Source organism: Humidesulfovibrio sp., assembly GCF_031082295.1.
Lineage (GTDB): Bacteria > Desulfobacterota > Desulfovibrionia > Desulfovibrionales > Desulfovibrionaceae > Humidesulfovibrio.
Map to the genome: position 1 here is coordinate 1 of NZ_JAVHLD010000027.1, position 41,842 is coordinate 41,842.

A 41,842-nucleotide genomic window follows, 5' to 3' on the forward strand; every position below is an offset into this window, starting at 1 on the left:
GTTCCAAGGGGCCTCAGGCCCCTTGGCGGGGGTGCCGGGGGCGGAGCCCCTGGCGCAATCCTACAACTTGCTCTTCAGCACGATGTCGGTGATCGGCCCGCGCGATTTTTCGCCCTTGAGCACCATGTGGGCGTAGTTGCGGTAGCCCTTCAGCTTCTTCACCACCCAGTTCAGCCCGTTGTTGGCCTCGTTCAGGTAAGGGTTGTCCACCTGGCGCGTGTCGCCCAGGCAGAAGCACTTTACGCCCTCGCCCATGCGCGTGAGCAGGGCGCGGGTCTCGTTGCGCGAGAGGTTCTGCATCTCGTCCACGATGACGATGCAGTTTTCCATGTTCATGCCGCGAATGAAGGCGATGGGCTGGATGATGAAGCGCTTGGGGTTCAGCTTCAGCGTGTCGGCTTGCGGGTCCTGGAAGATGCGGTTGGCCGGGCGCATCTCATGCAGCTTGAGCAGAAGGTCTGTGATGTAGCGCACATACGGCCCCATTTTTTCCTCCACGTCGCCGGGGAGGAAGCCCATCTTGGCCCCGATCTCCACCATGGGCTTGACCAGGTAGATGCGCTTGTAGGGGTTGTCCTTGCGCTCCAGGGTCAAGTAGAGCGCGGCGGCCAGCGCCAGGAAGGTCTTGCCGTAGCCCGCCTCGGACTGGATGGACACGAGGTCCAGGCGCGGGTCGAGCATGAGTTCCAGCGCCAGGTTCTGGTACACGGTGCGCGGCTTGGCGCCCCAGATCTCGTGGGCGTAGCCGATGGGCTTGGGACCGTCCGGCCCGTGGAACACCGGGGTGCCGTTTTCCCAGCTGAAGCTGTTGGGCACGGGCTCCTCGCCTTCCTCCACGAAGCCCGTGTAGATCTGCGATTCGCTCTGGAACGGCACGGAGTCGCGGTAGCCCTCGCTGGGGATGCCGAAGACCCTCGCCTTGAGCTGGAGGATGCGGTCGTTGGTGACGAGGATGGGTTCGCCGAGCCCGCTCTGGTGGCCGATTTCGCGCAGAATGCGGTCATCGGCGGTCATGTCCGGCGGGAAGTTGTGGCCGTTGGGTGGAAATATCTGGACCTTGGGGTCCTCGATGATGGAGGTGACGGCCTGGGCCACCACGTGCCCGATGCGGGCGTCGCGTTTGAGGGCATCCAGTTCGGTGAGCACCGTGTAGGGGATGTGGATGCGGTTCTCGTTGCCGTTCCGCAGCGCCGTGATGCACTTTGGGTTTTCGATGAGCACATTGGTGTCGAGCACGAAATTTTTTGAAGCCATGGGTTCCCTTGGGTTTGGGGGTTCGGTCCTTCAGACCGGCAGGGCCACCGCGCGTCGTGCTGAATGTGTTGGTTTTTTTGGACTCACCCCCCGAGGAAACAGGCGCGTTGCGCCCGCCGGATTGCGACTGGTTGTAGAAATTCTCTAAACACTCGGCCAGGAAATATCCAGCACAAAAGCGGGGCGGAACCGTGACGCTTCGGTGACGGCCTGGAATGTCTGAAAAAGAATCTGCGCGAGGGGGCCAAAAGAGGGGGGCGGCGAAAGGCCAGCCCCCCTGGTGAGTTGAACCGGCTAGTTCTTGGCGGGCAGGTATTTGATCATGAAGTTGTACTGCACCATGCCCTGGCCCTGGCTGCGGGCGGGCAGGAGCTTCTTCAGCTCCGCGGCCAGGGAGGCCGGGTCCTTTGCGCCGCCGTTCACGCCCGCCGCCGCCAGCTCCTTGGCCTTGGCGTCGAAGAGCTGGATGTAGTCGCGCATGTCGGCCACGTCCTTCTTGGTGGACAGCGGGCCGTGGCCGGGGATGATGGCGGTCGTGTCCATGTCCTGGATGAAGTCCAGGGTCTTGACCCAGCCGGGGATGTCGCCCTCGCCCATGAAGGGGTGGAAGTCGGTGAAGAGCACATCGCCCGCGAAGACCACCTTCTGCTGCGGCAGGTACACCAGGGTGCTGCCGGCCGTGTGCGAGGGCGTCAGGTGGATGAGTTCAACGGTCTCGTTGGCCTTGGTGCCCAGGCGGATGGTCATGCGCTCGGTGAAGGTCAGCGTAGGCAGTTTGATGCGGGTGCCGGCCAGGTCCGCCGGGGTCAGGCCCACCATCTGGGGCTTCTTCAGCAGCCCCTCGCCTCGCTTGGCCAGGTACTCGCGGTCCAGCTCGTGGCCGACGAGCGTTGCGCCCAGGTCCGTGAACACGCAGGCCCCCAGGGCGTGGTCGAAGTGCCCGTGGGTGGTGACCACGTACTTGATGGGCTTCTTGGTGACGGCGCGGATGTCCTTCAGCAGCCGTTTGCCTTCCTTTGCCGAGGCCAAAGTGTCGATGACCAGCACGCCGTCCGAGCCGATGACGATGCCCGCGTTGGCGGCATAGCTGTGGCTGGGCGCGTCGTTCTTGACGCCGACGTAGGAGTAGACGTTCTCCGCGATTTTGGTCAGGCCCTGGGCCTGGGCCGCGCTGGCGGCCATGAGGGCGAAAGCCAGGGCGAAGGCGAGGATCGAGGCGGGGATGCTTCTGCGCATGAGCGTTCCTTTGCTGTACGTTGAGGGTCTGCGCCAGGGGTGGTGCAGGTTCTTAGCGCGAGAGCCCGGTGAACGCCAATCAGAATATTGAATGGCGCCCACTCGGGCTGTTGATGCTGGCGGACCTTTGTCTGCGGCTAACCGCAGCCGCAGCCGCAGCCGGCGGGCTTGGCCGCCTGTCTGGCCGCATCTCGGGCCGTACAGCCGCAGGCCGTGGCCTCGCACGTGGCGAGCGGATTCGCCAAGGCCTCGTGGAACAGGCCCGCGGTATGGGCCGCCAGATTGATGCACTTGTCCATGCCCTCCTGGGGACCGAGGCGCTCCAGCACCTGGCCGCAGTCGGTGCTGCCCTGCTGGGCCTCGAAGCGCGCCCGCACGGAAGCGGCTGCCGCCGCCACGGCGTCCCACTTGTCCCGGGGCGTGTCGCGGCCCTGGAGTATGCCCAGGGCGATGAGCCCGCCGGACAACGCCCCGCAAAGGCTCTTCTTGCTGCGGCCCACGCCGCCGCCGAAAGCCGAGGCCGCGCGCGGCGAATAGTCCGCTGCGGCCACGCCCTGGCCCTCCAGCACGGCGGCCAGCACGGCCTCGGCGCAGTGCAGCCCGCCCTCAAAGAGTTCCTTGGCCCGCTGTTCAACCTGTTCTCTGTTCATGGTGTCGCTCCTGTCGGTGTTGTTGTGTTGTTGCGGATGAAGCCGGAACGCGCCTTAGCCCCGGCCCTGGGCCGTCGCCTGCTTCACGCGGGCCACGTCCTCCGGGCGCAGGGCCAGTTGCGGGTCCTTCACCTTGTCGATGCCCAGGTCCGTGACCACCAGGTAGTCGTACCCGGCGAGCCCGGACTGCTCCGCGATGGCCTTGGCGCAGCCCACGGCGCAGCCGTCGAGCACCAGCACGCCGCCGTTCTCCACGGCCCCGCGCGCGGCCTGGACAAGCCCGGGAATGCCGCCGCCCAGTCCGGCCAGGCAGAACATCTTGCCCTGGCCCTCGCGGGTCAGCTCCACGGCGGCCTGGTTGGTGAGCTGCCCCACGTTGGAGCCGCCGGAACAGGCCAGGATCATGCGCGGCTGCGCCGCGCCGCAACAGGTGTTGGACATGTGGTCCTCCTTCGATTTGGGCTGCGCCGGAAATCGTTGGCGTAGCCGTTGGTGATGCCGTTTGAGATGTCGTTGCCGCTGTCGTTGCCGCTGTCGTCGTTGAAGTCGTTGCGGAAGCCGTGGCTGGTATCCCCGCGATGGACCACCCGCCGGGCCTCGCACCCCTTGCCCGCCGTTGCGGTTGCCGTTGCCGATGCCGTTGCCGAGGCCGGCGGCTCTGTGGCCGACGCTGTCGTCGGGGGCGGCGTTGTCGTGTCCTCGCATTGACACGCTGTTTGTATCTGGATAGCTGAATACGAACATGCACTGATCGAGTCCAACGATTAGTTTCGATGCGGCCAATCGGGTTCGGCGATCGGAGCTGGCGATCTGACGCCAAGGACACGGGGAGGGCGGAGATGGAGTTGCGGGACTTGCGGACCTTTGTGGCGGTGGCCAGGCACTTGAGCTTTCACCGGGCGGCGGCGGAGGTGTTCGCGGCGCAGTCAACGGTGTCGGCGCGCATCGCGGCGCTGGAGGCCGACCTCGGCGTGCGGCTGTTCGAGCGCCTGGGCCGCCGCGTGGCCCTGACCGGAGCGGGCGAGCGCCTGCGCGACTACGCCGTGAAGATGCTGGACCTGGAGGACGAGACCCGCGCCTGGATGTCGGGCGAGAGCGAGGTGCGCGGCTCGCTCACGGTGCGCGTGCCGGAGTCGCTCTGCGCCTGGCGCATGGGCGGCATCATCCGCGCCTTCCGACAGCGCTACCCGCTGGTGAAGCTGCGCTTCACGGCCTGCACCCTGGAGGGGCTGGAAAAGGACTTGCGCCAGGGCGTGACCGACCTGGCCTTCCTCATGGCCGACAGCGTGCGCGCGGGCGATTTGGCGGTGGAGGCGCTGGGGGTGGAGAAGCTGGTGCTGGTGGCCGCGCCGGGGCATCGGCTGGCGAGCCTCAAGGCCGTGGGGCCGCAGGACCTGCGCGGCGAGACGCTGGTGCTCTCCGCGGCGGATTGTTCCTACCGCATTATGTTCGAGCACCTGCTGGCCGAGGCCGGGGTGGCGCTGGCCGCCGGGGTGGAGTTCTCAAGCGCGGCTGCCCTGCGCGGCTGCGTCATGAACGGCCTGGGCGTGAGCATCCTGCCGGAACTGGCCGTGCGCGCCGACGTGGCCGCCGGGCGGCTGGCGGTGCTGCCCTGGTCGGAGAGTGATCTGGAGACCGCCGTGCTCATGCTGCGGCACAAGGACAAGTGGCTGTCGCCGCCGCTCACGGCCTTCATGGAGCTGGTGCGTTCGCACCTCATGGCCGGGTCTGAATCAGGGCTTGGGCCGGTGCGCAGGCCGGTGGAGCTGCTGCCGCTGGCCCCGGAGGGCGGGCCGGAGGGCGCGGGAAAGGGCGGCACCGGCAGTTGCTGCTGAGGCGCTCGCCGCTGCCGGGCTCGGACCGTGCAGGCTAGCCCTGGCTGGGGTCCAGGTAGGGGTTGAAGTAGCCGAAGCCCAGCCAGGGGTTGGTCTTCTTCAGGCGCTTCAGGAAGTTCGCCAGGCCCATGCACGGGCCGAAGTCCACGTCCTTCATGAGCCCCAGGTACAGCTCCGGGTCCAGGTTCAGGTTGCGCAGCTGGATGAAGTCGAGCTTCGTCTCCGCCACCAGGTCCGAGAGCGCGTCCCATTCGGCCTCGCAGTCCGTGAGGCCCGGAAAATACAGAAGGTTCAGCGACACGAACAGGCCCAGGCCCTTGGCCGTGCGGATGCTCGTGAGCACGTCGGAGAAGGCGTAGCCGCTGGGCCGGTGGTAGATGTTGTAGGGCGTCTCTCGCGCGCTGTTCAGCGTCACGCGGATGCTGTTCACCCCGGCCTCGGCCAGGCCCGGCAGGGCGGCGTGCAGGCTGGCGTTGGTGTTCACGTTCACCGTGCCCCGGCCCCCGGCCTTGCGGAAGCTTGTCACGGCCTTGCCGATGCGCGCGGCCTCGGTCAGCGGCTCGCCCTCGCAGCCCTGGCCGAAGGACAGGATGGGGCGCTTCTCCTTGCGCTGGTGGTGCAGCATGACCTCGCAGATCTCCTTCTCCGTGGGCGAGAAGGCGATGCGGTTCTGGGTGGAGGGGAAGCCGGATTCCTCGGGCTGGAGCGAGATGCAGCCCACGCAGCGGGCGTTGCACACGCGGGAGGTGGGCAGCGGGGCCTCGAAGCGGCCCAGGGCCAGGTTCTTTGCCGCCGGGCAGCCGTAGGTCAGGGCGCAGCCGGTGAGGTGGCGGACGAGGCGGTTGCCGGGCAGGTCGGTCAAGAGCTTGCGCGCGCCGTTTTCGATGCGCTCGCGCGGGATGCCCTCAAAGACCTGCCTGCGGTCCTGGTCGACCTTCTTGGCGCAGACCCAGAAGCGGCCCTCGGCAAAGCCCACGGCGCCGTAGGCGAAAAGGGGCAGGGTCGGCGCGTCGGGCCTTTTGGCGTAGGCGGCGAAGGCCGAGAGGGTGTGCGCGGGGCTGGCGAACACGGCCACGGCCAGCTCGTCCAGTTCCTCCACCTCGCCCGATTCCGGGTCGAAGCCGAGCGCGCCGCGGCCCGGCAGCAGGAAGAACTCGCTGCCCTCGGGCAGGGGCATCAGCTCGTCCGGGCGGGGCAGGGTGAGCTCATGGCCCCGGCGGCAGAGCATGAGCAGGTCCGGGTGGTCGTAGATGTTCCCGGCCTCGTCGGCGAAGACGAGGGTGGGCTGGATGTGTTTGGTGGTGACCATGGGCCGGACCATACCCGGCTGCGGCCTAATGGGCAAGCAAGGCCAGGGCCGCGCGGGGTGTCAGTCCCAGACGCCGGGCAGGGCCAGGCCGCAAGCCGCGCAGGCCCCGCTTGAGAGTCCGCCGAGCGCGGCCTGGAAGCCCTCCCGCCCCAGCACCACGGCCTTGCAGTCCGGGCAGAGCGTGTCGCCGAAGCCGGGGCCGGAGGCGTTGCCGATGTAGACGAAGCGCAGGCCCGCGGCCCGACCGGCCTCGCGCGCGGCCAGCAGCGTCGCGTGCGGGGTCACGGGGCGGTCCGTGAGCTTGTAGTCCGGGTGGAAGCGCGAGAGGTGCCAGGGCGTGTCCGGCCCCAGCTCTGCGGCGATGAACGCGGCCATGTCCTTCAGCTCCTCCGGGGCGTCGTTCAGGCCGGGGATGAGCAGGGTGGTGACCTCCAGCCACCAGCCCAGCCTGCGCATGTGCTTCAGGTTCGCCAGCACCGGGGCCAGCCTGGCCCCGCAGCGCACCTGGTAGAAGGCCTCGGTGAAGGCCTTCAGGTCCACGTTGGCGGCCTGGATCAGCCCGGGCTCGGCGGGGCTGTCCGGCCCGAAGGCCTCCAGGCAGTCCGGGCTCATGAAGCCGTTGGTCACCAGGATGTTCTTCAGGCCCCTGGCGCGGGCCAGCCGGGCCGTGTCCTCCACCAGCTCGAAGAACACGGTGGGCTCGGAATAGGTGTAGGCGACGCTCTTGCTGCCGCTCTCCAGGGCCGCGGCCACAAGGTCCGCAGGGCTGGCCAGGTGCCCGGTGATGCGGGAGCCCAGGCGCGGCGGCTGGGAGAGCGAGGCGTTCTGGCAGAAGGTGCAGGACAGGTTGCAGCCCATGGTGCCGAGGGAAAAGGTGCGCGTGCCGGGCAGGAAATGGTACAGCGGCTTCTTCTCCACCGGGTCCACGTTCACGGCGGCGGGCAGGCCGTAGACCAGGGTGAACAGCGCGCCCTTTCCATCCTCGGGGCGATTCTCGCGCACGCCGCACTTGCCGCGCGCGCCGGGCTTGATGACGCAGAAATGGCTGCACAGGAGGCACTGGACCTGGTTGTCCTTGAGCGGCCTCCAGAGCCGGGCCGGGTGGATGCTGTTTTTGTCCATGCGCCCCTCCCCGCAGGTGTTCCTGCGTCAGCCGAAGTTCAGGATAACGGAGAACGCCCCGAAGCTGACCCACACCGGCGCGCCCGCCTTGAGGCCCAGGCGCTTGGCGCTCTCGGCGGTGACCACGGCGGCCAGCCGGGTGCCGTCGGACAGCTCGGCCACCACCTCCGCGGCCACGGGCTCGTCCGCGTGGGCCAGGATGCGGCGCACCACGGCCGGGTAGCGGTTGGCGGCGGTGGACAAGGGTTCCTCGGCCCCGGCGCTCAGCTGCACCCAGGGCGCCTTGATGTCCGCCGTGGCCAGCACCCCGGGCCGGATGCCCAGGCGCTCCACGCTGTCCGTGGTGACCACGCTCACCACCTTGAACCCGCCCAGGCTGGTCAGCTCCACGCTGCTGACCACCGGCCCGGCGGTGACGCCGGTGATCTGCCCGGCGAAGCGGTTGCGCGCGCTGGACTTGCGGCGCTCCTCGCGCTTCAGGTAGTCCTCCACGATGCGCCCGGCCTCGTCCTCGGAATAGTCGCAGAAGGCGGCGGTGAGGCTGGCCGAGGACTGGCCCAGCAGGCGCTGGACCACGGGCAGGGGCACGTCCTGGCGCACCAGGCTGCGCGCAAGCGACCGCCGCAGCACGCTGGGGCTTGCCAGCTCGCGCGGGATTCCCGCCTCAAGCGCGCGCTCGTAGAACTTGCGGCGCACGTGGCCCTGGTCCATGTCGAAGAGCCCGGCCGGGCCGGAGGCCAGGCTGCCCATGAGCTCCTCGTCGGCCAGGGCGGCGCGCAGCTCTCTCGCCACGTCCGAGGGCAGGGGCACCTCGCGGTCGCCTCCTGCGGAGTGCGGGGCGGAGTGCGGGCCGGAGCGGAAACGTGCCAGGGGCCGCGCGGGCTCCAGGTCCAGGTCGCGGCCCGCGTCGAGGCCCAGGACCTCGCCCAGGCGCGCGCCGGTGGAGCGCAGGAGCAGGAAGATGAGCAGCAGCCGCTGGCGCGAGAGGCGGTCGGCATGGCGGCGCGAGGCGGCCACCCAGGCCCGGAAGGCCTGCTCCAGAGCGGACAGCTGCGCCGGGTCCAGCCCGCGCTGGCCCTGGTCGGGCGTCGTGTCCGCGCCTGTGTCCCGTGCGCCGTTTGGCGTCCTAACCATTCCCGCCTCCGTTTCGCCGCGTGGGGTGCGCCCTGTGGGCCGCGGCAAGATCCTCTGTACGTCCAATCGCCTTTGCTGCCAAGGGGGGACGCAATATTGCGCCGTGCACAAAAAAAAGAGTGACAATTTTGTTGCAGCGAGGTAGCCTGTTGTCACTGGAATAGCAATATTCGTGACAGCAACCCAAGGCGGAGGCCCGCACCGCCCACAGGAGGCCGCCATGCTCTTTTCCGTCGCAGGCATCGAGGTCCAGCCCTGGATTCCGCCGCTGGTGGCGCTGGTCATCTCCTTCTTCACGTCCATGGGCGGCGTGTCCGGAGCCTTTCTGCTGCTGCCCTTCCAGATGAGCGTGCTGGGCTACGTGAACCCTTCCGTCAGCTCCACCAACCAGTTCTACAACATCGTGGCCATTCCGAGCGGCGTCTGGCGCTACATCAAGGAAGGCCGCATGGTCTGGCCGCTCACCTGGGTGGTCATCGTGGGCACGCTTCCGGGCGTGTTCATCGGCGCCATCATCCGCGTGCAGTACCTGCCGAACGCCAAGAACTTCAAGCTCTTCGCCGCGTGCGTGCTGCTCTACATCGGCGTGCGCATGGCGCGCGACCTCATCAAGCAGATGAAGGGCCAGGGCGGCGGGGCCAAGGCCGCCGAGGAACGCTTCCAGGCACAGGTGGCGCGCTTCCGCGAGAAGGCCAAGACGAGCGAGGCGCATGGCGAGAAGCTGGCCGCAGTGCGCGTGGTGCGCTTCAGCGCCACCCGCATCGCCTACGAGTTCTATGGCGAAACCTACGACGTGCCGACCTTCGGCATCCTGTCGCTCTCGTTCATCGTGGGCATCGTGGGCGGGGTGTACGGCATCGGCGGCGGGGCCATCATCGCGCCGTTCTTCGTGTCCTTCTTCGGCCTGCCGGTCTACACCGTGGCCGGGGCCGCGCTCATGGGCACCTTCATCACCAGCGTCGCGGGGGTGGCCTTCTACCAGGCCATCGCGCCCTTCTATCCCACCATGTCCGTGGCCCCGGACTGGCTGCTGGGGTTCCTCTTCGGCATCGGCGGCACGGCTGGCATGTACCTGGGCGCGCGCTGCCAGAAGTTCGTGCCCGCGCGCTACATCAAGTGGATGCTCTCCGCCCTCATCGTATTTTTGGCGCTCAAGTACGTGCGCGACTTCCTCGCCTGAGCCAAGGCCCGTTTCCACGGCCCGCCCGCCCTCGCAGTGCGGTTCGGCCGCAGCTCCCGGCAGCCCCCGATCCTCCAGCGGGGGCTGTCTCCTTTGTCTTCCGGGGCTTGAGCCACGGCGGCATATGGGCTATCTTTCGACGATCTGCCGTGCTTCTGGAGGTCCCGTGCGTCGACTGCTCCCCGTTCCGCTCTGCTGCCTGCTGGTCCTGGCCCTGGCCGCTTCCGCCCTGGCCGCCAAGGAGTCGGACCTCGCGCCCATCGTCGCGCAGGACTACGCCGTGCTGCCGGGCGATCCGGCCTGGCCGCTCTCGCGCCATAAATCCGGCCCGCTGGCCTACGAGATCAGCCTGGATCCGCAGGCCGCGCCGCCTGGAGCCGCCGCCGGCCAGGTTTCGCCCGGAGCCTTCCGCATCGACTTCGACCTGGCGGCCAAGGCCGAGGACTGCGCCTGCATCGGCACCACGGTGCGCCTGAGCCACTACCGCTCGCGCGGCATCGAGTTCGCTGTGCGCGCCAGCCGCCCCGTGGCCGGTGTGATCTACATCACCACCTCCAGCACCGACGACCGCAACAGCCGCGACCGTTTCTTCGGGACGTTCCACGTGGGCGAGGGCTGGAAGGTGCTGCGGCTGCGGTTCAGCTCGCTGGCGGCCGACCCCTCCTGGCCGGCCGAGGCGGCGCGCTCCGGGTTCACCGCGGGGGACGTGGTGCTCCGGCCGGACAGCGTGGAAGCCATCCGCATCGGCATGGACGCGCGGCGCACCGAGCCGGGCCGAGGCGTGTTGTGGGTGGGCGGGGTGCGCTTCTTCCGCTAGTTTTTTTGCGAATTCTGCGAGTATTTCATCACTGCGTATTCTTCCTGGTTGCGCAGAGGCGCTTCAGGGCTTATCATAAGAGTCGAACCCCCCTGTTTCCGTTTTCTGGCACAATCCTTAGGCAGGCTACCGCTCAGACATTTTCTGCTGTCGACCCCCTGGAGGTTCACCATGCTCCGCGAGAGACTTCGTGACGTCAACACCGCCGTCAAGCTTTACGGGCTGTTCGCCGCTGTTGTCGCAGTGTTTGTCTGCCTCATCTTCTTCTACTTCATGCCCTACTACGAAGAAGACCTCATGCGTGGCCGGAGGCAGGGGCTGGCCGACACCACCGACCTGGCGTTCACCTTGATGACCGAGTACCAGGCACGGGTGGACAAGGGCGAGTTCACGCTCGAGGAGGCGCAAAAGCGCGCGGCCACCCGCCTGAAGAACATGCGCTACGGCAACAACGACTATTTCTGGATCAACGACATGGGCAAGCCCTTCCCGGTCATGGTCATGCACCCCACTGTGCCCGCCCTGGACGGCAAGGTGCTTGATGCCGAGAAGTTCAACAAGTCGACGCACTTCTGGCTGGGTGACGACCCCGCCAGCGTGGCCCAGGCCTACCCCGGCGGCACCAAGAACCTGTTCCAGGCCTTTGTGGATGTCTGCGACAAGGCCGGAGAGGGCTACGTGCGCTACGTCTGGCCCAAGCCCAAGAAGGAGGGCGGGGTCACAACCGAGCTCTATCCCAAGATCTCCTTCGTCAAGGTCTTCAAGCCCTGGGGCTGGCTGGTCGGAACCGGGCTCTACGTCGACGACATCCACGCCAAGGCCAACGAGCTGCGCATTATGCTGGTCTGGCTTGTGGGCGGGCTGGTGCTGATTCTCTCCTTCGTCGTGTTTTACCTGGTGCGCCTCATTTCCAAGCCCATTGCGCAGCTCTCCGGCATGGCCAACAGGGTGGCCGCCGGCAACCTGGAGACCAGGGAAAGCGAGCGCTTCCACGGTGAGATGGGGGTGCTGCAGCGTTCCATTGAGACCATGGTCGGCACCATGCGCGACAAGATCAACGAAGCGCAGCACAGCTGCAAGCTGGCCGAGGAGGAGACCCAGGTGGCGCAAAAGGCCATCGCCGAGGCCGAGGAAGCCAAGGCCCAGGCCGCACGCGCCACCAGGGAGGGGATGCTCCAGGCCGCCGGAAGGCTGCGCGGCGTGTCCCAGACCATCGGCGAGGTCAGCCGTGACATCTCCGCGCGCATCGATTCCTCCCGCAAGGGCTCGGACCTGCAGAAGGACCGCCTGGGCGAGACCGCCACGGCCATGGAGGAGATGAACGCCACGGTGCTGGCGGTGGCGAGCAACGCGGGCCAGGCGGCCGAGGCCGCTGACCAGGCCAAGCGCAAGGCCCAGGAAGGCGCGGGCGTGGTCAACAAGGTGGTGCTGGCCATCCAGGCCGTGTACGAGCAGGCCCAGGGGCTCAAGACCAACATGGGCCAGCTGGGCAAGCAGGCCGACGGCATCGGCCAGGTCATGAGCGTCATCAACGACATCGCCGACCAGACCAACCTGCTGGCGCTGAACGCCGCCATCGAGGCCGCGAGAGCGGGCGACGCCGGGCGCGGCTTCGCCGTCGTGGCCGACGAGGTGCGCAAGCTGGCCGAGAAGACCATGACCGCCACCAAGGAGGTGGCCCAGGCCATCAGCGACATCCAGAAGGGCACGCGGGAAAATATCACCAACGTGGATCAGGCCGTCCTGCGCATCGAGGAGGCCACGGGCCTGGCCAAGAACTCCGGCGAGGCGCTCTCCGGCATCGTCTCCTTCGTGGAGAGCTCGTCCGACCAGGTGCGCGCCATCGCGGCGGCAAGCGGCCAGCAGTCCTCGGCCAGCGACGAGATCAACCGCTCGCTCGACGACATCAACCGCATCGCCTCGGAAACCGCGGAGGCCATGAGCGAGGCGGTGGAAGCGGTGAACGGGCTGGTGGAGCAGTCGCACGTCCTGCTCGGCCTGGTGCAGGAACTGGAGAGCGCGTAGCGCGGGCGCGGCAAACCCTCATCGACGAAACAAAAAGCCCCCTGGCGCGTGCCGGGGGGCTTTTTCGTGTGCTCCTGGGGACGTTGTTAGGGGACGCGCACGAGGCGGAAGCCGACGCTGCCGTACCTTTCGAAGGGCTTGAAGCGGAGCCTGAAGGTTGTGCGGACCTGTGTCGGTCCATAAAGCCAGCTGCCGCCACGGATTACCCGGCCCGAACCGCCACCAGTGACAACAGGATTCACCTGGGAATCGTAAGGATAATCCGCCTTCATGTCCTCGACCCACTCCCAGACGTTTCCGGTCATGTCATGCAATCCAAGACCGTTCGGGGCTTTGGTGCCCACGGCATGCGTGGACCTGCCGCCATTCTGTTGGTGCCAGGCAACCCTGTCGATGTCATTGCCGCCGGCGTATATCTCTGGCCTGCCGCCGCTCCGGGCTGCATACTCCCACTCTGCCTCCGTGGCCAAGCGGAACTTGGCGGAACCTTGGGCGTTCAACTTGGAGATGAATGCCTTGGCGTCGTCCCAGGAGACCTCCTCCACCGGGAATCTCTCACCTTTCTTGAAATAGGAAGGGTTGCTGCCCATGATCTTCTGCCACTGCCCCTGCGTCACCTCGAACCTGCCCAGCCAAAAGCCATCGAGACGAACAGTATGCACCGGCTTCTCGTCATCGTCGCACTCACCCGCCCAAGGCCCGCAGCCCATTTCGAACTCACCGCCCGGCACCCAGGCAAACTCCATGCCGGTCACCGGCTCGGTCCAGGTGTCGCCGGCCGTGGGTCCACCCGCCTGGGCCGACGGGGCCTGCTTGGGCGGTGCGGCCATGGCCTGCTGCATCGGCCTGGGCCCCGTCCCCTTGAGCCGGATGAGCCGCGCCTTGCCCGTGTTGCCGGACTCGGTCAGGTAGTCCATGGGGATGACGTTCAGGTCGCCCGAGAGGTTGCAGGTGTAGTCGGTGTAGGTGGTGCCCGCCATGCCGAGCAGGCCCTTCTTGTAGGTGAAGCGGAAGGCCAGCGTGTTTCCTTCCACGCGCACGCCGCTGATGCCCACGGGTGAAACCCCGCCCGTCGAGCCGCTCGGCGTTCCGACGAGTTCGTCTCCCTGGAGCGCGAAATCGAAGATCAGGCCGTTCTTGCCCGTGTCGGCCCCGGCCTCGGCGTACTTCCCGGCCAGCCGCTGCTTCAGGTCCGCCAGGGGCGCCAGGGCCGGCTTTTCAACGGGCGCCGGGGCCAGGGCAAGCTGCGTCGGAGCCGGCGCCGCCGGGGCCGAGGCCCCCGCACCCGCGAAATAGAAATCCCCGCGCAGGGAGGTGGACTCCCAGGGCACCTGCTTGTCCTTGGTGGCGCGCATGACCTCGTCGCGCACGCGCTTGAACATCTGCTCCACGGGCTGGCCCGGAGTGCGCATGGCCTGGAGCAGCTTCTCGGTATACAGGCCGTTCTTGCCCACTCCGTCCGCCGCAACGGAGTCCGGGGCCGTGGCGTAGGCGATGATGGAGCCCTTGGGAGCGTCCATCTTGGCCAGGCCCTGTTCCGCGCTGCGCCAACTGCGGGCGAAGGGGTTGTTGCGGCAGGCGTCCAGGATGACGATGTTCAGGTTGTTGCCCGCGTTCTCCATGCGTCCCAGCACCAGCCCGGCGTCCATGCACTTGTACCTGGTGTCCTGCTCGGCCTCGAGCCGCGCGTCCACGGGCACTAGATAGTTGCGACCATTCACCTGCAGGCCGTGCCCGGCGAAGTAGAACAGCCCGGCTCCGCCCGTTTTGAGCTTGCCCCAGAATTCGTTTACCGCGCCCTCCATCTGGGCGAGGCTGGCGTTCTCCCTCGCTATGACCTCAAAGCCCAGGCTGCGCAGAGCGCGGGCCATGTCGCGGGCGTCGTTGACGGGGTTTTTGAGTGGGGCGGTGGGGTAGGCGGCATTGCCGATGACCAGTGCGATGCGGCGTTCGGCATTCGGGGCTGCCTGGGCTGGGGCGGCTAAGCACAGAAGCAGGGCAAGGGCGAGCAGAGCGAGGACGGATCGGCGCATGGCAAGGCTCCTATTTCACGCCAGATACCAGATGCGGCTACAATTGCAATGGCAGGCATATTCGGCCCAGAAGCCCGCGCTGCTACTCGGGCACGCGCCCGTTGTCGTCCGTGGATTGGGACGGCTCGGTCTTCTGTTCCTTGGCGTGGACTTCTAGCACGTGGATGAGCTTGCGCATGCGCTTGTAGCGCGCCACGCCGAGCGCGATGGTGACGAGCGAGGCGGGCACCAGCACCCAGCCGATCACCGTCAGCGTCGGGTGGTCGAAGAAGTGGATGAAGGTGGCCGCCACGGCCAGTTCGGTCAGGGCCGTGCGCTGGTAGGCCAGAAACGTGCGCTCGTTGGCCAGGATGGACCGCGCCGCGGCGAGGTGCTCGGTCAGGCTCAGGCGGATGCTGGGGTGTGTGGCGGAAGGGGGGCTGTCCATCGAGATCTCCCCGTTGGAGCGGTTCGTCTGGGGGCTGTTCCGGTGCCGTGCTGGGGGCGGCGCGGCTAGCGCTCGGGCATGCGGCTGATGGCTTCCCCGGCGTGGGCGTGCTCAAGAGGCCGGGAGAAGTAGAAGCCCTGCACGCATTCGCAGCCGAGCTTGTGCAGCATGGACGCCTGTCCGACCTCCTCGACGCCCTCGGCCACCACGTTCAGGCCCAGGCTGTGGGCCAGGGCCACGATGGCCCGCACGATCTCGTGGTTTTCCGGGTCGAGCCCCAGGCGGCCCACGAAGCTGCGGTCCACCTTGAGGGTGTCCACCGGGAAGCGCTGCAGGTAGGAGAGCGACGAGTAGCCGGTGCCGAAGTCGTCGATGCTGATCTGCACGCCCAGGGCTTTCAGCCGGTGGAGCATGACCAGGGCGCTTTCGGCGTTGACCATGATGTTGGATTCGGTGATCTCAAGCTTGAGCTTGTCCGGCGGAAGCCCCGTGGACTCCAGGATGCCCGCCACCTGCTCCACAAGGGAGAACTGCATGAACTGTTTGTTGGACAGGTTCACGGCCATGAACAGCCTGCGAGCGGAAGGATCGTTGGCGCGCCAGCCTGCCAGGTCCTTGCAGGCGCGTTCCAGCACAAGCCGCCCCAGGTCGAGGATGATGCCGGTCTCCTCGGCCAGGGTGATGAACGAGCCCGGCCCCACAAGCCCGCGCTCGGGGTGCTGCCAGCGCACCAGCGCCTCGAAGCCCACCATGTCCGTGCTGGCGAGGTCCCAGATGGGCTGGTAGTGCACCACAAACTCGTCGCGCTCCAGCGCCTGGCGCATTTCCTGCTCCAGGCTCATGCGCTCCTGGGCGTGCAGCAGCATGCGCGGCGTGAAGACCTTGAACCGGCCACGGCCGCTGGCCTTGACGAAGTGCAGGGCGATGGTCGCGCTCTGGAGGAGTTCCTCCGCCCGGTCAAAGGTGTTGGGCGAAAGCACGATGCCGAAGCTGGCCGAGGTCTGCACCTCGCGCCCCTCGATCTCCATCGGCTCCATTATGGCCTGGCGCAAGCGCTTGATGATGCGTATGGCCTCGCCCGGGGTGGCCAGCTCCTCCAGGAGCAGGATGAACTCGTTGCCGCCGAAGCGGGCCACGGTGTCCAGGCCGCGCAGGGTGTTCACGATGCGCCGGGCGACGCCCTCCAGCACCTTGTCGCCAAAGGCGTGGCCAAGGCTGTCGTTGATGACCTTGAAGCGGTCCAGGTCCATGGCGACCACGGCGTAGTACACGTCGTCGCGCCGCTTGAAGCGCTCCAGCGCCTGCTGGATGCGGTCCACCGCCAGGGTGCGGTTGGCCAGGCCGGTCAGGTGGTCGTACATGGCCTGGTGCCGGAGCTTCTGCTCGAACTCCACGCGTTCGGCCTCGCGCACGTCCATGGCCAGGGCCATGTTGTCGAAGGCCTCGGCCAGCATGCCGAGCTCGCCTTCCTGGTGGCCCAGGCCGCTTCTGGCGTGCAGGTCGCCCTGGCCCAGGCGCTTGGCGGTGCCGATGAGCAGGTTCAGGCGGCGCATGATGATGAAATGTCCGAGAACCCAGGCCAGCGCAGCGGTCAGGAGGCCCACAAGGCCCGTCAGCGCGATGTTTCGCGCCAGGATGGCGCGAGCCTCGCCCAGGGCCTGGTCCTCGGGGATGCCCACTCGGGCCAGCAAAAACGCGGGGTCGTCCTTGTCGCGGCGCACGCGCTTCATGGCGTAGAGCCTGCGGATGCCGTCGGCCCCGGTGCCCACGGTGAGGCCTTCCTCGCCCAGGCTGATCAGGTTCTCCCAGAGGCCTAAGGATTCCTGCTGGCCGGTCCACCTGCTGGGGTCCGGGTAGCGGAACAGGCGCACCCCGCGCGAGTCGGACAGGGCCATGGCAGAGCCCGGCGGCAGGCCCGCGGCGTTGAAGGCCTGGGCCAGGGTGGAGAGGTCGAAGGTGGCGCCGAGCACTCCCACAAGCTTGCCTGTTTCCCCGAACACCGGATGCGCGAAATGCAGCACCGGGCGTTTGGTGGTGTAGCTGACGGCGTACTCGCCGACGGAAAATTCCTTGGTGCGCAACACGTCGCGGAAGTACTTCCGCTTGGAGACGTCGACGACGCCGCTGTAGGGGATGGAAAGGGCGAAGACGTGGGCGTTCAGGTCGATGAGGGAGAGGTTGGCGTAGCCTGGGTGAAGTTTGTGCAGCTTTGTCAAAAGCTCTGTCGAGCCTTTCTTGTCCATGCGCTTGATGGTCGGCACGTTGGAAAGGATGGTGAGCAGCACCCGGGCGTTCTCTTCCACTTGGCTCAGGTCGTCGGCCATGCCCTGGACCAGGCGGCGGGTGGCGTCCTGGGTCTTCTCTATGGCGGAACGCTGCAACTCCCGACCGCTCCACCAGACCAGGGTCAGGGCGGGGATGGTGGCGGCAAGCACGAGCAGAAGCAGGTGTGTGCGGATGGACCAGGAAAAGAATGACTTCATGCGTTCCTTGCGTGCCCCGTCAAGTGGTTGCGTGAGCCCCTGCCGCCGAGAAATTTTCTTCTCCTATCTCTTCTTGAGCCTCGGGTCCAGCACCTGAGAGGCCGATTGGGGGCTTGTGTAATACGTAATTGTAGATTTGGTGGGTGGTATTTGTACCGCCATCGCTATTTCAGATCATTTTGATATGTATTCGATGCTTCGGATCGGCTGCGGCCGACCCCCTGCGGCGTTGCGCCCGTTAAGAAAAATCGGCCAGGGGCAAGGCTTGCAGCGGGTGGGGACACGCCTGCGGGGGGGGCGTCCGAGCGCCCGGTGTGGGTGGCAAAGGCAGGTCCCGAGGCGTGAAAGGGGGCTTGCCCAAACCGAACTTCCTGGATAAAGAATTGCGCATCCTCTACCCCGGATGAACGCCGACATGAACGTGGGCCGACCAAAACACATCCAATTCCGCCTCCAGGCTTTTGCAGGCCGTTGGCTGGATTGGATTTTTTTGCGTCCGCCGGGAGGGGGGCAGCTGTCAGGATAAGGTCAGCGCTGAGGCCTCCGCTTTTTTGCCCGTACCCGCAGCCAATGCCGGGTGGACGGTTCGGGCAGGTGGAGCGCCGGGGCATCACGTTCATGCTCGCGTCCAAGGAGCATGAACCTCATGCCTTGGCTGTCCGTTCCCTTTCGGGGGCGGGCGCCTTGCAGGTCTTGCCGGACGGCGCATTGTCTAGTGAGGGGATGAGACAACCGCTCGATGCGGCCCTGGCTTTGCCGCGGGCCGCAAACCTGCAACGTTCATGGAGGGGACATGCAAGACAAAATGAAACTGTACGGACTGCTGCTGGGCCCAGCACTGTTTCTCATCATCTGCTTCCTGCCGCTGCCCGAAGGACTGACGCAGCCGGCCCTGTACTGCGGCGCGGTCACGGTGCTCATGGCCACCTGGTGGATCACCGAGGCCATTCCCATTCCGGCCACCTCGCTGATTCCCATCGTCCTGTTCCCCCTGCTGCAGATCCTGCCCACCGCGAAGGTCACTCCGGCGTACTCCAACCACCTGATCTACCTGTTCATGGGCGGCTTCTTCGTGGCCGTGACCATGGAGCGCTGGAACCTGCACTACCGCATCGCCATGCACACCATCCGCCTGGTGGGCACCAGCCCCTCGCGCATCATCCTGGGCTTCATGATCGCCACGGCGTTCTTGTCCATGTGGGTGTCCAACACGGCCACCACGGTCATGATGATGCCCATCGGCATGGCCATCATCAACGCCTGCGCCGACATCACCGGGCAGCATGAGCACAGCAAGAACCCCTTCGCCATCGGGCTCATGCTCTCCCTGGCCTACGCCGCGTCCATCGGCGGCATCGCCACGCTCATCGGCACCCCGCCGAACACCATCATGGTGGCCCAGATGGACAAGATGTACGGCCAGACCATCAACTTCGCCCAGTGGATGCTCATCGGCGTGCCCCTGGCCGCCACCTTCCTGTTCCTGAGCTGGCTGCTCATCACCAAGGTGCTCTTCCGCGTCCACGGCGACATCCTCCTGGGCAAGGGCGAAGAGCTCGTGCGCAATGAGATCGCCAAGCTCGGACCCATGAAGCGCGAGGAAAAGATCATAGCTCTCGTGTTCTTCTGCGCCGCCGTGGCCTGGGTCGTCATGGGCCTGGTGAAGATCCCCATGCTCAAGGGCGTCTCCGACGCCACAGTGGCCGTCACCGCGGCGGTGCTGCTGTTCCTCATCCCCTCTGACCTGAAGAACGGCGTGTTCCTGCTTGACTGGAAGACCGCCGTGAAGATTCCCTGGGACGTCATCCTGCTCTTCGGCGGCGGCCTGGCCCTGGCCGACGCCTTCCAGGACACCGGCCTGACCAAGTTCATCGCCGGCGGCCTGACCGACCTGAACGGCCTGCCCATCATCATCATCCTGGGCGCCATCGTGACCCTGAACATCTTCCTGACGGAAGTGACCTCCAACACCGCCGTGGCCACCCTCATGATCCCCATCATGGGCGCCATCGCCGTGGGCATGGGCATCCACCCCTTCGGACCCATCATGGCCGCGTGCATCGCCTGCTCCTACGCCTTCATGCTGCCTGTGGCCACGCCGCCCAACGCCGTGGTCTTCGGTTCCGGCGCGGTGACCATCCGACAAATGGCCAAGACCGGCCTGTGGCTGAACATCATGGGCATCTTCCAGATCACGCTCATCGTGTACTACCTGGCCCCCATCGTGCTCGGCATCGACCTGACCGTGCTGCCCGACTGGGCCATCCCCAAGAAGTAGAGCCTTTGCGGAGTCCCCCGCGCCACGCCCCCGGCCGGAAACGGTCAGGGGGCTGGCCTGGGGACAGGGGGCCCAGCCCCCGGCCAAGGCAAGTTGACGTGAATGTGCCCCTGCCGGTTCTTGCCTGCGGGGGCGCAGTCTGTTAAGCGCCAGGATACGAAATGGCTGCTCCGGGGGCGGACCGCGCTCCGGGGAAAACTGAAACCTCAGTGTCTTGATGAAAGAAAAGGGGACCCCGTATGAAACGTCTTCTGTTTGTCGCCGCCCTGGTCATGGGCCTGGCTCTTATGGGCTGCCAGAAAGAGCCCGAGAAGGCTCCCGAGAAGGCCGCCGAAAAGCCCGCCGCCGAGGAGAAGGTCCTGGTCAACGGCATCGACGGCGGCGGCTTCCCGCCGTACGCCTTTGTGGACAAGTCCGGCAAGACCGTGGGCTTCGACGTCGAGGCCATCGAGTGGATCGGCCAGAAGATGGGCTTCAAGGTGAAGCACCAGCCCGTCGAGTGGTCCGCCATCATCCCCGCCCTTGAGGCCAAGAAGATCGACATGATCTGCTCCGGCATGAGCGCCACCGCCGAGCGCGCCCAGCGCGTCAACTTCTCCGACCCGTACTACACGGTCACCCAGGTGCTGGTGGTGAAGGGCGACAACAAGGCCACCCTGGAGCAGATGCTCAGCACCGGCAAGAAGATCGGCGTGCAGCGCGGTACCGTTACCGCCAAGTACCTGGAGGAGCTGTCCAAGAAGCCGGGCATGAAGTTCAAGCTCGTGCAGTACGACTCCACCGACCTGTCCATGCAGGACCTGCCCATCGGCCGCATCGACGGCTCGGGCATGGACAGCACCATCGCCAAGGAAGTCCTGAAGAAGGACGAGAAGATGAAGATCGCCGGCACGTTTGACGCCGCGCCCGAGAACTACGGCTACGCCGTGCGCAAGGACGACGCCGAGCTGCTGAAGAAGATCAACGAAGGCCTCAAGCTGCTCATGGCCGACCCCTACTGGGCCGAGCTGAAGAAGAAGTACGACGTCGACTAGTTCTTAACCAGCTGGAAATCAAACCGAAAGGCTCCGGGTCAAGCGCCGGGGCCTTTCGGTCGTTTCCGGGCCTGGGCAAAGCTTCGCCAAAAGGATCCCATGGATTTCACCCTCGCCTACAACGCCGCACATGAGGCGCTGCCCTACATGCTGGGCGGCGTGGTCTGGACCGTCGGGCTCATCGTGGGGGCCATGCTGCTGGGGCTTGCCTTCGGCGTGCCCCTGGCCGTGCTGCACGTGTATGGCCCCTGGCCCGTGCGCCGGGCCGTGAGCACCTACGTCTGGCTCTTCCGGGGCATCCCCATATTGGTGCAGATGTACATCTTCTATTTCGGCCTGCTGGCCTGGCTCTCGGGCCTGCCGCTGTTCGCCGGCCTCGGGCTCGACAGCCCCTTCGTGGCCGCCGTGCTGGTGCTGGGGCTCACCTCCAGCGCCTACCAGTCGCAGATCTTCCGGGGCGCCATCCAGTCGCTGCACGCGGGCCAGCTCAAGGCCGCCCGGGCGCTCGGCATGACCGACGCCCAGGCCATCCGTTCCATCATCCTGCCCCAGGCCCTGCGCCTGTCCATCCCCGGCTGGAGCAACGAGTACTCGATCTTGCTCAAGGACTCCGCGCTGGCGTTCACCATCGGCGTCGTGGAGATCATGGCCCGCATGCGCGCCATCGCCTCCACCACGCACGAGCCGGTGAGCATGACCTTCCTGGCGGGCATCATCTTTTTCGTCCTGACCTGGGTGGGGGTGAAGGCCCTCAACATCCTGGAGAGCAGGGTGCGCATCGCGGGCTACACCCGCCAAGGAGCCGCGTAAAATCATGGCCGTCGAATTAGAGACCACCCCCGTTCTGGAAGCGCGCGCCCTGGGCAAGACCCTGGGCGGCAACCGTGTGCTCGACGCCGTGAGCCTGGCCCTGCCCAAGGGCTGCGTGAAGGTGCTCATCGGCCCCTCCGGCGCGGGCAAGAGCACGCTCCTGCAGTGCCTCAATTTCCTCATCCCGCCCGACTCCGGCACCATTTCGCTGGAGGGCCGGGAGGTGAACGCCAAGAGCAAGCGCGAGCTCTGCGCGCTCCGCCAGCAGGTCGGCATGATCTTCCAGGATTTCAATCTGTTCGACCACCTGAGCGCGCTGGAGAACGTGCGCGTGGCGCTGATGAAGGTCAAGGGCATGAGCAAGCTCGACGCGGGCGAGCTGGCCCTGGCCGAGCTGGCCCGGGTGGGCCTGGCGGACAAGGCCGCGCTGTACCCGGCCAACCTCTCCGGCGGGCAGAAGCAGCGCGTGGCCATAGCCCGCGCCCTGGCCATGGACCCCAAGGTCATGCTGCTCGACGAGCCCACCAGCGCGCTCGACCCCGAGCTCATCGGCGAGGTGCTGGCCGTCATCCGCGACCTGGCCCAGAACGGCATGACCATGATCATGGCCACCCACCAGATCAGCTTTTCCGCCAGCCTGGCCGACGAGTTCCTGTTCATGGAGAAGGGCCGCGTCATCGAGGCCGGTTCCCCGGCGGAGCTCCTGCGCCGCGACTCCGGCTCGCGCACCAAGGCCTTCTGCGCCAAGATCAGCGAGCTGACGGGCGAGGCCGACGACATGGGCGGGGAGTGCAAGGTTTGAGCACGCCCTATCTTGAGTTCCTGCGCACGGAGCTGGCGCCGGGCCTCATGGAAGGCCTGTGGACCAGCCTCGTGGTCATCGTGCCCTCGGCCTGCCTGGGCGCGTTCATCGGCGTTGTGGCCGGGGTGCTGCGCGTGTACGGCCCCAGGCCCCTGCAGCGCCTCACCGAGGCCTACGTCTCGCTCTTTCGCGGCACGCCGCTGGTGGTGCAGGTGTTCTTCTGGTATTTCGCGCTGCCGTACATCTCCATCGGCGGGCACAGCATCGTGCTCGACGCCGTCCCGGCCTCCATCCTGGCCTTTGGCCTGTGCAGCGGGGCCTACCAGTCCGAGTACATCCGCGGGGGCCTCAACTCCATCAAGCGCGGGCAGATTCGCGCCGCCCTGGCTCTGGGCATGACCACCCGCCAGGCGGTGCAGAGCGTGGTGCTGCCTCAGGCCTTCCGCCGTGCGCTGCCGGGTTGCGGCAACGAGATCATCTACCTCATCAAGTATTCGTCGCTGGCCTCCATCATCACCGTGAACGAGCTGACGGGCATGGCCACCACCATCGCCAAGAACTCCTGGCGCAACATCGAGGTGTTCTGCACGCTGGGCGCGTACTACCTGGTGCTGGTGACCCTGGCCACCTGGCTGCTGCACCTGCTGGAGGACGCGCTCGGCGTGCCCGGCTTCGAGCGCCACAAGTCCTGACCCGCCAGTTCGTTGAGAGAAATGGACCCAATGGAGACGGCCATGCCCCAGCCCAGAGCCCTTGCCCCTGATCTTCTGGCCCTGCTCGCGTGCGAGTTCGGGGCTGACCTGCTGGTGGACGAGGCGGCGCTCTGCGCGCGCAGCCGCGACGAGTCCGGCCTGGTGCGCCAGCCCGCGGCGGTGCTGCTGGCCAAAAGCGAGGCCCAGGTGGCGCGGCTGGTCAGCCTGGCCAACGCCAATCCGACGGGGCATTCCTTTGCGGTGATTCCGCGCGGCGCGGGCACGGGCCTGGCCGGGGGCTGCCTTGCCCCCGAAATGGGCGTCGTGCTCGACCTCACGGCCATGAACCGCATCCTCGACATCGACACCCGGAGCCTGACGGCGACGGTGGAGCCGGGCGTGCTCACCGGCGACCTGCGCGCCGCCGCCAAGGCCAAGGGCCTGTTCTACCCGCCGGACCCGGCCAGCCTGGCCACCAGCACCATTGGCGGCAACGCGGCCACCAACGCGGGCGGCCCGGCCTGCGTGAAGTACGGCACCACGCGCGACTACGTGCTCGGCCTCACGGCCGTGCTGCCCACGGGCGAGGTCGTCCGCGCCGGGGCCAACACCCGTAAGGGCGTGGTGGGCTACGACCTGGCGCGGCTGCTTGTGGGCTGCGAGGGCACGCTGGGCGTCATCACCGGGCTGACCTTGAAGCTCCTGCCGCACCCGGGGGCCGCGGCCTGCGTGGCGGCGGTGTTCGCGGACCTGAATGCCGCCATGCGCGCCATCATCGCCATCATGACGCGCGGTCACCTGCCCTCGGCCATGGAATTTCTCGACGCGCGCTGCCTGAAGCTTGTGGGCGACCTGCTGCCCTTCCGGGTGGAGGGGGACGCAAGCGCCCTGGTGCTCGTGGAGGCCGACGGCGACCCGGAGCAGGTGCGGCGCGAGGTGGAGGCCATCGAGGCCATCTGCCGCGAGCTGGGCGCGGCGAACATCCTGCCGCCCGCCATCACAGGCACGAAAGAGGGCGATGAGGGCCGCGAGGCCGTGTGGAAGGTGCGCCGCAGCGTCAGCACGCGCATCCACGAGGCATGCGCCGTGTACATCCCCGAGGACATCGCCGTGCCCATCGGCCGCATCGCCGACATGGTGGCCGCCCTGCCCGAGGTGGAGGCCCGGCACGGCATCACGATTTTCGCCTTCGGCCACGCGGGCGACGGCAACATCCACCTGAACCTCACCGCCCAGGACGAGGCCCAGCGCCCGCAGGTGGAGGCCGCCGCCGTGGACTGCGTGCGCCTTGCCCTCGCCCTCGGCGGCACCATCAGCGGCGAGCACGGCATCGGCCTGGTCAAGCGCGGCCTCCTGCCGCTGGAGATCGGCCCGGCGAGCCTGAAGCTCCAGCGCGGGCTGAAGGCCCTGTTCGACCCGAACAACGTGCTCAACCCCGGCAAGATATTTCCGGCGGAGCAGGAGTAGAAATGGACCTGGAAGCCCGGCTTTCAAGCCGCGTGAAACGGATCAAGATCTCCGCCACCAAGGAGATGCCCATGATCGCCGCCCAGGTGGGCGGCTGCGTGTCGCTGGGGCAGGGCATCCCCTCGTTCATGACCCCGCCGCACGTGGTGGACGCCGTGGCCAAGGCCCTGCGCGAGGACCCTGCCGCCGGCAAGTATTCGCTCCAGCCCGGCATGCCCGCCCTGCGCGCGGCCGCCGCCGAGCTCCTGCGCGCCGAGAAGAACCTCCCCGCCGACCCGGAGCGCGAGGTGGCCATCACCGTGGGCGGCATGGAGGGCCTGCTCTGCGCCATGCTGACGCTGGTCGGCCCCGGCGACGAGGTCATCGTGCCCGAGCCCTTCTATCCCTCCCACGTGGAGCAGATCATGTTGGCCGAGGGCACGCCGGTGTTCGCGCCGCTCAGGCGCATCGACTGGGGGCTCGACGTGGACGCGGTGGCGGCGGCCATCACCCCGCGCACCAAGGCCATCATCGTCTCCAGCCCGCACAACCCCACGGGCGCGGTGTTCGCCAAGGCCGACCTGCTCAAGCTGGCGGAGCTGGCGCTCAGGCACGAGATCTTCGTCATCTGCGACGACACCTACGACGCGCTGACCTATGACGGTCCTGATCCCGAGGGGGCCTTCAGCCTCATGAGCGTGCCGGAGCTGCGCCACCTGCTCATCGGCGTGTTCAGCTTCTCCAAGCGCTTCGCCCTCACGGGCTGGCGCGTGGGGTTCCTCTGGGCGCGGGAGGAGCTGCTGAACCAGATGCTCAAGATCCACGACGCCGCGGCCATCTGCGCGCCCACCCCGGCGCAGATCGCGGCGCTGGCGTCGCTTGCCGGACCCCAGGACGTGTTCCGGGCCATGCGCGACGAGCTGCACAAGCGCCGCGACCTCATCTGCGCGCGGCTGGACGCCATGGGCGGGCGCTTCTCGCACATCCGCCCGCGCGGCGCGTTCTACGTGCTGGCCAAGGCCGAATTCCCCATAGTCGATTCCCGCGACCTGGCCCTGCGGGTCATCCGCGAGGCCCGCGTCATCACCATCCCCGGCGGGGCCTTCGGGCCGGGGGCGGAGGGGCACCTGCGCCTCTCCTTCGGCGGCGCCGAGGCAGAGATCGACACCGCCTGCGACCGCCTGGCCGCCTGGGCCGAAAAACTGTAACCGTTTCCAAGGAGTGCCCATGCGCCGCGTTTCCGCCATTCTCCTTTCGGCCCTGCTTGTCTTCGGCCTGGTCCTGGCCACGACCGTGGCCCCGGCCCTGGCCGCGGGCTCCGGCTTCAACGCCGAAGCCTTCAAGAAGAATTTCCTGGCCGGACTGGCCGGGCGGCCCAACTTTCCCGACCTGACGCCGGACAGCGTGCAGGTGGACAAGGCCGAAAAGGCCGCCACCTTCGGCGGCATGGACATCTACGCGGTGAAGGGCCGCCTGGTGCCCGCCGACGGCCAGCCCCAGCCGTTTCTGCTGTTCATCAGCGCCGACGGCCAGTTCCATGTCTCCGACGTCATCCGCCTGGGCGAGGGCAAGAGCATCCTGAAGGACGCCCGCGACCGCCTGCGCGCGGAGGACCTGAAGGACCTGGGGCACGTCGTCTTCAAGGGCCAGGCGGGCAAGCCCGTGGTCGTCTTCGTGTCCGATCCCTTCTGCCCCTATTGCCGCCAGGCCTTCAACTACCTCATGGGCAAGAAGGACAGCTACTCCGAGTTCCGGCTGGCGCATTTCCCCCTGGCCTCGCACCCCGGCGCGGACATCGCCTGCACGCTCATGGCCTGGGCCTTGGACAACGCCCCGAGCAAGGCGCTCGAGTTCGTGCGGTTCGGCTACGGCGAGCTGGCCGTGCCCAAGATGCCGGACAGGAGCCCCGCGAGCCTGAAGAAGGCCTGGGCGCAGGTGGCGGGCGCGTATCTGGCGCGCTTCCCGGAGCTCAAGGCCGTGGGCAAGGACGGCGCGGCCATCGTGGCGGCCCTGGGCAGCTCGAGCTACGCCAAGAGCGTGGCCCAGGACATGGCCGCCGCCGGGAGCATGGACATCACCGGCACCCCGGTCATCTTTGTGGACAAGGCCCGCGTCGTCGGTTTCGACGATGAGCGCCTGAACGAACTGCTGAAGTAGGCTTTTCCGGGAGCCCCTCTGCGCCGTGACTTTCTGGGTCTGGACGCGGGCGGGGCTCCTCATGTAGACTGGGGTTGGCGAAGCGGTTCAGGCCGCTTCAGACCAGCTCAAGGAGGCGGAACATGAGCAGGATTCTGATTGGACTTTTGGCGTGCGTCCTGACCCTGGGCCTTTTGGCCGCTGGGCAGGCCGAGGCCAAGGTCTACAAGATGAAACCCGAGGAGCGGGCCGCCGCCCTCAAGGAAAAGAAGGCCCGCAAGGCCAGGAAGAAAGCCGGCAAGAGCAATGCCGAAGCCCCTGGCGGCTGGGTCGAGGTCAAGCCCGGCAGCAAGCCCGAGCGCAAGGCCAGAAAGTCCGCCAAGGTGGACGAGGTGGCCGCCGCAGCCGAGAAGAAGGGCAAAAAGGCCAAGAAGGCCGAGGTCGCCGCCCAGCCGGAAAAGAAGTCCGGCAAGAAGGCCGTCAAGAAGTCTGAAAAGAAGTCCGACAATAAGGGCGACAAGAAGCTTGGCAAGCGCTCCCGCAAGGAGGCCGCGGCCAGGGGCGATCGCCTGGTGACCAAGTCCTACTCCGGCGAGACCAAGGTGCGTAGCGAGGGCATCGAGGTGCGTCGTTCCGGCGCCAAGGCCCATCGCGCCGCGCCTGCTTCCGCAGCGCCTGCGGAGACTCCCGCCGCCGCTCCGGCCGCGCCCGCTGGCGACGACCTGGGCAGCTATTCCGTGAAGCGTCCCGGCCAGGAAAAGCCCGCTGCCACGACGGTGGCTCCCGAGGTGCGCCAGCAGGTCCAGCCCGGTCCGGCGGACACCGCCAAGCCCGTGGGCACCGAGCAGAAAACCGGCGAGGGCCGCTTCTAGAGGCACTGGCGAAAGGACCCCTTGCCCCTGGGCATCGGCTCTTGCCCGCCAGGAAAGCAAGGCCCGCCTGTCGAAACAGGCCAGGGCAAACGCGCAGGAAGCAGAACACCACAAGGCCGGGTTCACGCCCGGCCTTTTCTTTTCCACCCTTTCACCCTGCCGCAGGGCGAAAAAAGGCCCGGAGCGGTGTGCCCCGGGCCTTGCGTCCTGTTTCGCCGTGGCGGCTACTGGACCAGGGTCCAGGTGCCGTCCGGGCTGCGGTAGGCCTTGGCCCTCACGTCGCGCTCCTGGCCGTCAGCGTAGGCCTTGATGGTCACGTCGCGATAGATCTTGTCCTGCTGCATGTAGGGGGTGCCCGGCGTGGCCTCGTAGCTGGTGCCGGTGTCCGGGTTCTTCCAGGCCAGGGGCTTGCCCGAGGGCTGCTCTTCCAGGGCCTTGCCGATGTGGGCCTTGTCGGTCTTGTCCATCTCGTTGCCGATGGCGTAGCCGATGAGGCCGCCGATGCCCGCGCCGATGACGGCGCCGAGGCCCTTGTTCTTGGCTGTCAGCGCGCCGATGGTGGCGCCGGCCAGGGTGCCGACTCCGGCCCCGGTCTGGGCCTTGTCGGCGCAACCGGCAACGGAGCCCAGCAGAAACGTGGCGATGATGAGGGAAGAGATGAGTTTTTTCATGAGGTTCCTCCTTGCGAGCCTAGACCCGCTGATTAACGAATTCCAGTATGAGAAGATACGCCTTCCGCGCCTGTCGTCAAGACGCGCGCAGAGCCCTTTTGGTGACAAGCAAGGTTTGGGCCAGGGCGGAAAGCAAGGTTGGGCGCGGCCTGGCGGGCAATGCCCAGGGCCGGCGCGGCGCAACGTGCGCAAATATCTGCTCAAACGGGTGCAAAAGTCCGTACCTTCACGCCTGTTTTGAGGCCGCGTCCTCGCCCGCAGCTGTCGTGTCTCCTGCCGCCTTGCCCTCGGTATCCGCGTCCCCGCCGCGCTCGAAGGTGTAGTTGCCCTTGAAGAACTCCTCCACGTACCAGCCGATCTGGCCGTCGTCGGAGAGCACCATGTCGAGCAGGCGCACGGCCCCGAGCAGCCTGCCCACCATGTCCAGCTTCTGCTTGAGGTCGCTCTGGGAGTACTTCTTGATCTCCCCGCGCACCATGTCGCCCTTGACCTCCATCTTGAAGCCCAGGCGCTTCAATATCTGCGAGATGAGGCTGGCCCGCCTGGAGCGCCGGGCGATGTCCGCCGCGCCGCCCTTGAACGAGAAGATGACGTAGTTGTCGTTGATGGACGGGCCGCAGTAGCTGTCGATGACCGCGAAGTGGTAGCCCAGGCGCGTGTTGAAGTTCAGGTAGTGGTCGCTTGTGACCGCGTAGTTGGGGCCGCCCATGCTGCCGTCGGCGTTGGGGTCGTTCAGGATGGACTCGGCCATGATGGTGGCGAAGCCGGTGAGGCTGACCCCGACGCCGCCCAGCCAGCGGATGTCCGGGTGGGTCATGCCGTGGAGCAGGGCCTGGAAGGGCGCGCTCTTGATGTGCTCCAGCTCCACCACATGCTTCGGCGCGGTGGGGGTGAGCCCGCCGCCCAGGTCCACCACGAAGATGTTCAGCGGCAGGCCCGCGCGCAGCCGGACCGCGCCTTCGGTGTCGCCCATGCCGTCGCTGATGTTGAACATCTCGCGCATGCTCATCTCATGGGCGAAGCGGATGACGTCGTGCAGGCTCGTGCAGCCCTCGGGCGTGAAGTTCTCGGCCTTGGGGTCGAGCAGGGTCAGCGGGGCCATGCGCTTCAGGGCCTCTTGCGCCGCCTTGTAGACCGGGCTGCCGCGCATGAGGTTCACGCAGGCGCGCTCGCGGACGAGCTCCGGCACGAGGCCCCGGTAGACGATGGCGTTGCTGGCGTCCACGGTGATCTCCTCGCCCTGCTCGATCTTGAGGGTGGCGTTCTCCGCGCCCACCAGCGTGGGCAGGCCGAACTCGCGCGCCACGCTGGCCATGTGCCCGGTGACGCTGCCGACGTCGGTGACGATGGCCCGGATGCGGTCCATGACAGGCACATAGGTTGGCGAGGTCTGCCGGGCCACGAGGATGGCGCCCTCGGGCACGGCGGAGAGGTTGTGGTCGCTCGTCAGGATGTAGGCCTGCCCGGCGGCGCTGCCCGCTGCGGCCATGGCCCCGCCGCGCAGGATGACCTCCCGGCCGTGCAGGGGCTCGGCGCCCTCGTCTCCCTCTTGCGGCAGGGCGCATTCCCCTGCGGACGGGCTCTGCTCCACCCCCAGGGGGCGCGCCTGCAGAATGAACAGGCGGCCCTGCTGGTCCTGCGCCCACTCGATGTCCAGGGCTTGGCCGTAGTGCTCCTCCAGCTTCAGCCCGTAGGCGGCCAGTTGTAGCAGCCGCGCGGTGTCCAGGCAGGGCTCGGCCTGCTGGTCCGGCGGCACATCCCGCATGATGATGCCGTCCGCGCCCTTGTCAGGCCCGTCCGGTGCGCTGTTCAGGACGAGCCGCTGCGTCTTCACGGCCACGTCGCGGGTGATGAACCCCATGTCCTTGCGGCGCAGCCTCGCGAAATCCGCATGCCCCGAGCCGTCCACCACGCTGACCCCCAGCCCCCAGGCCGCGCTGACGAGGATGTCGTCAGAGGTCGGCTGGCTGGGGTCGTGGGTGTAGAGCACGCCGCTTGAGCGCGCGTCCACCATGGTCACGCACAAGACGGCCATGATGACGTCCTGGTCGGAGTAGCCCTTGCTGCGGCGGTAGTAGACCGCGCGCGGGCTGAAGGTGCTGGCCACGACCTCCTTCCAGGCGCGCGGCACGTTCTCGGCGTGGACGTTCAGCACCGTGGCGTGCTGTCCGGCGAAGGTGGCGTCGGAGTCCTCGCAGGTGGCGCTGGAGCGCACGGACACGCGCACGTCTGGGCCGAACAGGGCCCTGAGCGCGTCCATCTCGCGGGCCATGCCGCGCCGGGTGTCCTCGGGCACCTCCGCGGCCAGGATCAGGGCCTGAATCTCCTCGCACACGCCCACCAGCAGCTCGGTGTCCTTGACCTCGATGCCGCGCAGGCGCTGCTCGATGCGCTCGGAAAGCCCGGTGACGCGCAGGAAATGCTGGCAGGCGTAGGCCGAGACCGCGAAGCCCTGGGGGGTGGGCAGGCCGACGCGGTTGGCCACCTCGCCCAGGTTGGCGGCCTTGCCGCCCACCTCGTCGGCCATGCTGGCCGAGAGCGCGCGCAGGGGCAGCACCAGCTCGCTCTTCTTGAGCTTCTTGCGCCGCGCCAGGTCCTTCAGCACCGTGATGCCGATGCGCTCGGTGGCGTCGAACAGGCCGGGATACTTGCCGTGGGACAGGGCGTTCAGGTCTTCGGCCAGGTCGTAGACCAGGCTGATCAGGTCCTCGGACAGGGTCAGCACCTGGTCCAGGGTGAAGGGCTTGTTCTCGTAGAGCAGGTGCTCAAGCTCCGTCAGGATCTCAAGGGAGCGGTTGTTCTTGATGAGCAGGCTCTTGAAATACTCGTACTTGCGCTTGATCGCGTCGTCTTCTGTGCTGCTGGCGCGGGGCTTCCGGGTTCCAAGGAGCATGTTCAGGAGCTTGAGCATGCCAGTCTCCGGTGAGTTCGGGTTGTGCCGACGGGGGGCTTTGACGCTTTCATGCTACGCGAGGCGTGCTCGGGGCGCAAGGGGCACGGCCCAGGGACGCGTCGAGGCCGCAAACAAGGCCTGGGCCGGGGATCGTCGTTGCGGGGCTTTGACAAACAGGCTAGGATAATCGCCGTCAGGAGGAACAAGCGATGTACAAAGGCAAACGCATTCTGGGCACCATCAGCGCTCGCGGCGGCAGCAAGGGCGTGCCCGGCAAGAACATCCGCGACCTGGGCGGCCTGCCGCTCATCGGCTGGACCATCCGCGAGGCCAGGTGCTCGGCCTACCTGGACCGGCTCGTGGTGTCCTCCGACGACGAGGGCATCCTGGCCGTGGCGCGTTCCCACGGGGCCGACACGCCCTTTGTGCGCCCGGCCGAGCTGGCGCGCGACGACACCCCCGGCGTGGACCCGGTGCTGCACACCGTCGAGGCGCTGGCGCCCGAGCAGTACGACTACGTGGTGCTCATGCAGCCCACCTCGCCCCTGCGCACCAAGGCCGACATCGACGGCGCCATCGAGCTCTGCCTGGAGAACGGCTGGCCCTGCTGCATCAGCGTCACCGAGGCGGACAAGAGCCCCTACTACATGTTTCAGATGGACGAGAACGCGCGCATGACCCCGGTGATTCGCCAGGACAGCTTCCACACCCGCCGCCAGGATCTGCCCCGGACCTTCGCGCCCAACGGCGCGGTCTACGTGGCCAAGTGCGACTGGCTGGCCCGCACGCGCAGCTACCTGACCCCGGAGACCCGCGGGTACGTCATGCCGCGCGAGCGCTCCTGGGACATCGACGAGCTTCTGGACTTCGATATCTGCGAGCTGCTGTTGAAGCGCGCCGGACGCATCGCATGAGCGGGGGGGGCATGAAGGACCTGAAGGCCGCGGTCATCGGGCTGGGCGGCATGGGCAGGCGGCACCTCGCGGCCCTGGATGAGGCTGGCATCGGCGTGGCGGGCGTCTGCGACATGAACCTGGCCGTGGCGCAGGAGCTGGCAGGGGCCCGCACGGACAAGCCCCTGGCCGTGTCCGACTGGCGCGGGCTTTTGTCCGGCGTGGACGTGCTGTGCATCGCCACCAACGGCCCCAGCCATCACGAGATCGTGCTGGCGGCAGCGGCGGCGAGGATTCCTTTCGTGCTCTGCGAAAAGCCCATGAGCACCAGCGGGGCCAAGGCGCGGGAGATGGCCGAGGCCTGCGAAAAAGCCGGCACCCGGCTGGCCGTGAACCTCTGCCGCCGCTTCCTCACGCGTTGCCTGCTGTTCCGCAAGGCCGTGGCCCTCTCCGACATGGGTGGGGAGCTCGTCATCGGCCGCCCCAGGCGCTTCTGGGGGCTCATCGGCGGCGGCGGCGTGGGCTGCGTGGGCCTGCATTATTTCGACTACGCGGCCTGGCTGTTCGACGCGCGCCCGGTCTGGGTCTCCGCCGAATTGACGGCCTGCCCCGCGCCCAATGTGCGCGGCCCGCAGTTCTGCGATCCCGGCGGGCAGGTCAGCGTGGGCTTCGAGTGCGCCGACGGCCACCGGTTCGTGGGCGATTTCGAGCTCTCCGAGGACGTGCCCCGCGCCTCGCGCTGCCTGGTCATCGGCACCGAGGGCACGGCGGAGTTCGACGACTTCACCCCGCCGCCCACGGGCAGCGCCAGCGCCTGCGCCCGTCCGCCGGACCAGCGCCACGTGGCCAAGACGCGCCTGGTGCAGCCCGAGAGCGTGGCCATCGACCACGGCCCGGCCCTGGACATCGTGCAGGCCACCCGCGACTGCCTGCTCGACCTTGTGGGGCCGTTCGCGCATTCCACGGTCCGGGCGGGCATCGAGTCCGTGGACGTGGTGCTGGGCGCGCACCTGTCGTCGCAACAGGGCGGCGCGCGCGTGGCCCTGCCGCTCACCGGCGCGGGCCTGGCCCTCGATGTCCCAATCACGTAGGCTTCAGCATCGGAAAGGACTGCGCATGACCATCGACACTTCCCGGCCCGTCAAGGTGGGCCTCATCGGCGCGGGGCTCATCGCCCGCCAGCACCTCACCGCCATGAGCCGCGTGCCGGGCCTTGAGGCCGTGGGCATCGCCTCGCGCACGCGCGCCAAGGCCGAAGCCCTGGCCGCGGAGTTTGGCCTTTTGCACGTGTGCGACAGCCCCGGGGAACTGGTGCGGCAGGCGGCGCCCGACGCGCTCATGGTGCTGGTCTCGCCCCAGGCCATGGCCCCGCTGGCCCTGGAATGCCTGGACTTCGGCCTGCCGCTGTTTCTGGAGAAGCCAGTGGGCCTGAGCGTGGAGGAGGCCGAGTCGGTGGCCGGCGCGGCGGCGGAGAAGAACGTGCCCAACATGGTGGGCTTCAACCGCCGACATTATTCGATCTTTCAGAAAGGGCTGGCCAAGGTGCTGGAGCGCGGGCGGCTCTTGTCGGTCATCGTGGAGGGCAGCGAGCGCATGCACGTGGCCCGGGCCACGGGCCGCTTCACGGACGAGGTGCTGCGGGCCTGGGTCTTCGCCAACGCCACGCACACCATCGACCTGCTGCGCCATTTCGGCGGCGAGCCGGAGGAGGTCTGCGCCTTCGCCACCAGCCTGCACGAGCCCCTGGGCGACCAGTTCGTGGCGGCCCTGCGCTTCCCTGGCGGGGTGCTGGGCTCCTTCACCGGGAACTGGCATTCCCCCGGCGGCTGGGGCGTGGTCTTGAAGGGCGAGGGCGTCACGGCGGAGTTCCGGCCGCTTGAAACCTGCCGCCTGACCTACGCCGACGGCACTTCCGAGACCCTTGAGCCAGACGCCGACGACGCGGCGGTGAAGCCAGGCTTCTGCGGGCAGCAGCGCGCCTTTGTGGACATGGTGCGCACGGGCGCGCTGGCCGCGCCCTCACTGGACCTTGGAGGGGCGCTTCTGACCATGCGCCTGGCCGGACGGCTCATCGCCCCGGTGCGCCCGCTTTCGTAGAGCGCGCCTCGCTGGCCGGAGCTGTATCGGGCAGAGATCGGGCCAAGTGTTGTGAAAGAGCATATTTTATAATATGTATTGTTTCTCTGGCGCACCCCCCCAAGGGCCGGAGCGGAGGAGCATCATGCAGGCAGGCAACAACAGCCCCAAGCGTCCGCGTATTCTGCTGGCCGAGGACGAATCCGTCATCGCCATGCAGGTGGAAGAGCTCATCACCGCCGAGGGCTACGAGGTGGTCGGCATCGCCGGAACCGCGGCGGAGGCCGTGCGGCTGGCCACAATGCTGCGTCCCGACCTGGTGCTCATGGACATCGTCATGCCCCCAGAGCCCGGCCAGACGGACAGCATGGACGGAATCGACGCTTGCGCCGTCATCCAGCGCGAGCTGCACATCCCGGTGGTGCTGCTCTCGGCCCACGGCGAGGAGCAGTTCCTGCGCCGCGCCCGCACAGCCCTGCCTTCCGCATACCTGCTCAAGCCCTGCCAGAACACCCAGATCCGCGCGGCGGTGGAGGTGGCCCTGGCCATGAGCGCCCACAACGATCCCGCGGCGGGTTTTCGCCTGCGCGAGGCGCACCACCGCATCAAGAACAGCTTCTCGCTGTTGCACGGCATGCTGCGCATGCAGCAGATGCAGGTCTCCGACCCGGTGGCCAAGCGCTCCCTGGCCGATGCCGGGGCCCGCGTGCTGGCCATGGCCTCGGCGCATGAGACCATGTCCGAGCCGGCCCAGGGGGCCAGCAAAGGGGCCGGGGCGTATGTGGAGAAGCTGGCGCGCGGCCTGTTCGAGGGCAACGCCGGGCATGGCTCCAACGGGCGCCTGCGTCTGGACGTGAACACGGAGAAGGTGGAGCTGGACGCGGCCCGGCTGGTGCCCTGCGGCATCTTTTTGGCCGAGGCCATGACCAACGCCCTGAAGTACGCCTTTGCGGACGGCCAGGAGGGGGTGATCCGCGTGGTGCTGCGGCCCGATGGGGACAAGGCGCTTCTGGAGGTCTCCGACGACGGGGCCGGACTGCCCGGCGATCCCAGGGAGCTGGGGCTGCATTCCTTCGGCCTGCAATGTCTGAACGCGGCGGCGCAGCAGCTGGGCGGCGTGCTCGACATCAAGACCGAGCCTGGCCAGGGCAGCCGTTTCTCCGTGCGCTTCCAGGCGGTTTAGCCCGGCCTCACCACAGCCTGTCGGCGTAGACCGTGGGCAAGCCCACTTCCACGATGCGCGCTGCGGTGCGCGCGATGTCGTACGGCACGAAGCGCACCTCGATCTCGGTGTCCGCGCCTGCCTCTCCCGGCTGCCAAAGCACATACTTGGCCTTGTTGTTGCCGTCGCGCGGCTGGCCCACGCTGCCCACGTTGACGATGTGGCGCGCGCGGCCGCTCAGGGTCGTCTGGCCCTTTGCGAGGTGCTTGCGCTCGATGCGCCCGGCGCCCGGCTGCGGCCCGGGGAAAAAGCTGATGCGCTCAAGGTCGTGGGTGTGCCCGGCGAAGCAGAGGGGATGGTCGTACAGGCCGAAGGTCTCGCGCAGGGCGTCGTCGTCGAGCTCGTAGAGGTACTTGGACACCAGGCCCGGCGGGCAGCCGTGCACGAAGAGCGCCCCAAACGCCTCCAGGGTGCGCGGCAGGGTGCGGAAATGCATCACCGAGTCATCGGACAAGAGCTGGCGGGTGCGGTCCAGGGCCTTCTTGGCCTGGGCGTTGAAGAAGCCGCGCGCCTGGGCCTCGACCAGGCCATGCTCGTGGTTGCCCAGCACTGAAGGAATGCCGCGTTCGCGCAGGAGCCGCACGCAGGCCTCCGGCTCCGGGCCGTAGCCCACCATGTCGCCCAGGTTCAGCACGTCGGTCACGCCCTGGGTGTCGATGTCGGCCAGCACGGACCGGAGGGCCTCCAGGTTGCCGTGCACGTCGGAAATGACCGCGCCGCGCCGCTGCTTCAGTGACTGGGCCAGTTCCTGTGGTTGGGCTGGTATTGTGTCCGCCATTGGAGGAAGCTACATCAGCCGCAGGATGCTTGCAACCCGGCCTTGCGCCGCGCCATTTTTTACGGCAAGGAATCGGAGGGCCTCCGAATATTTTCCGGCCTGCCAGCGCAGGCACGGACCGAACCCAGCACAAGAGAGACAGAACAAAACCGCATGGCCAAGCTCAAGACCCTGCTCCTGCACCCGGATTCCATCGTTCGGCGCGACCTGCGCCGGGTGCTGGAGGGCGCGAATTTCTTGCAGGTGCTGGGCGAGGCCGTCTCCGCCTTCGAGGCCATGGAGCTGCTGGAGGCCATCCCCTACGGCGCGCTGTTCCTGGCCGTGGACCTGCCCGGCGGCGTTTCCGGCCTGGAGATGGCCCAGATGCTGGCCGGCCGCAAGAACAAGCCCGCGCTGATCTTCCTGGCCTCGGCCGAGTCCCAGGCCTATGCCGCCTTCGAGCTCGGGGCCACGGACTTCCTGCTCTGGCCCGCGGGCGATGAACGCCTGCAGAAGACCCTTGCCAAACTCGCCGAGTTCAAGGCGCGCTTCCGCGAAGTTCCCATGCCCGACAAATGGTCCGAGGCCGCCCCGCAGAGCGCCGACAACTGGGCCGAGGGCGAGGGCGAGACCGTTTCGCTGCCGCTTGAGGACGAGGAGCAGGACCACTTCCTCTCCGCGCTCAAGCAGGCCTGGGACACCAACCAGCACCGCACCCCGGAGATCGAGAAGCTGGCGGTGAGCCAGGACGGGCGCATGTACCTGGTGCCCTACAACCAGATCGTCTTTGTGGAGGCCTACGAGGACTACTCGTACGTCAACACGGCCAACCAGAAATACCTGACCTCGTACCGGCTGAAGTACCTGGAGGAGCGCCTGGCCCCGCACCGCTTCTTCCGCGTGCACCGCAAGTACCTGGTCAACCTGGACATGGTGACTGAAATTGCGAGTTTGCCGGGCAGCAACTTCATGCTGCGCACGGCGGGCCGCACGCGCATCGAGCTGCCCATCAGCCGCCGCAGGCTGGCCAGCCTGAAGCAGGTTCTGGGCTTCTAGCGCCGGGAGGCGTCCGTTCGCCTCCTCTGTGCCGCCGTACGTCGAATTTAATGGGGCCTGCCGCGCCGCATGCTGTACATGCGGGCAATGGGGGCCACGCTGGCCGGGGACACCCGATGGTCGCATCGAGGGACAGGCCCCGCGCCGCGCCCGAGGAGGACAAGATGGAACACAGTGGCACTCTGGAGAGCCTGGCGCAGGAGCTGCGCGTCTTTAGGCCGCTGCCGCAGCTGGTCATCGAGGCCAACGTGAACCCCCAGGAGCTGGAGGCCTTCCGCCGCCAGGCCGCCCACGACCCCCAGGGCTATTGGGAAGAGGCCGCCGACGAGCTGGACTGGTACAAGAAGTGGGACCAGGTCCTCGACGAGTCGGGCGCGCCCTTCTACCGCTGGTTCCCCGGCGCGCGCTGCAACATCGTCTACAACGCGCTCGACCGCCACATCGAGACCGCCAACAAGAACAAGCTGGCGCTCATCTGGGAAGGCGAGCCCGGCGATTCCCGCAAGTACACCTACTACGAACTCTACCGCGAGGTGAACCGCTTCGCCAACGCCCTGCGCACCCTGGGCGTGGGCAAGGGCGACCGCGTCATCATCTACATGCCGCCCCTGCCCGAGGCCGTCATCGGCATGCTGGCCACGGCCAAGATCGGCGCCATACACTCCCTGGTCTTCGCCGGATTCTCGGCCAAGGCCCTGCGCTCGCGCATCCGCGACGTGAAGGCGAAGGTCGTCATCACCGCCGACGGCTTCTACAGAAACGGCCAGATCATCCGCCTGAAGCAGACCGTGGACGAGGCCCTGGTGGGCGCCTGCGCCGACTGCGTCGACTCCATGGTCGTGGTGCACCGCGCCAAGGTCGACACGGACATGCTCGACGGCCGCGACTTCTGGTACGAGGACCTGGTGCGCCGCGAGCGGACCGAGTCGCCCACCGAGGTGATGGAGGCGAACGACACGCTGTTTTTGCTGCACACCAGCGGCACCACCGGCGCGCCGAAGATCGTCTCGCACTGCCACGGCGGCTACATGGTGGGCGTGCACCGCACGCTGAACCACGTCTTCGACATCAAGCCAACCGACATCTTCTGGTGCACCGCCGACCTCGGCTGGGTCACGGGCCACAGCGCCGTGGTCTACGGGCCGCTTCTGGCCGGAACCACCACGCTTTTGTACGAAGGCCACCCCAACTATCCCCAGGCCGACAGAATGTGGCACATCGTCAGCAAGTACGGCGTGACCATCTTCTACACCGCGCCCACGCTCATCCGCATGCTCATGCGCTTCGGGCCGCAGTACCCGCGCCAGCACGACCTCTCCACCCTGCGCCTGCTCGGCAGCGTGGGCGAGCCCATCGGGCCGGAGACATGGCTGTGGTTCTACCGGCACATCGGCCGCGGGGAATGCCCGCTGCTCGACACCTGGTGGCAGACCGAGACCGGCATGTTCATGATCTCGCCGCTGCCCATCTCGCTCCTCAAGCCCGGCAGCGTGACCAAGCCCCTGCCCGGCGTGGAGGTGGACATCGTGGACCGCGAGGGCAACTCCGTGCCTCCGGGCAAGGGGGGGCTGCTCGTCATCACCAAGCCCTGGCCCGCCATGATGACCGGGTTCTACACCCCGCCAGGCGCGGACACGGGCGGAGAGGAGCGCTACCGCGAGGCTTTCTCGCGCTTCCCGGGCAAGTACCTGGCGGGCGACGTGGCCAAGCGCGACGAGGACGGGTTCCTCTGGATCCAGGGCCGCGCCGACGACGTCTTGAACATCGCCGGGCACCGCATGGGCACCGCGGAGATGGAGAACGCCTTCCGCTCGCACCCGGCCGTGGCCGAGGCCGCCATCATCGGCGTGCCGGACAAGATCAAGGGCGAGGCCGCCAAGGCCTTCATCATCCTGATCCAGGGCGCGGAGCCCTCAGACGACCTGATCCTGGACCTGAAGCACCACATGCGCAAGGAACTGGGGCCGGTGGCGGTCATCAAGAGCATCGAGTTCCGCACCACGCTCCCGCGCACCAGAAGCGGCAAGATCATGCGCCGCCTGCTCAAGGCCGAGGAGGCGGGCGAGGCGCCGGGCGATCTGTCCATGTTGGACGACACGGAGTAGGGCGGGCAGCACCGCATCCTGCAAGGCAAAAGGCCGGGATCGAGTTTCACTCGCCCCGGCCTTCTGTCGTATTCATGCGTGTGGCGCAATGAGTTGCGTTGAGGCCAAGCCGAGGCCTGCTCCGGTCACTTCGCAGTTGCCATATGAATGTGGTCCCAGTGAGCCTTCAATTCGTCCGGTGTCGCCTCGCGGAGTATTTGCCGTGTCTTTGGGTCTCTGTGGAAGCCGCCGATGGGGCTGATAAACATCTCCGCATCAGGCTTGCCACGTGTCCATACCTCCATGTTGCGGAGAAGTTCCCGTACCTTCTCGCGCTTTTCAACCGGCGCCGAGGGGGCAGTAGCCAAGCCCACCGGCATCATGTTTACCTCGTTGATGCCCACGGCGCGGCCATAGACGTGGGGGCCTTAATGGAGCCGCTGCCCCTCAGCGCGGTTACGGCTGCTTCTTGCGGCGGGGGGCCTTGTAATAGGTGCCCTCCTCGAAGTCGAAGAGCAACCCGTCCTCAATGACCTTTGAGGAGATGTGGTCCAGCCCCACGCGCACATGCACACGGCGGTGCTGTTCATGCAGCGGACTTGGTGCGTCCGGCGGCAGATAGTCCTCCATCATCTCCACCAGGAAGGTTCCATTCATGTCGTCCGGGGCGGGCAGGGCGAGCACCTTCTCCAGGCCCCAGAACCCGGCCTTGGGCAGGGCCTGGATGACGCAGCGGCTGCCGTCCTGCGTGGCAATGGCGAAGAACGCGGGGTTCCAGGGGTTCGGCACCACAAGCTCTGAGCTGTGTTTGTATGTGCCCTCCGCTCTAACGGAGATTTCTCGCACGGAGAGTGCTATTGTTTGCGCCACTGCGGTGAGGGAGCTGCGAATGAGCAGGCGCGCGGAAGGGGTGAGGGGCTGCGGCTCCAGCGGCTCAAACACTTCCCGTGGCGGCATGCCCGGCTCGCGTACAAGGCTGCGCAACACCGGCGGCTTCGCCTCCAGGTCGATCTCCACCGTGGCGATTTGCATCCGACCGTCCGGGCCTCGGTTGGTGCGGTCTATCCAGTATCGTAGCGGTCTCTTCACCATGCGGATGTTCTCGGCGCCCGGCGGCAGGCGTGGGGACCCCCAATTCTCGGCCAGGGGCCCCTTGTAGAAGGCCTGGGCCTTGCCCATGGCCTCGGGATCCTGGACATAGCCGACGTAGAGACGCATCCGCATGGTCCCAGAGGCGTCCCGCTCCGGAGCAGTAAAGAAGCTCACCACGTTTGAGGTGATCCGGTCATCCATGACTTTGTGTGTGCCGAAGCAGAGAATGCTTTTGCTCAGACCGTCCCAGGAAAAGGTGGGTTCCGCAGCGAGGGCTGTGGTCAGCAACAGGAGAAACAGGGTCAGGGCGAGTATGGCACAACGCATGAACACCTCCTGGGTTGGCCGCCGGACAGACGCCCGGCGGCCGACAGGCTACTTTCTGGTCTGGATATGGATGTGATTCCAGTGCGCTGCGATTTCGTCGGATGTCGCCGGGCGCATATTTCTTCCATCGCCACCGGGATAGCGGTAGAATCCGCCATAAGGAGTAATGACCATCTCCACTTCCCTGTTCTGCTTTCCCCAGGCTTCGATCTCTGAAGCCTGCTGCCGCAGGCGTTCTTTGGCCGCAGGGTCATTGCCACCCACGACATCCTTGATTCGTGCCCCGTTGACCTCATTGATGTCCACGGCCCGGCCCTGGACGTGCGCGTTTTTGGAGTCTGGAGCGCTGTCCCGTTTGCCGCTGTTCGCGTTGATGGAGCCCAGTTGGGGGTTGTCCTTGCTCAGCTTCTCCACAGCCTCTCGTGTCTGCGGCTCCAATTTCTCATGTGTCGGGACCGGACTGCCATTGTCGTTCTTCCAAGTTGCCTCGGCCGGTTGTTTTTGCGGTGGAGCCACCGGCCCGCGCACTTCGGTGCCGCCGGAGAGTCCGCCTTCCTCATATGAGGCCTGTTCGACGGTCGGCGTGGAGTCGTCGCCCTCTTCGGCGATGAGCACCTCGCCCTCGACAGCCTCATCCTCGGCGGCTGAATCCTCAGAACCGGGCTCGTTATCGTCCCCATCCATCGGCTCATCAGCCGCGAACAGCCGCACACGCCCGCCGCCAGTGGGGATGCTGCCCCCGCTCGGCCCGGTGTAGCGCCCGTGCCAGCCGTAGGGCTGCGGCTTCCCGCCCGCGCCGATTATCGTCTCGCTGGCCGTGCCGCCGCCCGAGACCTCTGCGGAGTTCTCCGCCGCCGCGCCCAGGCTGAGCAGCGACCGGGGCTCCGGCGGGGTCCAGTCCCTGGGCCTGGCCACCACCCACCAGTCGGGCTCGCCGCCGCCGCGCGGCTGGGTCTGAATGTCCTTGCTGCTGAACACCGGCGCGTGCCCGCCGCGCTCGTCAACGATCCACAATCGTCTGCCTTGGCTATCTTGCAACATAAAGTACCTCCATTGAATTTGCAATGAAGTATAGCATGGGCTTTCGGGCCGGGACAAAAATCACCCGCTTTTGGCCGGTAAAAGGACAAAAATTCCCGGTTGACAGGGTTTTCCACCAAAGCCGAAAGGGCTGTTTCAGGAGGAACCTGAAACAG

Annotated in this window: 35 protein-coding genes; 19 read left to right on the forward strand and 16 right to left on the reverse strand. The window is 67.1% G+C overall.

Annotation, left to right across the window (positions count from 1 at the left end):
• Window positions 1–60: 60 nt before the first annotated feature.
• The 4 genes from RDU24_RS12430 to RDU24_RS12445 all read right to left on the reverse strand — a co-directional run bounded on the left by RDU24_RS12430 (window position 61) and on the right by RDU24_RS12445 (window position 3,581).
• Window positions 61–1,254 (reverse strand): PhoH family protein, encoded by a 1,194-nt coding sequence (locus RDU24_RS12430; protein ID WP_308736089.1) that lies wholly within the window; start codon window positions 1,252–1,254, stop codon window positions 61–63.
• A gap of 294 nt (window positions 1,255–1,548) precedes the next feature.
• Window positions 1,549–2,490, reverse strand: coding sequence for an MBL fold metallo-hydrolase (locus RDU24_RS12435; protein WP_308736090.1), 942 nt, complete (start codon window positions 2,488–2,490; stop codon window positions 1,549–1,551).
• Window positions 2,491–2,627: 137 nt separating this feature from the next.
• Window positions 2,628–3,140 carry a C-GCAxxG-C-C family protein gene (locus RDU24_RS12440; RefSeq protein WP_308736091.1) on the reverse strand — a complete coding sequence of 171 codons (513 nt, stop codon included), beginning with the start codon at window positions 3,138–3,140 and terminating at the stop codon, window positions 2,628–2,630.
• Between the two features lie 54 nt (window positions 3,141–3,194).
• The gene (locus tag RDU24_RS12445) at window positions 3,195–3,581 is read right to left on the reverse strand and encodes a putative zinc-binding protein (RefSeq protein WP_308736092.1); all 387 of its coding nucleotides are present in this window, start codon (window positions 3,579–3,581) and stop codon (window positions 3,195–3,197) included.
• Between the two features lie 398 nt (window positions 3,582–3,979).
• Between RDU24_RS12445 and RDU24_RS12450 the strand changes: the two genes are divergently transcribed.
• Complete coding sequence (locus RDU24_RS12450; protein ID WP_308736093.1) at window positions 3,980–4,975, forward strand: LysR family transcriptional regulator; 996 nt, start codon at window positions 3,980–3,982, stop codon at window positions 4,973–4,975.
• A gap of 34 nt (window positions 4,976–5,009) precedes the next feature.
• Here RDU24_RS12450 and RDU24_RS12455 read toward each other — a convergent pair whose 3' ends face one another.
• The 3 genes from RDU24_RS12455 to RDU24_RS12465 are packed head-to-tail and all read right to left on the reverse strand — an operon-like array spanning window position 5,010 to window position 8,540.
• Window positions 5,010–6,284 carry a radical SAM protein gene (locus RDU24_RS12455; RefSeq protein ID WP_308736094.1) on the reverse strand — a complete coding sequence of 425 codons (1,275 nt, stop codon included), beginning with the start codon at window positions 6,282–6,284 and terminating at the stop codon, window positions 5,010–5,012.
• A gap of 60 nt (window positions 6,285–6,344) precedes the next feature.
• On the reverse strand, window positions 6,345–7,391 hold the full coding sequence (amrS, locus tag RDU24_RS12460; protein WP_308736122.1) for an AmmeMemoRadiSam system radical SAM enzyme: 1,047 nt from the start codon (window positions 7,389–7,391) through the stop codon (window positions 6,345–6,347).
• Between the two features lie 42 nt (window positions 7,392–7,433).
• Window positions 7,434–8,540: a TOBE domain-containing protein gene (locus RDU24_RS12465; RefSeq protein ID WP_308736095.1), complete on the reverse strand. Its 1,107-nt coding sequence runs from the start codon at window positions 8,538–8,540 to the stop codon at window positions 7,434–7,436.
• 220 nt (window positions 8,541–8,760) lie between these two features.
• Here RDU24_RS12465 and RDU24_RS12470 point away from each other — a divergent pair, with 220 nt between their 5' ends.
• The 3 genes from RDU24_RS12470 (at window position 8,761) to RDU24_RS12480 (ending at window position 12,562) form a co-directional block, all read left to right on the forward strand.
• Window positions 8,761–9,720: a sulfite exporter TauE/SafE family protein gene (locus RDU24_RS12470; RefSeq protein WP_308736096.1), complete on the forward strand. Its 960-nt coding sequence runs from the start codon at window positions 8,761–8,763 to the stop codon at window positions 9,718–9,720.
• A gap of 166 nt (window positions 9,721–9,886) precedes the next feature.
• Window positions 9,887–10,537 carry a hypothetical protein gene (locus tag RDU24_RS12475; protein ID WP_308736097.1) on the forward strand — a complete coding sequence of 217 codons (651 nt, stop codon included), beginning with the start codon at window positions 9,887–9,889 and terminating at the stop codon, window positions 10,535–10,537.
• Window positions 10,538–10,708: 171 nt separating this feature from the next.
• Window positions 10,709–12,562, forward strand: a complete 1,854-nt coding sequence (locus RDU24_RS12480; RefSeq protein WP_308736098.1) for a methyl-accepting chemotaxis protein — start codon at window positions 10,709–10,711, stop codon at window positions 12,560–12,562.
• Window positions 12,563–12,648: 86 nt separating this feature from the next.
• Here RDU24_RS12480 and RDU24_RS12485 read toward each other — a convergent pair whose 3' ends face one another.
• From RDU24_RS12485 to RDU24_RS12495, 3 genes are all read right to left on the reverse strand, one after another.
• Window positions 12,649–14,595 carry an SUMF1/EgtB/PvdO family nonheme iron enzyme gene (locus tag RDU24_RS12485; RefSeq protein WP_308736099.1) on the reverse strand — a complete coding sequence of 649 codons (1,947 nt, stop codon included), beginning with the start codon at window positions 14,593–14,595 and terminating at the stop codon, window positions 12,649–12,651.
• An 82-nt stretch (window positions 14,596–14,677) separates the two neighbouring features.
• Window positions 14,678–15,022, reverse strand: coding sequence for a DUF202 domain-containing protein (locus RDU24_RS12490; protein ID WP_308736100.1), 345 nt, complete (start codon window positions 15,020–15,022; stop codon window positions 14,678–14,680).
• 65 nt (window positions 15,023–15,087) lie between these two features.
• On the reverse strand, window positions 15,088–17,505 hold the full coding sequence (locus tag RDU24_RS12495) for a bifunctional diguanylate cyclase/phosphodiesterase (RefSeq protein WP_308736101.1): 2,418 nt from the start codon (window positions 17,503–17,505) through the stop codon (window positions 15,088–15,090).
• Window positions 17,506–18,298: 793 nt separating this feature from the next.
• Here RDU24_RS12495 and RDU24_RS12500 point away from each other — a divergent pair.
• From RDU24_RS12500 to RDU24_RS12540, 9 genes are all read left to right on the forward strand, one after another.
• Window positions 18,299–19,783 (forward strand): SLC13 family permease, encoded by a 1,485-nt coding sequence (locus RDU24_RS12500; protein WP_308736102.1) that lies wholly within the window; start codon window positions 18,299–18,301, stop codon window positions 19,781–19,783.
• 287 nt (window positions 19,784–20,070) lie between these two features.
• Window positions 20,071–20,817 (forward strand): ABC transporter substrate-binding protein, encoded by a 747-nt coding sequence (locus RDU24_RS12505; protein ID WP_374989773.1) that lies wholly within the window; start codon window positions 20,071–20,073, stop codon window positions 20,815–20,817.
• Between the two features lie 99 nt (window positions 20,818–20,916).
• On the forward strand, window positions 20,917–21,627 hold the full coding sequence (locus RDU24_RS12510; protein ID WP_308736104.1) for an amino acid ABC transporter permease: 711 nt from the start codon (window positions 20,917–20,919) through the stop codon (window positions 21,625–21,627).
• Between the two features lie 4 nt (window positions 21,628–21,631).
• Window positions 21,632–22,429, forward strand: coding sequence for an amino acid ABC transporter ATP-binding protein (locus RDU24_RS12515; RefSeq protein ID WP_308736105.1), 798 nt, complete (start codon window positions 21,632–21,634; stop codon window positions 22,427–22,429).
• Window positions 22,430–22,476: 47 nt separating this feature from the next.
• On the forward strand, window positions 22,477–23,121 hold the full coding sequence (locus tag RDU24_RS12520) for an amino acid ABC transporter permease (RefSeq protein ID WP_308736123.1): 645 nt from the start codon (window positions 22,477–22,479) through the stop codon (window positions 23,119–23,121).
• 42 nt (window positions 23,122–23,163) lie between these two features.
• Window positions 23,164–24,588, forward strand: coding sequence for an FAD-binding oxidoreductase (locus RDU24_RS12525; RefSeq protein ID WP_308736106.1), 1,425 nt, complete (start codon window positions 23,164–23,166; stop codon window positions 24,586–24,588).
• A gap of 2 nt (window positions 24,589–24,590) precedes the next feature.
• Entirely contained in the window at window positions 24,591–25,775 is a 1,185-nt protein-coding gene (locus RDU24_RS12530) for a pyridoxal phosphate-dependent aminotransferase (RefSeq protein ID WP_308736107.1), read from the forward strand.
• A 19-nt stretch (window positions 25,776–25,794) separates the two neighbouring features.
• The gene (locus RDU24_RS12535; protein WP_308736108.1) at window positions 25,795–26,724 is read left to right on the forward strand and encodes a DsbA family protein; all 930 of its coding nucleotides are present in this window, start codon (window positions 25,795–25,797) and stop codon (window positions 26,722–26,724) included.
• 122 nt (window positions 26,725–26,846) lie between these two features.
• Entirely contained in the window at window positions 26,847–27,575 is a 729-nt protein-coding gene (locus tag RDU24_RS12540) for a hypothetical protein (RefSeq protein WP_308736109.1), read from the forward strand.
• A gap of 224 nt (window positions 27,576–27,799) precedes the next feature.
• Here the strand turns inward: RDU24_RS12540 and RDU24_RS12545 are convergent, their stop codons facing one another.
• Window positions 27,800–28,246 (reverse strand): glycine zipper domain-containing protein, encoded by a 447-nt coding sequence (locus tag RDU24_RS12545; RefSeq protein ID WP_308736110.1) that lies wholly within the window; start codon window positions 28,244–28,246, stop codon window positions 27,800–27,802.
• 226 nt (window positions 28,247–28,472) lie between these two features.
• Complete coding sequence (locus RDU24_RS12550; protein ID WP_308736111.1) at window positions 28,473–31,157, reverse strand: PEP/pyruvate-binding domain-containing protein; 2,685 nt, start codon at window positions 31,155–31,157, stop codon at window positions 28,473–28,475.
• A 191-nt stretch (window positions 31,158–31,348) separates the two neighbouring features.
• On the opposite strand from RDU24_RS12550, the gene RDU24_RS12555 reads away from it, so the two are divergent.
• From RDU24_RS12555 to RDU24_RS12570, 4 genes are all read left to right on the forward strand, one after another.
• Window positions 31,349–32,053: an acylneuraminate cytidylyltransferase family protein gene (locus tag RDU24_RS12555; RefSeq protein WP_308736112.1), complete on the forward strand. Its 705-nt coding sequence runs from the start codon at window positions 31,349–31,351 to the stop codon at window positions 32,051–32,053.
• 11 nt (window positions 32,054–32,064) lie between these two features.
• Complete coding sequence (locus RDU24_RS12560) at window positions 32,065–33,123, forward strand: Gfo/Idh/MocA family protein (protein ID WP_308736113.1); 1,059 nt, start codon at window positions 32,065–32,067, stop codon at window positions 33,121–33,123.
• A 25-nt stretch (window positions 33,124–33,148) separates the two neighbouring features.
• Window positions 33,149–34,129: a Gfo/Idh/MocA family protein gene (locus RDU24_RS12565; protein WP_308736114.1), complete on the forward strand. Its 981-nt coding sequence runs from the start codon at window positions 33,149–33,151 to the stop codon at window positions 34,127–34,129.
• A 124-nt stretch (window positions 34,130–34,253) separates the two neighbouring features.
• A complete protein-coding gene (locus RDU24_RS12570; RefSeq protein ID WP_308736115.1) occupies window positions 34,254–35,291 on the forward strand; it encodes a sensor histidine kinase in 1,038 nt (345 codons plus the stop codon).
• A gap of 7 nt (window positions 35,292–35,298) precedes the next feature.
• On the opposite strand, the gene RDU24_RS12575 is transcribed toward RDU24_RS12570, so the two are convergent.
• Window positions 35,299–36,108, reverse strand: coding sequence for a metallophosphoesterase family protein (locus RDU24_RS12575; RefSeq protein ID WP_308736116.1), 810 nt, complete (start codon window positions 36,106–36,108; stop codon window positions 35,299–35,301).
• Between the two features lie 153 nt (window positions 36,109–36,261).
• Between RDU24_RS12575 and RDU24_RS12580 the strand changes: the two genes are divergently transcribed.
• Together RDU24_RS12580 and acs are read left to right on the forward strand one after the other, a co-directional pair.
• On the forward strand, window positions 36,262–37,143 hold the full coding sequence (locus RDU24_RS12580; RefSeq protein WP_308736117.1) for a LytR/AlgR family response regulator transcription factor: 882 nt from the start codon (window positions 36,262–36,264) through the stop codon (window positions 37,141–37,143).
• Window positions 37,144–37,307: 164 nt separating this feature from the next.
• Window positions 37,308–39,248 carry an acetate--CoA ligase gene (gene acs / locus RDU24_RS12585; protein ID WP_308736118.1) on the forward strand — a complete coding sequence of 647 codons (1,941 nt, stop codon included), beginning with the start codon at window positions 37,308–37,310 and terminating at the stop codon, window positions 39,246–39,248.
• 125 nt (window positions 39,249–39,373) lie between these two features.
• Here the strand turns inward: acs and RDU24_RS12590 are convergent, their stop codons facing one another.
• The 3 genes from RDU24_RS12590 to RDU24_RS12600 are packed head-to-tail and all read right to left on the reverse strand — an operon-like array spanning window position 39,374 to window position 41,687.
• Window positions 39,374–39,631 carry a hypothetical protein gene (locus RDU24_RS12590; protein WP_308736119.1) on the reverse strand — a complete coding sequence of 86 codons (258 nt, stop codon included), beginning with the start codon at window positions 39,629–39,631 and terminating at the stop codon, window positions 39,374–39,376.
• 52 nt (window positions 39,632–39,683) lie between these two features.
• The gene (locus RDU24_RS12595) at window positions 39,684–40,646 is read right to left on the reverse strand and encodes a hypothetical protein (RefSeq protein WP_308736120.1); all 963 of its coding nucleotides are present in this window, start codon (window positions 40,644–40,646) and stop codon (window positions 39,684–39,686) included.
• A 48-nt stretch (window positions 40,647–40,694) separates the two neighbouring features.
• Window positions 40,695–41,687: a hypothetical protein gene (locus tag RDU24_RS12600; protein ID WP_308736121.1), complete on the reverse strand. Its 993-nt coding sequence runs from the start codon at window positions 41,685–41,687 to the stop codon at window positions 40,695–40,697.
• Window positions 41,688–41,842: the final 155 nt, after the last annotated feature.

What these genes read in the sequence shown, in the direction of transcription:
- RDU24_RS12430 (WP_308736089.1), bottom strand. Translation starts at nt 1,254, where the DNA reads ATGGCTTCAAAAAATTTCGTGCTCGACACCAATGTGCTCATCGAAAAC.
- RDU24_RS12435 (WP_308736090.1), bottom strand. Translation starts at nt 2,490, where the DNA reads ATGCGCAGAAGCATCCCCGCCTCGATCCTCGCCTTCGCCCTGGCTTTC.
- RDU24_RS12440 (WP_308736091.1), bottom strand. Translation starts at nt 3,140, where the DNA reads ATGAACAGAGAACAGGTTGAACAGCGGGCCAAGGAACTCTTTGAGGGC.
- RDU24_RS12445 (WP_308736092.1), bottom strand. Translation starts at nt 3,581, where the DNA reads ATGTCCAACACCTGTTGCGGCGCGGCGCAGCCGCGCATGATCCTGGCC.
- RDU24_RS12450 (WP_308736093.1), top strand. Translation starts at nt 3,980, where the DNA reads ATGGAGTTGCGGGACTTGCGGACCTTTGTGGCGGTGGCCAGGCACTTG.
- RDU24_RS12455 (WP_308736094.1), bottom strand. Translation starts at nt 6,284, where the DNA reads ATGGTCACCACCAAACACATCCAGCCCACCCTCGTCTTCGCCGACGAG.
- RDU24_RS12465 (WP_308736095.1), bottom strand. Translation starts at nt 8,540, where the DNA reads ATGGTTAGGACGCCAAACGGCGCACGGGACACAGGCGCGGACACGACG.
- RDU24_RS12470 (WP_308736096.1), top strand. Translation starts at nt 8,761, where the DNA reads ATGCTCTTTTCCGTCGCAGGCATCGAGGTCCAGCCCTGGATTCCGCCG.
- RDU24_RS12480 (WP_308736098.1), top strand. Translation starts at nt 10,709, where the DNA reads ATGCTCCGCGAGAGACTTCGTGACGTCAACACCGCCGTCAAGCTTTAC.
- RDU24_RS12485 (WP_308736099.1), bottom strand. Translation starts at nt 14,595, where the DNA reads ATGCGCCGATCCGTCCTCGCTCTGCTCGCCCTTGCCCTGCTTCTGTGC.
- RDU24_RS12490 (WP_308736100.1), bottom strand. Translation starts at nt 15,022, where the DNA reads ATGGACAGCCCCCCTTCCGCCACACACCCCAGCATCCGCCTGAGCCTG.
- RDU24_RS12495 (WP_308736101.1), bottom strand. Translation starts at nt 17,505, where the DNA reads ATGAAGTCATTCTTTTCCTGGTCCATCCGCACACACCTGCTTCTGCTC.
- RDU24_RS12500 (WP_308736102.1), top strand. Translation starts at nt 18,299, where the DNA reads ATGCAAGACAAAATGAAACTGTACGGACTGCTGCTGGGCCCAGCACTG.
- RDU24_RS12505 (WP_374989773.1), top strand. Translation starts at nt 20,071, where the DNA reads ATGGGCTGCCAGAAAGAGCCCGAGAAGGCTCCCGAGAAGGCCGCCGAA.
- RDU24_RS12510 (WP_308736104.1), top strand. Translation starts at nt 20,917, where the DNA reads ATGGATTTCACCCTCGCCTACAACGCCGCACATGAGGCGCTGCCCTAC.
- RDU24_RS12515 (WP_308736105.1), top strand. Translation starts at nt 21,632, where the DNA reads ATGGCCGTCGAATTAGAGACCACCCCCGTTCTGGAAGCGCGCGCCCTG.
- RDU24_RS12520 (WP_308736123.1), top strand. Translation starts at nt 22,477, where the DNA reads ATGGAAGGCCTGTGGACCAGCCTCGTGGTCATCGTGCCCTCGGCCTGC.
- RDU24_RS12525 (WP_308736106.1), top strand. Translation starts at nt 23,164, where the DNA reads ATGCCCCAGCCCAGAGCCCTTGCCCCTGATCTTCTGGCCCTGCTCGCG.
- RDU24_RS12530 (WP_308736107.1), top strand. Translation starts at nt 24,591, where the DNA reads ATGGACCTGGAAGCCCGGCTTTCAAGCCGCGTGAAACGGATCAAGATC.
- RDU24_RS12535 (WP_308736108.1), top strand. Translation starts at nt 25,795, where the DNA reads ATGCGCCGCGTTTCCGCCATTCTCCTTTCGGCCCTGCTTGTCTTCGGC.
- RDU24_RS12540 (WP_308736109.1), top strand. Translation starts at nt 26,847, where the DNA reads ATGAGCAGGATTCTGATTGGACTTTTGGCGTGCGTCCTGACCCTGGGC.
- RDU24_RS12545 (WP_308736110.1), bottom strand. Translation starts at nt 28,246, where the DNA reads ATGAAAAAACTCATCTCTTCCCTCATCATCGCCACGTTTCTGCTGGGC.
- RDU24_RS12550 (WP_308736111.1), bottom strand. Translation starts at nt 31,157, where the DNA reads ATGCTCAAGCTCCTGAACATGCTCCTTGGAACCCGGAAGCCCCGCGCC.
- RDU24_RS12555 (WP_308736112.1), top strand. Translation starts at nt 31,349, where the DNA reads ATGTACAAAGGCAAACGCATTCTGGGCACCATCAGCGCTCGCGGCGGC.
- RDU24_RS12560 (WP_308736113.1), top strand. Translation starts at nt 32,065, where the DNA reads ATGAAGGACCTGAAGGCCGCGGTCATCGGGCTGGGCGGCATGGGCAGG.
- RDU24_RS12565 (WP_308736114.1), top strand. Translation starts at nt 33,149, where the DNA reads ATGACCATCGACACTTCCCGGCCCGTCAAGGTGGGCCTCATCGGCGCG.
- RDU24_RS12570 (WP_308736115.1), top strand. Translation starts at nt 34,254, where the DNA reads ATGCAGGCAGGCAACAACAGCCCCAAGCGTCCGCGTATTCTGCTGGCC.
- RDU24_RS12575 (WP_308736116.1), bottom strand. Translation starts at nt 36,108, where the DNA reads ATGGCGGACACAATACCAGCCCAACCACAGGAACTGGCCCAGTCACTG.
- RDU24_RS12580 (WP_308736117.1), top strand. Translation starts at nt 36,262, where the DNA reads ATGGCCAAGCTCAAGACCCTGCTCCTGCACCCGGATTCCATCGTTCGG.
- acs (WP_308736118.1), top strand. Translation starts at nt 37,308, where the DNA reads ATGGAACACAGTGGCACTCTGGAGAGCCTGGCGCAGGAGCTGCGCGTC.
- RDU24_RS12595 (WP_308736120.1), bottom strand. Translation starts at nt 40,646, where the DNA reads ATGCGTTGTGCCATACTCGCCCTGACCCTGTTTCTCCTGTTGCTGACC.
- RDU24_RS12600 (WP_308736121.1), bottom strand. Translation starts at nt 41,687, where the DNA reads ATGTTGCAAGATAGCCAAGGCAGACGATTGTGGATCGTTGACGAGCGC.